The sequence below is a fragment of the Synechococcus sp. RSCCF101 genome, assembly GCF_008807075.1.
Classification (GTDB): domain Bacteria; phylum Cyanobacteriota; class Cyanobacteriia; order PCC-6307; family Cyanobiaceae; genus RSCCF101.
This window is the reverse complement of sequence record NZ_CP035632.1, coordinates 1,344,716-1,402,386: the sequence shown is the minus strand read 5'-3', so window position 1 is coordinate 1,402,386 and position 57,671 is coordinate 1,344,716. Positions and strand designations below refer to the sequence as shown.

At 66.3% G+C, this 57,671-nt stretch carries 44 protein-coding genes and 1 tRNA gene (2 of these 45 running past the window's edge); 21 read left to right on the top strand and 24 right to left on the bottom strand.

Annotated elements, in window-relative coordinates:
- From EVJ50_RS06755 to EVJ50_RS06720, 8 genes are all read right to left on the bottom strand, one after another.
- A protein-coding gene (locus tag EVJ50_RS06755) for a DNA polymerase (protein ID WP_150883101.1) crosses the window boundary here: on the bottom strand, positions 1 to 253 show its 5' portion. 4,244 nt of this gene lie to the left of the window's left edge; the window shows 253 of its 4,497 coding nt (coding positions 1-253); the start codon lies at positions 251 to 253; the stop codon falls past the left edge of the window.
- A gap of 483 nt (positions 254 to 736) precedes the next feature.
- A complete protein-coding gene (locus EVJ50_RS06750; RefSeq protein ID WP_150883099.1) occupies positions 737 to 1,069 on the bottom strand; it encodes a hypothetical protein in 333 nt (110 codons plus the stop codon).
- Complete coding sequence (locus EVJ50_RS14990) at positions 1,066 to 1,215, bottom strand: hypothetical protein (protein WP_225323123.1); 150 nt, start codon at positions 1,213 to 1,215, stop codon at positions 1,066 to 1,068. Before EVJ50_RS14990 ends, EVJ50_RS06750 begins: the two co-directional genes overlap by 4 nt.
- A 96-nt stretch (positions 1,216 to 1,311) precedes the next feature.
- Positions 1,312 to 1,719, bottom strand: coding sequence for a hypothetical protein (locus tag EVJ50_RS06740; protein ID WP_150883095.1), 408 nt, complete (start codon positions 1,717 to 1,719; stop codon positions 1,312 to 1,314).
- A gap of 222 nt (positions 1,720 to 1,941) precedes the next feature.
- Positions 1,942 to 3,129 (bottom strand): hypothetical protein, encoded by a 1,188-nt coding sequence (locus tag EVJ50_RS06735; RefSeq protein WP_150883093.1) that lies wholly within the window; start codon positions 3,127 to 3,129, stop codon positions 1,942 to 1,944.
- A 387-nt stretch (positions 3,130 to 3,516) separates the two neighbouring features.
- Positions 3,517 to 6,267 (bottom strand): HD domain-containing phosphohydrolase, encoded by a 2,751-nt coding sequence (locus EVJ50_RS15270; RefSeq protein ID WP_191964897.1) that lies wholly within the window; start codon positions 6,265 to 6,267, stop codon positions 3,517 to 3,519.
- A 477-nt stretch (positions 6,268 to 6,744) separates the two neighbouring features.
- Positions 6,745 to 7,032: a hypothetical protein gene (locus EVJ50_RS06725; RefSeq protein ID WP_191964896.1), complete on the bottom strand. Its 288-nt coding sequence runs from the start codon at positions 7,030 to 7,032 to the stop codon at positions 6,745 to 6,747.
- 119 nt (positions 7,033 to 7,151) lie between these two features.
- Positions 7,152 to 7,451: a hypothetical protein gene (locus EVJ50_RS06720; protein WP_150883087.1), complete on the bottom strand. Its 300-nt coding sequence runs from the start codon at positions 7,449 to 7,451 to the stop codon at positions 7,152 to 7,154.
- Positions 7,452 to 7,668: 217 nt separating this feature from the next.
- Between EVJ50_RS06720 and EVJ50_RS06715 the strand changes: the two genes are divergently transcribed.
- The 7 genes from EVJ50_RS06715 to EVJ50_RS06675 all read left to right on the top strand — a co-directional run bounded on the left by EVJ50_RS06715 (position 7,669) and on the right by EVJ50_RS06675 (position 30,379).
- Positions 7,669 to 9,000: a hypothetical protein gene (locus EVJ50_RS06715; RefSeq protein WP_150883085.1), complete on the top strand. Its 1,332-nt coding sequence runs from the start codon at positions 7,669 to 7,671 to the stop codon at positions 8,998 to 9,000.
- Positions 9,001 to 9,027: 27 nt separating this feature from the next.
- Complete coding sequence (locus EVJ50_RS06710; RefSeq protein WP_150883083.1) at positions 9,028 to 10,791, top strand: ATP-binding cassette domain-containing protein; 1,764 nt, start codon at positions 9,028 to 9,030, stop codon at positions 10,789 to 10,791.
- A gap of 48 nt (positions 10,792 to 10,839) precedes the next feature.
- Positions 10,840 to 12,258 carry an HlyD family secretion protein gene (locus EVJ50_RS06705; RefSeq protein ID WP_150883081.1) on the top strand — a complete coding sequence of 473 codons (1,419 nt, stop codon included), beginning with the start codon at positions 10,840 to 10,842 and terminating at the stop codon, positions 12,256 to 12,258.
- A gap of 3 nt (positions 12,259 to 12,261) precedes the next feature.
- The gene (locus tag EVJ50_RS14575) at positions 12,262 to 24,399 is read left to right on the top strand and encodes a hypothetical protein (protein ID WP_191964937.1); all 12,138 of its coding nucleotides are present in this window, start codon (positions 12,262 to 12,264) and stop codon (positions 24,397 to 24,399) included.
- Positions 24,400 to 24,602: 203 nt separating this feature from the next.
- Entirely contained in the window at positions 24,603 to 27,749 is a 3,147-nt protein-coding gene (locus tag EVJ50_RS06685; protein ID WP_150883079.1) for a glycosyltransferase, read from the top strand.
- Positions 27,746 to 29,341 (top strand): glycosyltransferase, encoded by a 1,596-nt coding sequence (locus EVJ50_RS06680; protein WP_150883077.1) that lies wholly within the window; start codon positions 27,746 to 27,748, stop codon positions 29,339 to 29,341. Before EVJ50_RS06685 ends, EVJ50_RS06680 begins: the two co-directional genes overlap by 4 nt.
- A gap of 36 nt (positions 29,342 to 29,377) precedes the next feature.
- Positions 29,378 to 30,379, top strand: coding sequence for a hypothetical protein (locus EVJ50_RS06675; RefSeq protein ID WP_150883075.1), 1,002 nt, complete (start codon positions 29,378 to 29,380; stop codon positions 30,377 to 30,379).
- Positions 30,380 to 30,382: 3 nt separating this feature from the next.
- Here the strand turns inward: EVJ50_RS06675 and EVJ50_RS06670 are convergent, their stop codons facing one another.
- Positions 30,383 to 31,036 (bottom strand): nucleoside triphosphate pyrophosphatase, encoded by a 654-nt coding sequence (locus tag EVJ50_RS06670; RefSeq protein WP_150883073.1) that lies wholly within the window; start codon positions 31,034 to 31,036, stop codon positions 30,383 to 30,385.
- Between the two features lie 80 nt (positions 31,037 to 31,116).
- Here EVJ50_RS06670 and EVJ50_RS06665 point away from each other — a divergent pair, with 80 nt between their 5' ends.
- Genes EVJ50_RS06665 through EVJ50_RS06650 form a run of 4 tightly spaced genes read left to right on the top strand, consistent with a single transcriptional unit; the run spans position 31,117 to position 34,556 of the window.
- The gene (locus EVJ50_RS06665; protein WP_150883071.1) at positions 31,117 to 31,470 is read left to right on the top strand and encodes an Npun_F0494 family protein; all 354 of its coding nucleotides are present in this window, start codon (positions 31,117 to 31,119) and stop codon (positions 31,468 to 31,470) included.
- Between the two features lie 35 nt (positions 31,471 to 31,505).
- Positions 31,506 to 33,035 carry a cobyric acid synthase gene (locus tag EVJ50_RS06660; RefSeq protein ID WP_150884912.1) on the top strand — a complete coding sequence of 510 codons (1,530 nt, stop codon included), beginning with the start codon at positions 31,506 to 31,508 and terminating at the stop codon, positions 33,033 to 33,035.
- Positions 33,032 to 34,282, top strand: coding sequence for a chloride channel protein (locus tag EVJ50_RS06655; protein ID WP_150883069.1), 1,251 nt, complete (start codon positions 33,032 to 33,034; stop codon positions 34,280 to 34,282). The genes EVJ50_RS06660 and EVJ50_RS06655 overlap by 4 nt, the downstream gene beginning before the upstream one ends.
- Positions 34,283 to 34,307: 25 nt before the next feature.
- Positions 34,308 to 34,556 (top strand): 2Fe-2S iron-sulfur cluster-binding protein, encoded by a 249-nt coding sequence (locus EVJ50_RS06650; protein ID WP_150883068.1) that lies wholly within the window; start codon positions 34,308 to 34,310, stop codon positions 34,554 to 34,556.
- A gap of 136 nt (positions 34,557 to 34,692) precedes the next feature.
- Here the strand turns inward: EVJ50_RS06650 and EVJ50_RS06645 are convergent.
- The 4 genes from EVJ50_RS06645 to ftsH form a co-directional block, all read right to left on the bottom strand.
- Positions 34,693 to 34,765 (bottom strand) — tRNA-Ala (locus EVJ50_RS06645).
- A 13-nt stretch (positions 34,766 to 34,778) separates the two neighbouring features.
- Positions 34,779 to 35,411 (bottom strand): transcriptional repressor LexA, encoded by a 633-nt coding sequence (gene lexA / locus EVJ50_RS06640; protein ID WP_150883067.1) that lies wholly within the window; start codon positions 35,409 to 35,411, stop codon positions 34,779 to 34,781.
- A gap of 113 nt (positions 35,412 to 35,524) precedes the next feature.
- Positions 35,525 to 36,487 carry an ornithine carbamoyltransferase gene (argF, locus tag EVJ50_RS06635; RefSeq protein WP_150883066.1) on the bottom strand — a complete coding sequence of 321 codons (963 nt, stop codon included), beginning with the start codon at positions 36,485 to 36,487 and terminating at the stop codon, positions 35,525 to 35,527.
- Between the two features lie 99 nt (positions 36,488 to 36,586).
- Complete coding sequence (gene ftsH, locus EVJ50_RS06630; RefSeq protein ID WP_150883065.1) at positions 36,587 to 38,497, bottom strand: ATP-dependent zinc metalloprotease FtsH; 1,911 nt, start codon at positions 38,495 to 38,497, stop codon at positions 36,587 to 36,589.
- An 83-nt stretch (positions 38,498 to 38,580) separates the two neighbouring features.
- Here ftsH and EVJ50_RS06625 point away from each other — a divergent pair, with 83 nt between their 5' ends.
- Complete coding sequence (locus tag EVJ50_RS06625; RefSeq protein ID WP_150884911.1) at positions 38,581 to 39,255, top strand: SOS response-associated peptidase; 675 nt, start codon at positions 38,581 to 38,583, stop codon at positions 39,253 to 39,255.
- On the top strand, positions 39,255 to 40,043 hold the full coding sequence (locus EVJ50_RS06620) for a potassium channel family protein (RefSeq protein WP_150883064.1): 789 nt from the start codon (positions 39,255 to 39,257) through the stop codon (positions 40,041 to 40,043). The genes EVJ50_RS06625 and EVJ50_RS06620 overlap by 1 nt, the downstream gene beginning before the upstream one ends.
- Here the strand turns inward: EVJ50_RS06620 and ribD are convergent.
- The 6 genes from ribD to EVJ50_RS06585 all read right to left on the bottom strand — a co-directional run bounded on the left by ribD (position 40,008) and on the right by EVJ50_RS06585 (position 46,268).
- Complete coding sequence (ribD, locus tag EVJ50_RS06615; protein ID WP_150884910.1) at positions 40,008 to 41,069, bottom strand: bifunctional diaminohydroxyphosphoribosylaminopyrimidine deaminase/5-amino-6-(5-phosphoribosylamino)uracil reductase RibD; 1,062 nt, start codon at positions 41,067 to 41,069, stop codon at positions 40,008 to 40,010. The two genes, EVJ50_RS06620 and ribD, sit on opposite strands and share 36 nt — an antisense overlap.
- 31 nt (positions 41,070 to 41,100) lie before the next feature.
- Positions 41,101 to 41,580 carry a DUF3122 domain-containing protein gene (locus tag EVJ50_RS06610; protein WP_150883063.1) on the bottom strand — a complete coding sequence of 160 codons (480 nt, stop codon included), beginning with the start codon at positions 41,578 to 41,580 and terminating at the stop codon, positions 41,101 to 41,103.
- A gap of 5 nt (positions 41,581 to 41,585) precedes the next feature.
- On the bottom strand, positions 41,586 to 44,084 hold the full coding sequence (locus tag EVJ50_RS06605) for a GH116 family glycosyl hydrolase (RefSeq protein WP_150883062.1): 2,499 nt from the start codon (positions 44,082 to 44,084) through the stop codon (positions 41,586 to 41,588).
- Between the two features lie 117 nt (positions 44,085 to 44,201).
- Complete coding sequence (locus tag EVJ50_RS14570; RefSeq protein ID WP_191964895.1) at positions 44,202 to 45,026, bottom strand: calcium-binding protein; 825 nt, start codon at positions 45,024 to 45,026, stop codon at positions 44,202 to 44,204.
- Entirely contained in the window at positions 45,023 to 45,979 is a 957-nt protein-coding gene (locus EVJ50_RS06590; RefSeq protein WP_150883060.1) for a sulfite exporter TauE/SafE family protein, read from the bottom strand. The genes EVJ50_RS14570 and EVJ50_RS06590 overlap by 4 nt, the downstream gene beginning before the upstream one ends.
- Positions 45,980 to 46,031: 52 nt before the next feature.
- Positions 46,032 to 46,268, bottom strand: a complete 237-nt coding sequence (locus EVJ50_RS06585; RefSeq protein WP_150883059.1) for a hypothetical protein — start codon at positions 46,266 to 46,268, stop codon at positions 46,032 to 46,034.
- 24 nt (positions 46,269 to 46,292) lie between these two features.
- Here EVJ50_RS06585 and cbiE point away from each other — a divergent pair, with 24 nt between their 5' ends.
- Positions 46,293 to 47,639: a precorrin-6y C5,15-methyltransferase (decarboxylating) subunit CbiE gene (gene cbiE, locus EVJ50_RS06580; RefSeq protein ID WP_370455635.1), complete on the top strand. Its 1,347-nt coding sequence runs from the start codon at positions 46,293 to 46,295 to the stop codon at positions 47,637 to 47,639.
- The gene (locus EVJ50_RS06575; protein ID WP_150883058.1) at positions 47,636 to 49,153 is read left to right on the top strand and encodes a peptide ligase PGM1-related protein; all 1,518 of its coding nucleotides are present in this window, start codon (positions 47,636 to 47,638) and stop codon (positions 49,151 to 49,153) included. Before cbiE ends, EVJ50_RS06575 begins: the two co-directional genes overlap by 4 nt.
- Before the next feature lie 25 nt (positions 49,154 to 49,178).
- Here the strand turns inward: EVJ50_RS06575 and EVJ50_RS06570 are convergent, their stop codons facing one another.
- The 4 genes from EVJ50_RS06570 to pheS form a co-directional block, all read right to left on the bottom strand.
- Entirely contained in the window at positions 49,179 to 49,685 is a 507-nt protein-coding gene (locus EVJ50_RS06570; RefSeq protein WP_150883057.1) for a DUF192 domain-containing protein, read from the bottom strand.
- On the bottom strand, positions 49,675 to 50,388 hold the full coding sequence (locus EVJ50_RS06565; protein WP_150883056.1) for a response regulator transcription factor: 714 nt from the start codon (positions 50,386 to 50,388) through the stop codon (positions 49,675 to 49,677). Before EVJ50_RS06565 ends, EVJ50_RS06570 begins: the two co-directional genes overlap by 11 nt.
- A complete protein-coding gene (locus tag EVJ50_RS06560) occupies positions 50,385 to 51,308 on the bottom strand; it encodes an NAD(+) kinase (protein ID WP_150883055.1) in 924 nt (307 codons plus the stop codon). The genes EVJ50_RS06565 and EVJ50_RS06560 overlap by 4 nt, the downstream gene beginning before the upstream one ends.
- 96 nt (positions 51,309 to 51,404) lie before the next feature.
- Positions 51,405 to 52,412, bottom strand: coding sequence for a phenylalanine--tRNA ligase subunit alpha (pheS, locus tag EVJ50_RS06555; RefSeq protein ID WP_150883054.1), 1,008 nt, complete (start codon positions 52,410 to 52,412; stop codon positions 51,405 to 51,407).
- Positions 52,413 to 52,536: 124 nt separating this feature from the next.
- On the opposite strand from pheS, the gene surE reads away from it, so the two are divergent.
- Positions 52,537 to 53,358, top strand: coding sequence for a 5'/3'-nucleotidase SurE (surE, locus tag EVJ50_RS06550; RefSeq protein WP_150884907.1), 822 nt, complete (start codon positions 52,537 to 52,539; stop codon positions 53,356 to 53,358).
- Positions 53,359 to 53,362: 4 nt separating this feature from the next.
- Here the strand turns inward: surE and EVJ50_RS06545 are convergent, their stop codons facing one another.
- A complete protein-coding gene (locus tag EVJ50_RS06545) occupies positions 53,363 to 53,929 on the bottom strand; it encodes a DUF3611 family protein (RefSeq protein WP_150884906.1) in 567 nt (188 codons plus the stop codon).
- A 104-nt stretch (positions 53,930 to 54,033) separates the two neighbouring features.
- On the opposite strand from EVJ50_RS06545, the gene EVJ50_RS06540 reads away from it, so the two are divergent.
- The 5 genes from EVJ50_RS06540 to EVJ50_RS06520 all read left to right on the top strand — a co-directional run.
- Entirely contained in the window at positions 54,034 to 54,987 is a 954-nt protein-coding gene (locus tag EVJ50_RS06540) for a bifunctional riboflavin kinase/FAD synthetase (protein WP_150883053.1), read from the top strand.
- Between the two features lie 158 nt (positions 54,988 to 55,145).
- Positions 55,146 to 56,243, top strand: a complete 1,098-nt coding sequence (locus tag EVJ50_RS06535) for a thiamine phosphate synthase (RefSeq protein WP_150883052.1) — start codon at positions 55,146 to 55,148, stop codon at positions 56,241 to 56,243.
- 4 nt (positions 56,244 to 56,247) lie between these two features.
- Positions 56,248 to 56,481, top strand: a complete 234-nt coding sequence (thiS, locus tag EVJ50_RS06530) for a sulfur carrier protein ThiS (protein ID WP_150883051.1) — start codon at positions 56,248 to 56,250, stop codon at positions 56,479 to 56,481.
- Between the two features lie 123 nt (positions 56,482 to 56,604).
- A complete protein-coding gene (locus tag EVJ50_RS06525) occupies positions 56,605 to 57,465 on the top strand; it encodes a DUF1517 domain-containing protein (protein WP_150884905.1) in 861 nt (286 codons plus the stop codon).
- A gap of 105 nt (positions 57,466 to 57,570) precedes the next feature.
- Positions 57,571 to 57,671, top strand: partial view of a hypothetical protein gene (locus EVJ50_RS06520; protein WP_150883050.1) — the 5' portion only. The gene runs 97 nt beyond the window's last position; only the first 101 of its 198 coding nucleotides appear in the window; its start codon is at positions 57,571 to 57,573; its stop codon lies off the right edge, out of view.

Below are 57,671 nucleotides of genomic sequence, written 5' to 3'. Positions count from 1 at the left end.
TGGTGGCCACCAGAGGCTGCTGCCCCTGGATCACGCCGAAGCCGTTGCGCTGTCCGGTCGGGAACCGATACCCACCCCGGCCCTTCTCCGGGTGCTCCTCGTCCTTCAGCAGCTTCAGCGTCCGCATCTGCAGCAGCTGGCGCCCATCCAGAGTCCGGGAGGTGAACACCGCGGCGGGCAGAGCCCACTGCCAGCGCCGGAGCGCCTGGGGTAGCTCCGCGGGGACAGTGACCGTACGCACCTCGGTCTGCATCACCCACGGATCGATGGCCGCGCCGGCCAGCCACTCGTAGTCCGCCTCCGAGACCCAAGGGGGTCGCCCAGGCGGTGGGCCGTGACCGTTCCGCCCTTGCTGGGCAGGCGGCGGCGCTGCGCGCGACTCTGCAGGGCCGGGCTGGGGTGTCCCGTGTCCGTTCTGGCCAGCGTGCGCGGAACCGTGCGCAGGTGCGGAGTCAGCAGGCGAATGGTGCGGGCGGGGTGGCATCATTGGGGCTCATCAGGTTCATGGCTTCCCTCCGTGGGGGTTGTGAAGCGGGGGCCCGGGATCAAACCCGGGCCTTCGTGTGTCTGGACTCAGTCCGACTCCGGCGCATGCCGCCAGCAGCACCCCTCCCCTGTCGGCAGGTAGGCGCAGGCGTCCTCACCGCACACCTCACAGCGGGGCTGCTGTGGGGTGCGGATTGGCCGCGGTCGGTGAGTTGTCCTCCGATGGGATTGTGTGATCCGAGCGAAGGACTCAGTCACCACCCCCGCCGCAATGGGACAGCGCCGCCAGCAGCTGGGCTCGGCGGCAGTAACTGACCGGCCGTCCTCCGACCCGGGTGAGACCCCGGGAGCTGGCGAGCTTCCGCAGCTCGGCCACCCGAAGCAGGCTCACGGCCGGATCGAGCTCCTCCGGAGTCACCACCACCGGCATCGGATCCGGTGCGGGCGCCAGCAGGAGCCGAGGCCCAGGCAGGGCAGGGACCGGCGGCAGCAGCAGTGCATCCAGGAGACGGGCCAGGGCCTCGCCCAGGCCGGCGATGCCGGCGAGGACGGTGGCCGTGAGAGACACGATGTTGTTGGTCATTCGGCCACCCCTTGCATCGCAAGATGCGGCGCGTTCCGGGCGAGGATCGCGCGGTGAACGCCGTTCACTTCCCAGCTCCAGGAAGCCGAGGGGCGCCAACCCCTGCGGAAGTGACGGCCCTCTTCCAGGAACCCGGCGAGGGCCATGGCCCTCAGCGTGCTCCGGCTGATGCCCAGCGCCTGGGATGCCTCACGAGACGGGAGCCAGCGGGGCTCCACCGTCGGTGGTTTGGTACGCATCGCTCAGACCCCCGCCGGTGTGAGGGTCTTGGCCTCCGCGGCCTCCCGTGCGTTGGCGCGCTCCACGATCTCCCGCATCCGCAGGTTGTGGCGCGCCAGGGTCTCCGTGTTGCCGGCCGCGCGGCACATGTGCGCCCAGATGGCATCGGATAGGTAGCGCTGGGTCCTGCGCCGGTCCCACGCCCGCCGGTGCTCCTCGGAGTCGGGCTCATGCCGGACGCTGACGCGCCCCGGCGAAACATTGCGCAAGTCCCGGAGGTGCCGCTCGCGCTCTTCCCGGGCAATCTTGAGCCTCAGTTCCTCCGCGAACTCGGGAGACTTGATGGCATCGGAGAGAAGTTGGCCGAGTGCCCGCTGGTCATCGCTGTCGTGGATGGCCAACAGCACACCCCGCCTGTGCAACAGGTCCATGAGGGGGAATGTGAAGTTGGTCTCCTGTCGCCAGTGAAGGCGTCCACAGCGAGGATGAACAATGAGAACCCCGAAGGGTGAGCATTGGCCCCTTGATCTCCGAAGAGCCGGGCGGGGGCAACGATCCCGATCCGCCAGGAGTGGCGGCATCCATTTGTGGTGAGCTCACCCTACACGTAATCCGGCGCGGTGGGCTACATCCTGGCGACAAGAGGGTGTGAATCAGTCGGCGGATGCTTCCGCGGCGAGCCTCACTCGGGCCCTGGCGATCGCATCGGCCACGGTGGCGTCATCGGTCCAGCGGCCATACACCGCCAGGTGCGTCTGCGGGCTGTGGCCCATCAGCGATGCTGCAACACGCGGGCTCAGCTCATACATCTGGTGCGCCCTCAGGGCGAATGAATGTCTGGCCGCGTATGGCTTCAGCGCATTACCTTCCGCCGCGTATCGCTCCCGGATGGCGCACCACAACGGCTCACGATCGAGCTGATGCCGGGTGGTCTGGCTCGGGTGGTTCGGGTCAGTGACCCTGGGCAACCCCTCGGTTCCCCGCTCCCGGAGCTGGGCCAGGAGATCGTCGCTCATGCCCTCGGCGCCGTAGGGATCCAGGCCGGTGACGATCCGGGTGGGGGTGTAGCCGCGGCTGTTCCGCTTGCCCTTCAGCACCTCCAGCCGGCCGTCAGCGGTGGGGCGGGAGCAGTACACCTCCCAGGGCCGGAGGCCGAAGCAACCCTGCAGGCCCAGCCACAGACGCAGCTTGGGGTCGTTCATCCCACGCACCAGCGAGACCAGATCGCCGTCCGCCATGGGCACGGTCAGAGCCGGGGGCTCCTGCCGCTGGCCAATGATCTCGGTCAGGGAAGCCGGCGGCTGCCAGACCGCGGGGATGCCCTCCTCGGCCACAGCCCAGCGCAGCAGGCCGGCGGCTGTCCGGAGAATCTGCTGCCGGCCCCGGGATCCAGGAGCCCCACCGTGGAGCCGGGCGACACGCTGCAGCAGGGCCTTCCCCGTGGTGGCCCTCGGCCGGCCTGCAGCGGCCTGGCAGAGCAACGCCAGGGCGGGTCTGTAGATGCCGGTCCAGGTCCGCTCGGCCACCTGGCCGGTGCCGACCTTGTGAGCGTGGAAGCCATCCACCAGCTCGGCCCAGGCGACGCCATCGGGGCGAACGGGGCCGTTGGATCCGGAGGCGGGCAGATCAGCCCGGGCCAGGGCGTCCTTCAGGTCCAGGCCCTGGTGGATGCCGGAGTGGAGCTGGCCGATCATGCGAACGATGGTGGAGGCGTTGGCCGGGCTCCAGGCGATGGGGGCCATCACGGTGGAGCGGGAGCCGTCCTGCCAGGTGAGCGTCACGCGGCAGCGGCCCCGGCACTGGGCGACACCCCAGCAATCGCCAACCTCGGCGCGGACCATGCGACGGAGGCTTCTCTCCCACTCGGGGGCGGTCCGGCGTCGGCCGGTAGGTGTGGATCCCATCAGCCCTGCCCCCCGAGGAGGTGAGCAGCCTCACGGTCGGCCCTGCGCCGGATCTGGGGCGGGATCTCCTGGCCGCTGGACTGGAGGCGCCAGGCCAGGGCAAGCACGCTGAAGCGAGGCCCTTGCGGGGCCTGAAATGATGAGTTCATCGGCTCTGGTGATGTCGGAGCTGGTCATGGGCTCGGGGTGTTGTCAGCACCGCCGGGCCCCACCCAACACCTCGGGGAGGTGTGTGGGCAGTGCGCAGCCCAGGAGAGGACTGCGAACTATGTGCACAGTACGCCATGCGGGCCGTGTGTGGCTAGCGAGGGCAGATCCGGGATCTCAGGCGGGGCCTGCGGTCTCGGTCCTCCCCGCGTTTGCTTCGCTGGCAAAGCGGGCGGCCAGGCCCGACTCCACGAAGAGCTGCAGCAGATCGGGGTCGAGATGATGGCCCTTCGCCATCGAGGTCATGATCGCCAGAACCTGCTCCAGCGTCTTCGGGGGCTTGTAGGGCCGGTCGCTGGCGGTGAGGGCCTCGAACACATCAGCGATCGCCATGATCCGGGCCGGGATGCTGAGCTCCTCGGCGCTGAGACCCATGGGATAGCCCTTGCCATCGAGGCGCTCGTGGTGGCCGCCGGCGATGTCGCGGGCCGATTTCAGATGCTTCGGCAGCGGCAGGGAGTCGATCATCCGGATCGACTCGATGATGTGCTCGTTGATCTTGTAGCGCTCCTCATCGGTGAGGGTGCCGCGGCGGATTGAGAGGTTGTGAAGTTCCCCCCGGTCGTAGAGGTAGTGGGGCGCCTTCAGGGTCACCCCCAAGGCGGCCAGGTGGGCATCGCGGGTGGGATCGCTCGGGCGTTCGATCCGATGTTCGGGCCGGTCCGCCAGCAGAGGCTCCACGGTGGGAAGCGGTGCCGGGGCGATCCCTTCAACGCGGCTCAGCTCCTCGCGCGACATGCCAAGCCGGTCATCCAGCGTGCGAACCCAGGGCGTTGCCGCGATGGCGGTGAGGCGATCCGCATCCGCATCGCTCATCGCCTCGCCGCCGATGTTGCACGTGGCGACGAAGGCGAAGTCGTCATCGAGCTGCTTGAGCCGGTCCGCGAGCGTCTGGCGCAACGCATCAACCGACTCGCCGCCAGCCACACCCCGCCAGTAGTCGACCTCCGCCTGGCTCTTGAGCAGCTCGAAGCGCATGCGCACCTCGTGGATGCGGTTGTGGATCGTCTCCAGTTTGGTGGCCTTGTCGACCACGTACTCCGGTGTTGTGACCTTGCCGCAGTCGTGCAGCCACGCCGCCAGGTACAGCGCCTCCCAGTCCTTCGGGCCAAGGGCAAAGCTCTGGAACGGCGGGGCATCGCTCTCGTTCGCCTGCCGCGCCAGGGCCAGGGTGATCTCCGGGACCTTGGCGCAATGGCGAGCTGTGTAGGGGCTCTTGGTGTCGATCGCCGTGGCGATCAGCTGGATCAACGCCTCGAACACCTCCTTCTGCTGGCGCAGCAGCCATCCTGTTTCCAGGCTCAGGGCCGCCGTAGCGGAGAGCGCCACCACGAATCCGAGCGTGGCCTCCTGCGGCAGCTGGTCGTAGCGCAGCAGCAGCAGGCCCATCGGCTCCCCCGAACGATCCGCCAGCGGCACCATCACCCACGGCCCATCGCCTCCATCGGGTCCGCCGGACTGGCCGCAGCTGGCGCCAGCCACCAGGGTTCCCTGTCGCTGCAGCCGCTCCACGTCGCTGGGCGAGAGCGATGCACCACTCGCTTCAGCGTGCTCCGCCGCCGCAGCAGTGGCCGAGGCACTCGGCTCATAGGCCCCTGTCGTGTCGTTGAAGATGAGAATCCGGCAGCGTTCGGCGTGGGACACCGTCCGAATCTCCTCGGCGATGTCACTCACAACCGTGCCAACATCAACAGACACATGCAGGCTGTGGTTGATGGTGATGAATTTCTGAATCGTTGTTCTCAGCAGAGTCACCGTGTCGCCCAGCTGGTCCACTTCCAGCACACTGGAGTGCACCTCGGGGGTTTCAGAGAAGTCGAAGCCGCGCAGGGCTTCGGCGGACTCAGCCAGCGCGCGCAGCTTCCGCGTGATCCGCCGTGAAACGACAATCACCAGCCCTGATACGACAATCAGCACCCCTCCCGTGGAGAGCAGCACCCGCAGCGCCAAAGCCCTGGCTTCTGAAAGGAGTCGCCACTCTTCAATAACACCAACCACAAACAGGTTGCGGCCAAGTCCTACTCCGACCCGAATAAATCCAGCTGCATAGCTGATTCCGTCGTGACGAAACGACTGATATCGGCCATCATTTTGCGGATCCTCAAGGATGCCACTACGGCCAGCGGCCCGCAAAGATTGATTCTCGTGTTCCTTCAAGGGAGGTAGGCGAACCTCTGCCTCGGGTAGAGCAGGGGGAGAGGTGGTCTCCGCTGTGGCAACGACCAAGCCTTCATCAGTTACCAACGCCATGTCGGACTGAGCGCCACCGACCCCACGCCCTAGCGAGTCTGCAAGGGCATCGGTAAGGCTTGAAACGGGAATATCAATACCAACGACTGGTCCACTCTCCGAAACGCGCTTCGAGAATGTGTAGCCAGGTAGTCCCGTGGAGTGGCTGATGTACTGACTGGTCACTGCAGCTTGTCCAGAGCCCAACGAGTCCTGATACCAGGGGCGATCTTGGGGGACAAAGCTCAGATAGCGCGGGTCAGGAGCCGACTGCACCAGATTGAGATCCGCATCATATGTAGCACGAATAGCCTGAAAGCCGCCTTGTCGAACGGGCCTTCGCGTGATGGCATCAAGCCCTTGACCATTTCTGGTTATCAGAAGGTAAGAGCCATCCTCATAGCCATGTATCAGAGACTGGATTAGCGTGTCCTCGGCAAGAAGGGCTTGGTAGAATGCCAGTCTATCCATCCGTTCACCGATAGACGGATATCGTGAAGTCGAGCGCGACAACGCATCAAGCGTTTCATTGACTCGTTTGAAATCCTCTTCGAGCTCCTCGTCTAGACGCTCTCCTGCTCTCTCAAATTGACCTGTTGCATTACGACGGATTAGGCGTGCCCCCTCCTTGTAGGCCATGTAGGAGGGAATGCTGCCTGCCAGCAATACCATTGGCAGAAAGATCGCTGCTAAGTGAACTCTAAGTGGCTGCCTGAGTGTACGGACCCGAGCCATCATCGAGGTCATATAGAGCGAAATCCGGTGAGCCAAAGCTTACGAGGCTGCTGACAAACCCTGCCAGCCGCGGCTGAATGAGCCAACGGCACCGGGCAGGGCCTCCTTCAAGTCCGTCCTCGTCGCTGTTCGATGCACGCTCAGCATTGGGTTTGGTCGGCGGGCCTAACCGCCCCCAATGCCTGACGCCCATTCCACCGCAACTGATCAGGCCAAACCGGATGACCTGATCAGTTTTCTCAAGGCGATCCCCCACGGCCGCTACCGCCGTGGGGTGCGTTCCACACAGTGGTTCCTGCTGCTGGTGGCGGTGCTGGGGATTCTGAGCGGCTGCCGCAGCTCCCCGGATCTCGAGGCTGTTGCCCGGTGGAACAGAGACGCTCAGAACCAGGCGCTGGGCCTCAATTTCAAGCGCTGGCCTTCCGACAGCGCGTCCAGAGTCTCGTTGATCCGCCGGAAGTCACGCTCCAGTTCTTCATCCATCCGATCACCGGCGCGCTCGAAAAGAGGGTACGTATTGAGGCGGATCAGCCGGGCCCTCCCGGTAGGCCAGGTAGGCAGGTTGGCAGGTAGGGCACCTGCCAGCACAACCATCGGCAGAAAGATGGCGGCCAGATGCACACGCAGGGGCTGCCGGATCGAGTCCAGCCGCACTTTGAAGCCAGCCACGAGGCCTTGACAGGCCACACCCTATCGGGGCTTCCCGGTTTACTTAACCAACCCTGTGTCCCTCCGGCCAGCTGTCTTCCCTGCGCGCAGGCCTCCGTGAACCTGAAGGGCCACTGCCGTCAGACGGAGCCCTCAGACGTCAGGCGCGCATGCCTGGGCACGTAATCCGCCGGGGTGTTGCGGGGGCCGGCCCTGCGATAGGTCTTCCCGTCCGCGCCCACATACGACTCATAGGTGTACACCGTGCAGGTGCCGGCATCCACGGACTGGTTCTCGTTGACCTCCACGTTGCAGGGATGGCCCGTGCTGCCCGGTGCCGCAGCGACCAGCAACGGTGTGGCCATGGCTCCGCTGCAGGCGGCCACCAGGGCGCCGGCCACCAGGCCGGGCAGGCGGCCGGGGTGCCGACGAGCGGACATCAGTGCGGCAGGACGGTCGGACATGGCGGGCTCGCTCGCGGTTGACCACTGGATCGTGCCCCCTCTCGGCGGGCCCTGGGCGGCTGAAGTGCGACCGGCGGGCGGGCAGGGCTGACAAAACACGACTGGCTCCGCCCATGCGTGCCACAGGCGGAACCGAGCGGTTGCCCGCCGGGTGGCCATGGCTAATGTGCCCGAAAGGAATGGCCAATCAGCCTTGGGCTTCTGGCAGTGCTTCGCCTGGCTGAACAGCAGCCGCTCCTCGCCCAGGGATTGGCAAACGACGCTGCAGCTCTGTCTGCACAGCCTGTCGGAAATCGTACCGGCGTTGTTCATCGCGTTTGCGATTCGCCTGGAGCGCGATATCGTCAATCCCGGTGCCGGCATTGACACCGGCAATCTGAAACTGCTTCTGCTTGGCAGTGTCGCTGCCATCACCCTGATGGTTGTGGGGGCCGTGACGCTGCGGATCGTTCTGAACAGGCTCAGCCAGGTGGAGGCTGAGGTGTTCGAGACGCTTCTGGTCGATTACACCGCCAGCGGAGCGATGGCCGGGGCAGGGATGTCCACGATCCAATCCGACCTGCTGGAGATGGAGGCGGCCGCCGAGCTGCTCGGTCGCGACGTCTATCGCTTCCGCGGGTCCGTGGCGGCTGCACTGGTGTTCTTTCCCCTGATGTTCGCCGTTCAGGGACCCATTGCCGTGGTGGGTGTCGTGTTCGCCGTGCTCACCGTTGTGGCGGCCCGCAACCGGGATCGATCCGGCCAGCACCGTCTGATCGTTGCCCGTCAGCTGAAGGCTCTGCAGCTTCGCGCTCAGTCCGTGGACTGGATCTGCTGGTTCAAGCCCCTGCTCGGCCTGAGCAAGCGCGCGAGCAGGGACCTCTCGCTCTGGATGGATCAGGTCGGCCTAGTGCAGGGCAAGGTGTCAGCCCTCAAAGCTGAGCGCACCCGCTTTCTCACCTCGCTGGCCCAGCTGGAGCGGGTGGTGGTGATTGTGGTGGCGGCGATCGGCATCGCCCTCAACACGGTGGAGCCGTCCCAGTTCATCCTGTTTGTTCTTCTGGCCGGTCGCTTCACCAAGCCTGTGCGCGAGGCCTCGGAGGTGATCCTCAATCGTCATCAGGCCATCAGCGCGCTGCAGGCCAACGGCGAGTGGAAGCGCTTCCGCCCGTCCCAGTCCGAAGAGCCGGCGCCTCTCGTCCTCCCGTCGTCGAACGTGCTGATCGCCAGCGATGTGTTGTCGAATCTCACCCTCGGGCAGAGCGATCTGGAGCCCCGCGCAGTGGACCTGCTGCTCCAGACACGGCTCTGGCCCTGGATCTCACGCCTTCCCGATGGCCTCAACACGCCCCTCGCGGAAGACAGTGACGCCGTTCCCAGCCACCTGCGCCAGCTCATCGCTTCTCTGCGGGCCCTGACCCATCGAAGCGGCGGCAGCGTCAGTCTCGACAACCGCGACCGCTCCTACGCCGCCAGCACGATCGAGGACTTGAAAGCACTCCGCTCCTCCGACGGACAACCTGTGGTGCGTGATGTTCTGGTCTGACATCACCTCGCTGCCGGAGGCAGGACGATGAATCTCGTTGCCGCCAGTGCGCTGATTCTCGGCTTCGGGGTGGCCTTCCTGCTGGCTGGCGCTCCACCGCTGCGGCCACTGCTCGTGCCGCTGCGTGGTGCGGCGGTGCTCACCTACGCGCGGCTCCTTCCGGCCTGGACGTACCCCTACTTCGACCTCCTCTCGCTGCTGCCGGCTCAGGTGGGCTCCTTCCTGCGGCTGAGGGCCACCACCGCTTTGATCAGCCTGAGTTCGGCCATCTTCATCCGGATCGTGCTGGGGCAACTGGTGCCGGCCCAGTCGCCGTTTCTCATTGTTCTGGTGGGAGCGGCCTTCAGCGGTCTGATCGTTCTGGACCAGGTCACGGTCAAGGCCACCACCGCCCGGGCGAGTCAGTTCATCAGCCTTCAATTGACCCGGCGCCTGAACCGATACACCCTCCAGGCCTGTTTCCCCAGCCGGCGTCTGCAGGCCTGGTCGCTCAAGTCGGGAGAAACGCTGCTCGGCCTGCCGGATCGCACGGCCCAGATCGCCTCCAGCCAGCTGATGGCACTCCTGGGAGACCTGGTGGCGATCGTGGTGATGGGCCTGGTGTTCCTGTTGATCACCAACGGTGAGTACTCGTTTGTTTTTGTCTTTTATCTGATCTACATCCTTGTTGAGCTGCTGGCCGCCTATGCCCGGCAGGCACAGCCGGCTGGCCCCCCGCAGCTGCAGACAGCCAAGGCGCTGCTCAACAGCTACAGGCATTACCCCAGCAGTTATCTGGAGGCTGGTCTCCAGACGCCTGTCTCTCGGGCTCTGTACGAGCTGCAGCACAGCCGGATCCTTGAGCGCCTGAAGACCAACCAGATCGACCAGAGCAACGCCATGACCAGTGAGATCGCCAACGATCTCGTTGTGGTGCTGATCCTGCTCGCCCTCCTCACCCGAACGGCGGTGACCCTGGGCGAAGCGGGGCTGTTCGTGGCCGGCCTGTTGATTCTGTTCCGGCTCACGGCATTGATCCGCATCGCTGTGCGCCGTTTCTTTCTATTGAAGAAGACGGTTCAGTCCCAGCCGGATCTCGCTGACACCATCGCTCGCGCCCTCGCGTTCCTTCGCCGGCCGATCCCTGAGAACGAGGGCTCAGCGGCCAGCAGGATTCTCGTGAATGCGCCAGCACCCTCGCTCTCCATGGCCAGGGCCGATCTGGCGATTCGCACCAAGGCCATCCCGCTGTATCGCAACCAGCTGCGGGGGGTGAGCCTGACCCACAGCGGCTGCGGAATCGTGGCCCTTACAGGTCCCCATGAATCGGGCAAGACGTGCCTGCTGCGTGCCATCGCCGGCCTGGTGGAGCTTCAGCGGGGCGAGATTCAGATCTTCGGCTGCGACATCCGGCAGTTCAGCCAGAGTGACCTTGAGTCGCACGTTCTGCTTCTCAGCAGGGATTGCTTCGCGCTGCCGCCCTCGCTTCAGGAGATCCTGATTCGGTATCAGAGGGCTGATCAGCAGCCTGAGTCCACTCCCTGGCCAGACCGTCTGGTTCGCTGGCTTGGCGACCAGCAGAACAAACTCATCCTTCTGGATGATCCGGAGCTCTGGCCCCTGCCGGAGGACCCCGCCAATCGATTCCCTCAGGCCCTGATTCAGCAGCTGGCCAGGTCCAACCTGGTGATCCTTGCCACGCAGGACCGCTCTCTTCTGCGAGCTGCTGACGCCATCTTCGTTCTCAAGGATGGCCTGTGCAAACCCCTGGAGCGCACCACGAAGCGGGCCTCAGCTCCGGCCCGCACCTAACCTGACCTGTCTGTTCCTCGTGTCTCTGCATCCGGCCCGCCCTCTCTGATGGACGACATCCCCTCCTCGTCATCAGCCGTGCCCCCAGCCTCGGGCACCCCGGCAACACCCGGCACCGGCGCGCGGTCCGTGAGACCTCTGACTCGGGCGGTGCTGGTGCTGGGTCTGCTCGGCGTGCCGGTGTTGCTGTGGCCTTTCCGGGAGCCGGTGGAGATCCCGGGTGTGATCCTGGCGGAAGACTCCAAGACGGTGACCAGCCTCTATGAAGGCACCATCACCAGGGTTTATCAATATGAGAACAACTATGTGGAGAAGGGAAATCCGATCTTTCAGATTGATTCGCCGATCTTTCGTGAGGATGCATTGCAGTCTCAGGGGCGTCTCAATGCGCTGAAGCGCAGTTACGACTGCATGCTTGCCGCTCTCACCAGCTTGGGGGCTCCTCCTGATCCGCGCGATGTTGCCAAAGCAGAGGCTGCCTTTCGGCAGCTCAGGGCCTACATCGCATTGAACCCGAGGGAGAATTGCGAGGAGTACTCGTTGAGTCGGGTCACGACTCTGGAAGCTGAAATCGCCGAGAAGGAGGCCACGGTCGCTCGCCTTCAAGGCCTCGCTGAAGACTTTCGTGCGGAGCTCGATGTTCAGGCCAGTCAGGTTCGCCGCTATGAACAGGCGGCCCGCGATGAGGTGATCTCCAAGATTCAGCTGGAGCAGGCCCAGCGCGAATACCTCAAATCCCTGAAGGAATACAACGAGACCCGTGCTTCAATCGTGGAAGCTGAGCGCATCCTTGATCAGGCTCGCAGCCGCCTGAATGAAACCACCACCCAGATCAAGCTGCGCTTCCGGGAGACGTTCGACGACTCCATCAGCAACTACCTGGCGGAGCTGGAGAGGATCAAGCGTTTTCCTGGCTTCGGCTTCACCTTCGGCCGGGATGCTCGTGCGATTCCCTACACCGTCACAGCTCCATCATCGGGCTCGCTGGGTGGCGTGCTGCTGTTCCGCAAGGGTGATTACGTGAAGCCCGGCGATGTGATGGCCAGCATCACCGATCCAGCCTCCACCCTGTTTGTGGTCGGTCAGGCCACCGCTTCGGAACGCAAGAAGATTGCTGTGGGCGATCCGGCCACCATCTCCTACCTCTCACCGGAAACCGGTGGGCCGGTGCGTCTTCAGGCGTTCGTGGCCAGTGAGTCGCTCCTGAGTCAGGACCTCACCGAGACGCAGGCCGTGATCGACCCCCAACAGCGTCGTGCCGTGGGCCGGGCTGCAAGGCCTGTGCCCACATTCCCGATCGAGTTGCGCTTCAAGGATCGGAATCCAGCCTCGCGTGCCTCTGCAGTCTCTGGTGTGATCGCGGGAGAGCAGATCAAAGCCACGGTGCGAACGCGCCAGACCAATCTGCTCTTCACCTTCATTCGCCCGTTCCGCCAGGCCTTCACCAATCTCACGGGACAATCCTGATCGATGTCCAACACGCCGGGTGGTGATGGTGGGTCGCGGTTCGAGGAGTTCCTGAACCGTGTTCAGGAGTCCAGCCGCCGCCTGCAGCAACTGCTGGCGTCCCTCATCCCCGGATCGGTTTCCCTCCCCCCCGACGATCCCCAGCGCACGGAAGTCGAGCGCGAGCCCGACGAAGACGTTGAAATCCGCCGCGTCTACGACGAGTCGACCATCGGCGACACCGACGCCGACCCGGACACCGACATGTTCCTCATCCAGGAGGAACCCGGCGACATCGCCTTCACCGACGGCCCCCTCGGTGGCTACAGCGGCGACGACCCCCGCCCGGACCTCTCCGACCGCCCCATCAGCGACGACCCCTCTGCGGCCGGCGTTGCAGCCGATTCGCCTGAAGCTTCTTCAGCTGGCCCCATCCCTGAGGCGCTTGGTTCGGTAGGCCCGGGGGTGCCGACTGATTCCGATTCCGACAGCGACTCGGACTCCGACAGTGACTCCGACTCAGACAGCGATTCGGACTCCGACAGTGACTCCGACTCGGATAGCGACTCCGATTCGGACAGCGACTCGGATTCAGATAGTGACTCCGACTCGGACAGCGACTCCGATTCAGACAGCGATTCGGACTCCGATAGTGACTCCGACTCGGATAGCGACTCCGATTCGGACAGCGACTCGGATTCCGACAGCGACTCCGACTCGGACAGCGACTCCGATTCCGACAGCGACTCGGACTCCGACAGTGATTCGGACTCAGACAGCGACTCGGATTCCGACAGCGACTCCGACTCGGACAGCGACTCGGACTCCGACAGCGACTCCGATTCCGACAGCGACTCGGATTCCGACAGCGATTCGGACTCCGACAGCGACTCCGACTCGGACAGTGACTCGGACTCCGACAGCGATTCGGATTCCGACAGTGACTCCGACTCGGACTCCGACAGCGATTCGGACTCCGACAGCGACTCCGATTCAGACAGCGACTCCGATTCAGACAGCGACTCGGATTCAGACAGCGATTCGGACTCAGACAGCGATTCGGACTCCGACAGCGATTCGGATTCCGACAGCGACTCCGACTCAGACAGTGACTCGGACTCCGACAGTGACTCCGACTCAGACAGTGACTCGGACTCCGACAGTGACTCCGACTCGGATAGCGACTCGGATTCCGACAGCGACTCCGATTCCGACAGCGACTCGGACTCCGACAGCGATTCGGACTCCGACAGCGACTCGGATTCAGACAGCGACTCCGACTCGGATAGCGACTCGGATTCCGACAGCGACTCCGACTCGGACAGTGACTCGGACTCCGACAGCGATTCGGATTCCGACAGTGACTCCGACTCGGACTCCGACAGCGATTCGGACTCCGACAGCGACTCCGATTCAGACAGCGACTCGGATTCCGACAGCGATTCGGACTCAGACAGCGATTCGGACTCCGACAGCGATTCGGATTCCGACAGCGACTCCGACTCAGACAGTGACTCGGACTCCGACAGTGACTCCGACTCAGACAGTGACTCGGACTCCGACAGTGACTCCGACTCGGATAGCGACTCGGATTCCGACAGCGACTCCGATTCCGACAGCGACTCGGACTCCGACAGCGATTCGGACTCCGACAGCGACTCGGATTCAGACAGCGACTCCGACTCGGATAGCGACTCGGATTCCGACAGCGATTCCGACTCAGACAGCGACTCGGACTCAGACAGTGATTCGGACTCAGACAGTGATTCGGACTCGGATAGCGATTCCGATTCGGACAGCGACTCGGACTCCGACAGCGATTCGGATTCCGACAGCGACTCCGACTCAGACAGCGATTCGGACTCCGACAGTGATTCGGACTCGGATAGCGATTCCGATTCCGACTCAGACAGTGACTCGGACTCGGACTCCGACAGTGATTCGGATTCCGACAGTGACTCCGACTCGGACAGCGACTCGGACTCAGACAGTGATTCGGACTCGGATAGCGATTCCGATTCCGACAGTGACTCGGATTCCGACAGCGACTCCGACTCGGATTCCGACAGTGATTCGGACTCCGACAGCGACTCGGATTCAGACAGCGACTCCGACTCGGATAGCGACTCGGATTCCGACAGTGACTCCGACTCGGACAGCGACTCGGACTCAGACAGTGATTCGGACTCAGACAGCGATTCCGATTCCGATAGTGACTCCGACTCCGACAGTGATTCGGACTCCGACAGTGACTCCGATTCCGACAGCGACTCCGACTCGGACAGTGACTCCGACGCGGACAGCGACTCGGACTCCGACAGCGATTCGGATTCCGACAGCGACTCCGACTCAGACAGCGATTCCGATTCCGACAGTGACTCCGATTCCGACAGTGACTCGGATTCCGACAGCGACTCCGATTCAGACAGCGACTCGGATTCGGACAGCGACTCCGATTCCGACAGCGACTCGGACTCAGACAGTGATTCGGACTCGGATAGCGATTCCGATTCCGACAGTGACTCGGATTCCGACAGCGACTCCGATTCCGACAGCGACTCCGATTCAGACAGCGACTCGGATTCGGACAGCGACTCCGATTCCGACAGCGACTCGGACTCAGACAGTGACTCGGACTCGGATAGCGATTCCGATTCCGACAGTGACTCGGATTCCGACAGCGACTCCGATTCCGACAGCGACTCGGATTCGGACAGCGATTCCGATTCGGACAGCGACTCCGATTCCGACAGCGATTCGGACTCCGACAGTGACTCCGACTCGGATAGCGACTCCGATTCGGACAGCGACTCGGACTCAGATAGTGATTCGGACTCGGATAGCGATTCCGATTCCGACAGCGATTCGGACTCCGACAGTGACTCCGACTCGGATAGCGACTCGGATTCAGACAGCGACTCGGACTCAGATAGTGATTCGGACTCGGATAGCGATTCCGATTCCGACAGCGATTCGGACTCCGACAGTGACTCCGACTCGGATAGCGACTCGGATTCAGACAGCGACTCCGACTCGGACTCCGACAGTGACTCCGACTCGGATTCAGACAGCGACTCCGACTCGGACAGTGACTCCGACTCGGACAGCGACTCGGACTCCGACAGCGATTCGGATTCCGACAGCGACTCCGACTCAGACAGCGACTCGGACTCCGACAGTGACTCCGACTCGGATAGCGACTCGGATTCCGACAGCGATTCCGACTCAGACAGTGACTCGGATTCCGACAGCGACTCGGACTCCGACAGCGACTCGGACTCCGACAGCGACTCGGATTCGGACAGCGATTCCGACTCCGACAGTGACTCCGACTCGGATTCCGACAGCGACTCCGACTCGGACAGTGACTCCGACTCGGACAGTGACTCCGACTCGGACAGCGACTCGGACTCCGACAGCGATTCCGACTCAGACAGTGACTCGGATTCCGACAGCGACTCGGATTCGGACAGCGACTCCGACTCCGATAGTGATTCGGATTCCGACAGCGATTCGGACTCCGACAGCGACTCCGACTCGGACAGTGACTCGGATTCGGACAGCGATTCCGATTCGGACAGTGACTCCGACTCCGACAGCGACTCGGATTCAGACAGTGATTCGGACTCCGATAGCGACTCGGATTCCGACAGCGACTCGGACTCCGACAGCGACTCGGACTCCGACAGTGATTCGGACTCAGACAGCGACTCGGATTCCGACAGCGACTCCGACTCGGACAGCGACTCGGACTCCGACAGTGACTCTGACTCGGACTCCGACAGCGATTCGGATTCCGACAGCGACTCGGATTCCGACAGCGATTCGGACTCCGACAGCGACTCCGATTCCGACAGTGACTCCGACTCGGACTCCGACAGTGACTCGGACTCCGACAGCGACTCCGATTCCGACAGCGACTCGGATTCCGACAGCGATTCCGACTCCGACAGTGACTCCGACTCGGACTCAGATAGTGATTCGGACTCGGATAGCGATTCCGATTCCGACAGCGATTCGGACTCCGACAGCGACTCCGACTCGGACTCCGACAGCGATTCGGATTCCGACAGCGACTCCGATTCAGACAGCGACTCGGATTCCGACAGCGATTCGGACTCCGACAGCGACTCCGACTCGGACAGCGACTCGGACTCCGACAGTGACTCTGACTCGGACTCCGACAGCGATTCGGATTCCGACAGCGACTCCGATTCAGACAGCGACTCGGATTCCGACAGCGATTCGGACTCCGACAGCGACTCCGACTCGGACAGTGACTCGGACTCCGACAGCGATTCGGATTCCGACAGTGACTCCGACTCGGACTCCGACAGTGACTCGGACTCCGACAGTGACTCCGACTCGGATTCCGACAGCGACTCCGACTCGGACAGTGACTCCGACTCGGACAGCGACTCGGACTCCGACAGCGATTCGGATTCCGACAGCGACTCCGACTCAGACAGCGATTCGGACTCCGACAGTGATTCGGACTCGGATAGCGATTCCGACTCAGACAGCGACTCGGACTCCGACAGTGACTCCGACTCGGATAGCGACTCGGATTCCGACAGCGATTCCGACTCAGACAGTGACTCGGATTCCGACAGCGACTCGGACTCCGACAGCGACTCGGATTCGGACAGCGACTCCGACTCCGATAGTGATTCGGATTCCGACAGCGATTCGGACTCCGACAGCGACTCCGACAGCGATTCGGACTCCGACAGCGACTCGGATTCGGACAGTGACTCCGACTCCGATAGTGACTCCGATTCCGACAGCGACTCGGACTCCGACAGCGACTCGGATTCGGACAGCGACTCCGACTCCGATAGTGATTCGGATTCCGACAGCGATTCGGACTCAGACAGCGACTCGGATTCAGACAGCGACTCCGACTCGGACTCCGACAGTGACTCCGACTCGGATAGCGACTCGGATTCCGACAGCGATTCCGACTCAGACAGCGACTCGGACTCAGACAGTGATTCGGACTCAGACAGTGACTCGGATTCCGACAGCGACTCGGACTCAGACAGCGACTCCGACTCGGACAGCGACTCCGATTCCGACAGCGATTCGGACTCCGACAGTGACTCCGACTCGGACAGCGACTCGGATTCCGACAGCGACTCCGATTCCGACAGCGACTCGGACTCCGACAGCGACTCGGACTCCGACAGTGATTCGGACTCAGACAGCGACTCGGATTCCGACAGTGATTCGGACTCAGACAGCGACTCGGATTCCGACAGCGACTCCGACTCGGACAGCGACTCGGACTCCGACAGCGATTCGGACTCCGACAGCGACTCCGATTCAGACAGCGACTCCGATTCAGACAGCGACTCGGATTCCGACAGCGATTCGGACTCCGACAGCGACTCCGACTCGGACAGTGACTCGGACTCCGACAGCGATTCGGATTCCGACAGTGACTCCGACTCGGACTCCGACAGTGACTCGGACTCCGACAGTGACTCCGACTCGGATTCCGACAGCGACTCCGACTCGGACAGTGACTCCGACTCGGACAGCGACTCGGACTCCGACAGCGATTCGGATTCCGACAGCGATTCGGACTCAGACAGCGATTCGGACTCCGACAGCGATTCGGATTCCGACAGCGACTCCGACTCAGACAGTGACTCGGACTCCGACAGTGACTCCGACTCGGATAGCGACTCGGATAGCGACTCGGATTCCGACAGCGACTCCGACTCGGACAGCGACTCGGACTCCGACAGCGATTCGGACTCCGACAGCGATTCGGACTCCGACAGCGACTCCGATTCAGACAGCGACTCCGATTCAGACAGCGACTCGGATTCCGACAGCGATTCGGACTCCGACAGCGACTCCGACTCGGACAGTGACTCGGACTCCGACAGCGATTCGGATTCCGACAGTGACTCCGACTCGGACTCCGACAGTGACTCGGACTCCGACAGTGACTCCGACTCGGATTCCGACAGCGACTCCGACTCGGACAGTGACTCCGACTCGGACAGCGACTCGGACTCCGACAGCGATTCGGATTCCGACAGCGACTCCGACTCAGACAGTGACTCGGACTCCGACAGTGACTCCGACTCGGATAGCGACTCGGATAGCGACTCGGATTCCGACAGCGACTCCGACTCGGACAGCGACTCGGACTCCGACAGCGATTCGGACTCCGACAGCGATTCGGACTCCGACAGCGACTCCGATTCAGACAGCGACTCCGATTCAGACAGCGACTCGGATTCCGACAGCGATTCGGACTCCGACAGCGACTCCGACTCGGACAGTGACTCGGACTCCGACAGCGATTCGGATTCCGACAGTGACTCCGACTCGGACTCCGACAGTGACTCGGACTCCGACAGTGACTCCGACTCGGATTCCGACAGCGACTCCGACTCGGACAGTGACTCCGACTCGGACAGCGACTCGGATTCCGACAGCGATTCGGACTCAGACAGCGACTCCGACTCGGACAGCGACTCCGACTCGGACAGCGATTCGGATTCCGACAGCGATTCGGACTCCGACAGTGACTCGGACTCCGACAGTGACTCCGATTCCGACAGCGACTCGGACTCCGACAGCGATTCGGACTCCGACAGCGATTCGGATTCCGACAGCGACTCCGACTCAGACAGTGACTCGGACTCCGACAGTGACTCCGACTCGGATAGCGACTCGGATAGCGACTCGGATTCCGACAGCGACTCCGACTCGGACAGCGACTCGGACTCCGACAGCGATTCGGACTCCGACAGCGATTCGGACTCCGACAGCGACTCCGATTCAGACAGCGACTCCGATTCAGACAGCGACTCGGATTCCGACAGCGATTCGGACTCCGACAGCGACTCCGACTCGGACAGTGACTCGGACTCCGACAGCGATTCGGATTCCGACAGTGACTCCGACTCGGACTCCGACAGTGACTCGGACTCCGACAGTGACTCCGACTCGGATTCCGACAGCGACTCCGACTCGGACAGTGACTCCGACTCGGACAGCGACTCGGACTCCGACAGCGATTCGGATTCCGACAGCGATTCGGACTCCGACAGCGACTCGGATTCAGACAGCGATTCGGACTCCGACAGCGATTCGGACTCCGACAGCGATTCGGACTCCGACAGTGACTCCGACTCGGACTCCGACAGCGATTCGGATTCCGACAGTGACTCCGACTCGGACTCCGACAGCGATTCGGACTCCGACAGCGACTCCGATTCAGACAGCGACTCGGATTCAGACAGCGATTCGGACTCCGACAGTGACTCGGACTCGGACTCCGACAGCGATTCGGATTCCGACAGCGACTCCGACTCAGACAGTGATTCGGACTCCGACAGTGATTCGGACTCGGATAGCGATTCCGACTCGGATAGCGACTCGGATTCCGACAGCGATTCCGACAGCGATTCCGACTCAGACAGTGACTCGGATTCCGACAGCGATTCGGACTCCGACAGCGATTCGGACTCCGACAGCGATTCGGACTCCGACAGTGACTCGGACTCGGACTCCGACAGCGATTCGGATTCCGACAGCGACTCCGACTCAGACAGTGATTCGGACTCCGACAGTGATTCGGACTCGGATAGCGATTCCGACTCGGATAGCGACTCGGATTCCGACAGCGATTCCGACAGCGATTCCGACAGCGATTCCGACTCAGACAGTGACTCGGATTCCGACAGCGACTCGGATTCGGACAGCGACTCCGACTCCGATAGTGATTCGGATTCCGACAGCGATTCGGACTCCGACAGCGACTCCGACTCGGACAGTGACTCGGATTCGGACAGCGATTCCGATTCGGACAGTGACTCCGACTCCGACAGCGACTCGGATTCAGACAGTGATTCGGACTCCGATAGCGACTCGGATTCCGACAGTGATTCCGACTCGGATAGCGACTCCGATTCCGATAGCGACTCCGATTCAGACAGCGACTCGGATTCAGACAGCGATTCGGACTCCGACAGTGACTCGGACTCGGATTCCGACAGTGATTCCGACTCGGATAGCGACTCCGACTCCGATAGCGACTCGGACTCCGATAGCGATTCGGATTCCGACAGTGATTCCGACTCGGATAGCGACTCCGATTCCGATAGCGACTCCGATTCAGACAGCGACTCGGATTCAGACAGCGATTCGGACTCCGACAGTGACTCGGACTCGGATTCCGACAGTGATTCCGACTCGGATAGCGACTCCGACTCCGATAGCGACTCGGACTCCGATAGCGACTCGGACTCCGATAGCGATTCGGATTCCGACAGTGATTCCGACTCGGATAGCGACTCCGACTCCGATAGCGACTCGGACTCCGATAGCGACTCGGACTCCGATAGCGATTCGGATTCCGACAGTGACTCCGACTCGGACAGCGACTCGGATTCCGACAGTGATTCCGACTCGGATAGCGACTCCGACTCCGATAGCGACTCGGATTCCGACAGCGATTCGGACTCGGACAGCGACTCCGACTCCGATAGCGACTCGGATTCGGACAGCGACTCCGACTCCGATAGTGATTCGGATTCCGATAGCGATTCGGACTCCGACAGCGACTCGGATTCGGACAGCGACTCCGACTCCGATAGTGATTCGGATTCCGACAGCGACTCCGACAGCGACTCGGATTCCGATAGCGATTCGGACTCCGACAGCGACTCGGATTCGGACAGTGACTCCGACTCCGATAGTGACTCCGATTCCGACAGCGACTCGGACTCCGACAGCGATTCGGATTCCGACAGTGACTCCGACGCGGACAGCGACTCGGATTCCGATAGCGATTCGGACTCCGACAGCGACTCGGATTCGGACAGTGACTCCGACTCCGATAGTGACTCCGATTCCGACAGCGACTCGGACTCCGACAGCGATTCGGATTCCGACAGTGACTCCGACGCGGACAGCGACTCGGATTCCGATAGCGATTCGGACTCCGACAGCGACTCGGATTCGGACAGCGATTCCGATTCGGACAGTGACTCCGACTCCGACAGCGACTCGGATTCAGACAGTGATTCGGACTCGGATAGCGATTCGGACTCCGATAGCGACTCGGATTCCGACAGTGATTCCGACTCGGATAGCGACTCCGATTCCGATAGCGACTCGGACTCCGACAGCGACTCCGACTCCGATAGCGACTCGGATTCCGACAGTGATTCCGACTCGGATAGCGACTCCGACTCCGATAGCGACTCGGATTCCGACAGCGACTCGGACTCGGATAGCGATTCGGACTCCGATAGCGACTCGGATTCCGACAGCGACTCCGACTCGGACAGTGACTCGGATTCGGACAGCGATTCCGATTCGGACAGCGACTCGGACTCAGACAGCGATTCGGATTCCGACAGCGATTCGGATTCAGACAGCGACTCGGACTCAGACAGTGACTCCGATTCCGACAGCGACTCTGACTCCGATAGCGATTCGGATTCCGACAGCGACTCGGATTCAGACAGCGATTCGGATTCCGACAGCGACTCGGATTCAGACAGCGATTCGGACTCCGACAGCGACTCGGATTCCGACAGTGATTCCGACTCAGACAGCGATTCGGACTCCGACAGCGACTCCGACTCGGACAGCGATTCGGACTCCGATAGCGACTCGGACTCAGACAGTGACTCCGACTCGGACAGCGATTCGGACTCCGATAGCGACTCGGACTCAGACAGTGACTCCGACTCGGACAGCGACTCGGACTCGGATAGCGATTCGGACTCCGATAGCGACTCGGACTCGGATAGCGATTCGGACTCCGATAGCGACTCGGATTCCGACAGTGATTCGGACTCCGATAGCGACTCCGACTCCGACAGCGACTCCGATTCCGATAGCGACTCGGACTCCGATAGCGACTCGGATTCCGACAGTGACTCCGACTCCGATAGCGACTCGGATTCCGACAGCGATTCGGATTCCGACAGTGACTCGGACTCGGATAGCGATTCGGACTCCGATAGCGACTCGGATTCCGACAGTGATTCCGACTCAGACAGCGACTCGGACTCAGACAGTGACTCCGACTCGGACAGCGACTCGGACTCCGACAGTGACTCGGACTCCGATAGCGACTCGGACTCAGACAGTGACTCCGACTCGGACAGCGATTCGGACTCCGATAGCGACTCGGACTCAGACAGTGACTCCGACTCGGACAGCGATTCGGACTCCGATAGCGACTCGGACTCCGACAGCGACTCCGACTCCGACAGTGATTCGGACTCCGATAGCGATTCCGATTCGGACAGCGACTCCGATAGCGATTCGGATTCCGATAGCGACTCGGATTCCGACAGTGACTCCGACTCAGACAGTGACTCGGATTCCGACAGCGACTCCGATTCGGACAGTGATTCGGACTCCGACAGCGACTCCGACTCAGATAGCGACTCGGACTCGGACTCCGACAGCGACTCGGATTCGGACAGCGACTCCGACTCGGATAGCGACTCCGACTCCGACAGTGATTCGGACTCCGATAGCGATTCCGATTCGGACAGCGACTCCGATAGCGATTCGGATTCCGATAGCGACTCGGACTCCGACAGCGACTCGGATTCCGACAGTGACTCCGACTCAGACAGTGACTCGGATTCCGACAGCGACTCCGATTCGGACAGTGATTCGGACTCCGACAGCGACTCCGACTCCGATAGTGACTCGGACGCTGACGGGGACTCGGATGCGGATGGGGACTCAGACGCCGATGGAGATTCAGACGCCGATGGCGACTCGGATGCGGATGGCGATTCGGACGCTGACGGCGATTCAGATGCTGACGGGGACTCGGATGCGGATGGAGATTCGGACGCTGATGGCGATTCCGATGCGGACGGTGATTCCGATGCGGATGGGGATTCGGACGCCGACGGGGATTCGGATGCGGACGGTGATTCCGATGCGGATGGTGATTCAGACGCCGACGGCGATTCCGATGCTGATGGGGACTCGGATGCGGATGGAGATTCCGATGCCGACGGGGACTCGGATGCGGATGGGGACTCAGACGCCGATGGAGATTCAGACGCCGATGGCGACTCGGATGCGGATGGAGATTCGGACGCTGACGGCGATTCAGATGCTGACGGGGACTCGGATGCGGATGGAGATTCGGACGCTGATGGCGATTCCGATGCGGACGGTGATTCCGATGCGGATGGGGATTCGGACGCCGACGGGGATTCGGATGCGGACGGTGATTCCGATGCGGATGGTGATTCAGACGCCGACGGCGATTCCGATGCTGATGGGGACTCGGATGCGGATGGCGATTCCGATGCTGACGGGGACTCGGATGCGGATGGGGACTCAGATGCCGATGGCGACTCGGATGCCGATGGGGACTCGGATGCGGATGGAGATTCGGACGCTGATGGCGATTCCGATGCGGATGGGGATTCAGACGCCGACGGGGATTCGGATGCGGACGGTGATTCCGATGCGGACGGCGATTCCGATGCGGACGGCGATTCGGACGCGGATGGGGATTCCGATTCTGATGGGGACTCCGATGCTGACGACGACTCCTTCCGAGAGCGCAGTGATGCAGACGATGATGATCAACCGGATGACGACGACCAATCCGCTGATGAGGAGACGGCGGACACTGACGCGGATGCCTCATTCGAGCCTGCTGACAGCGCCGATACGGATGAATCGGATGAACCCGATTCAGAGACTGAAGACGAGACCCCTCCGGAGACGGATGGCGATGCAACCGGAGATGATCAAGCCTCCAATGAGGCTGATGACGCTGCCCAGGACAGTGCTGATGATGCCTCCAGTGAGGACCCCAACCCAACCACTGAGGAGGACTCTGATCTGGACCCCACCAGCGACGAGGAGTCGTTTGATGCTGAGCTGGACGCCTCAGAGGAATCTGATGGTTCTGAAGAGGATGATGGCCTTGATGAGGATATTGAGTTCTCGATTGACGAGCTCGACAGCATGGATGATCCCGACGTCATGGGGGACTATGAAGATGAGGCCGAGGAATCAAGCATGGATGCCGAGATGGACGTTCCAGAGATGGAGGTGGATGCCTTCACGGATATGGATACGCTTGATCAGTTTGAGGACGTCGGCCCAAGCGACGACATGGACGATCAGGAGTATCTCTAGCGATTTCTGATCCAGTGGCGCGTCGTCCCCCTCCTGGCCCGGAAGCAAGGCTGCTGCCCCTCGCTGATGGACTAGACCACCGTCTCCTTGAACAGCGAGAGGTCCAGCTCTCAGGCTCTGGGGCTAGACGCATACCGCTCTCTGGCTATTCGGTCTTTTTGAGCCTGAGTGACGGTCGACGTCGTGCGATCACCCGTTGTGACGTGGCGGCAACGGTACGAGATGCCGCCAAGCGGCTGATTGCTCGCCTGAGGAATGACAAGCTTCTTGACGCCGCGCAACTGCGCTGGGCTCGGCTGGATGTGGCTGTTCATGTGCAGCCACTTCTGTGGGCAGAGTTGAAGATGAAGATTCAGGCTACAAAACGGAACTATTTTCCGCATGGGATCTCATTCGATCAGAGCTTCCGCAGGGCCATCACTGAGTCCGAGCTGCTTGGTTGGAGCCTGCTCTATTCGGCCGAGCATGCCAATGGCTTTCCTCGTGAGAAGCTGCTCCGCAACTACTCCAAGGTGCGCTTTGGAGAATCATTCGGCTGGCCGACTCGCGATGACCAAGAGCTCTATCTCTTTGACACCATCAGCGGTTTTGTTGACGAGCACGGTTCCGAGTGGCTGACACAAGCTGGCTCGTTCCGCGGTTACAGGGAGTTGGTGGAGTGGCCATCCGAGCAGCACACTATTGACCTGGTCCAACGCTCAACCGACTATCTGGCTCGCCAGATCAAGCCCGATGGATCCTTCTTCTATGGCCGATGGCCCTGTTTTGACCGTTCCATCGAGACATACAACACCCTGCGGCACTTCAGTTCGGTTTATTCCCTTCTTGAGGGCTGGGACCACAGCCGCGACCCCGCCCAGTTGGACCGGATCCGAACGGCCTTGTGCCATGGTCTTGACTATTTCACGGTGAAGGTTGATCGGTCGTCTGCGACAGAGCAGAGAGCCGCGTGCCGATTCACCGTTGAGGTGAATGGTGAGTTGAAGCTGGGGGCCACCGCTCATGCCGTTCTGGCTCTTGCCAAGTATCAGGAGCTCACAGACGACAGGAGCCTGGAGACAACCCTGCGTGAATTGGTTCAGGGCATCTGCATGTTCCATGAACTCGCGGATGCTGGGTTTGTGCATGTGCTGAATGCCTCAGATCTCGCCATCAAGGATCGCTTCCGCATCATCTACTACGACGGTGAAGCTCTGTTTGCTCTTGTCAGAGCCTACGAGGCTCTGGCTGACCGGACCCTGCTCTTGATCGCTCGATCTGTTGCGAATCATTTCATCGCTGACGATCACTGGAAGGCCCATGACCACTGGCTGGGTTATGGATTCGCCGCTCTCTTCTCGCACGACCAGGACCCGGCCCTTCTGCGCTTCGGTCTGGCGAACATTCGCGATCACCTTTCGTTCATTCGCCATCGCATCACAACCTATCCGACTTTGCTGGAGCTGTGCTCGGCCACGTACCGGCTGATCGCTGATGCCGATCGCCTGCCGGCCTGTCAATCCATCATTGATGACTTTCCGCTGGCCGAGTTTGAGGAGGCCATGCACTTCCGGGCTCGCTATCTCGCCAATGGCTTTTTCTGGCCCGAGCTGGCCATGTTCTTCGCCAGGCCGAACACCATCGCCAATAGCTTCTACATCCGTCATCACGCCTTCCGCAGCCGCATTGACGATAACGAGCATTACATCTCCGGCTATTGCGCCTATGCGAGCATCATTGACTCGGAGCGGCGATCGGTGCTCCTCCTCAACCGCGACTTGCCTTTCGCTCCCAGTGGCATCGAGTATGCCGCCATGGAGCGCGCCAGCATCCTGGCAGCGGACCCCACCCACCAGGTGCTGTTCCTGACCTGGTGTTTCTCACCTGCCCTCAGGCGCCAGCAGCACAGCCATGTCGTCAACCAGAGGCTGGCACCAGATGTCCGTGTGCTCAACTTCTTCGAGTGGTTGCTTGGCATTCCCGTCGGGGCTGATCAGCCCACCGATCACGCATCTGCTCAGCTTCCATCGATTGTGGCCGGGACCTGGCGCCGTGAGTGTGTCGAGGGCACATCGCATGAGCGCTGGTTCAATCCACTCGAGGATGCTCACCTCTACTGGGTCAAGAACGATCCTGCTCATGGCTATGACTACATCAACTACTTCTCATCCGGCAAAAAGTGTCGCCGTGAGGTGTTCGGGGTGGATGGTCGTCTCCTGAAGAGTGAGATTCTTTATCCAGACTCTGGTGCCGTACTGATTGAACACTATCACCGCCATCGGGATTCTTCTCTGGCCCTGAGCATTCATCGCGCCCAGCCTGTGGATCGGCAGTCAATCGGACCCATCATCCAGGTGTTGCTGTATGAGTCGGGAGGTGCTGTGGCGTCGGTTCACTCCAGCCTCAGCCCACTGATGGCTCAATGGCTGCAGACAGTCCTGCAGCGGGAGGTGCCTGATACCCAGCCCAGGCATCTGGTTTGCGATCGTGCGCAGGACTATGTCGATGCCATCCGTCTGCTGAAGACCATCCGCCATGCTGAGGGGAGTGCTCCTGGCTTCTTGTCCACCGTCTGCCTTCACTCACACCATCTGCGCCTGGATTCCCAGGGGAACCCCACGACTGAGACCAAGCACCACGTCAACCGCCTGCGCTCCGGGGACTCTCCCTTTGATGCAGCTGTCTGCCTGACTCACCGCCAGCGTGATCATCTTCGGGGCGTTCTGGCGCCCCTTCCCCTGACGGTTGTGCCGCACTGCGAGCCGCGTCACTGCACAGCGATCCAATCGCCCAGCCCTCGCCGACGAGAGATCGTGTATGTCGCCCGCTACTCGCCCGAAAAGCATCACCAGGCGGCACTGGAGATTGCGGCGCAGGTCTGTGAGCGTGTCCCTGATGTTGACTTCACGTTCCACGGTTCCGGCCGCCTCCGATCCGCCCTCGTCAGGTGGGTTAACCAGCACTCACTCGACCAACGAATCCACATTCTTGGTCACACCTCGAATCCGGCCAGCGTCTATCAGAAGGCTGCCCTCTCGATCAGCACAAGCCGCCAGGAGGGCTTCTCGCTTGGAATTCTGGAGAGCCTCGCCTGCGGTTGTCCGGTGCTGGCCTTCGATGTGGAGTACGGACCGCAGGAGCTCATCCGTGAGGGCGTGAACGGCTACCTGTTCCCGCCAGGAGATGTCCCCAGCTTCGTTGAACGACTGGTTCATCTCCTCAATCACCCGGCGCTTCTGGCCAACCTTCAGGAGTCTGCCGCCTCGCAGCAGGGGCATCTCACCCATGCTCCTGAGCTGGCTGTGTCCTGGAAGCGTCACTTCAGGAGGCTGCAGGCAGCCAGCGCACCCACCTCAATGCGTCGCGTGTGAGCCGCCCTCCAACCCGCGACAGTCACCTCTACCTGCTCAATCGCAACCTGGTCAGGCAGCCGCGTGGGCTCGACCTCACAGCGCTCCAACTGGCCCGCCTCCTGCTGGAGCGGTATCCCCACACATCCCTCACTCTGGCTGAGTTCAACCCCGGTCTGACCGAAGTGGCTCGCCACCACATCACCGCAGGCAGGCTGCCTGCTGCTGTCCGGATCCTCAGCTTCTTTCACTGGATCCTGCACGGCAGCTCCGTCTGCTCCCTGGTCGGTCCCCGCCTGCCAGCTCAGATCGAGCCCTCATGGCTCCGCTCGTTCCGGCGTGTCTCCAGCCATGAGGGGCGCGTTGAGAAATGGGTCTGCCGAGCGGATCGCACTCAATCGTTCTACTGGATTCGCAAGGACTTCGATTATCTGAACTTCCTCTCCGGGTCTCAGAAGTGGAAGCGCGACACCTACCTCTCCACCGGTGAGCATGTGCGTACGCAGTTCCTTGGAGCCGCGGGGCTTGTGACCGATGTGTTCTTTCGGCTTTCGGACCACTCCATTGCTCTGACGATCCTTCGCTCCAGAGACAGCAACGCCACCATCGATCAACCCGCCAACGATCACGTGATCCAGGTTGTTGAGCACGATCACCAGTCACGAGCCTGCTCCATGCACAGCTCCCTCACTCCGCTGATCGCGACCTGGCTGCAGACGCTCCTCACGAAGGAGTGCCCCGAGCAGCACGCCGTTCTGTTGTGCGACCGCCTGCGGGAGTACCGGCCGGTCCTCACCACACTCCGCCGTGTCACCACCCACCCCCACCTGTCCTGTGTGGCGGTGGCGCACAACCATCACCTCGCTCAGCGCGACAACGGTCACCTCTCCACCTCCCTCAGGAGCTCGTTTGAGCCGGACTACACCCCGTACGACCTGATCGTGCTGCAGACGCAGCGTCAGGCCAAGGCCCTGAGGGACCGGGCCCCCGGTCCGGCGTATGCGTCGGTGGCCACCGGTCTCCCTCCCGAGGCGAATCTGCCGAAGCCCTCGGTTCGCAGCCTGGACATCGTTTCGCTCGGTGCCTTCGCAGCACAGAAGAACCATGCCGCCGCGCTTCGCATTGCGCGGCGCGTGTGTGCCGAGTGCCCTTCGGCTCGCTTTCGCTTCATCGGGCAGGGACGCTTGAAGGGCGCGGTTCAGAAGCAGATCGAGGCCTATGGCCTGTTCGAGAACGTTGTGGTTGAGGATCGAACGGATGCTCCGCTCCAGGTCTTCGCCTCGTCGGCTGTGTCCATCCTCACGAGCCACTATGAGGGCTACCCCCGAGTGGTCCTGGAGAGCCTGGCCTGCGGCTGCCCGGTTGTTGCCTTCGACATCGAGTATGGCCCCCGGGAGATGATTGTGGACGGGGTGAATGGTGTGCTTATCACGCCCGGCGACGAATCTGCGTTTGCCCGCCACTTGATCCGCCTTCTCACCGACGACGCGTTCCGGGATTCCCTCCAGCACGGTGCAGCCACGCGCCGGCAGCACCTCTCCAGCCAGCTCCAGCAGCTGCAGGCCTGGGATGACATCCTCCAGCGTCTGCGGCATCAGCATGTCGCCACATAGCGCCGTGCACTCAGTCGCCATCTGCCCAGCTGGCCTGTGACCGAACCCGCCCTCCCCCCATCCCTGCTCGAGTCGCTCACCCGCGGCTCGGAACTGGTGTCGCTGGGCACCTCCGGCCGCCGCAGCCTGGGCTGCTGGCTGGTGCTTGAGAAGGGCCGGCCGGAGTCGGTTGTGAAACTCAGCAGCCTCGATCCGGAGGTGCTGGCCATCAATCGCCTGGCTCTCAGTGGCGCCATCCAGTCGTCTGCAGGCAGCTACTGCCTGGCGGCTGTGGAGCAGATCCGCATGGCGCCCGATGCACTGGTGGTGCGCTACCCCTTTGTTCCACACCAGCCGCTGTGTTGGCCCCTTTATCACGATGCCCGCGTTCAGCAGATGCTGGCGGTGTGTGCGGCTGATTTCAATGCCAGCAACTGTGGCCGCGCGATCCGCAACGGTCTGCCCCGCAAGCGCTTCAGCTTCGGATTGACGGCGAAGAAACTGGCGCCCATCCTCGCCGGGGACGATGCAGCGCGCAGTGACGAGATGGCGCAGCGGGCAGAACAGGCCTATGGCGCTCTTCTGGTTCGTTCCCGTGATCTGGGGATCTTCCAGAACGTCTGCCTGTGCCACAACGATCTCGTTCCCTCCAACATCGGCCTGCTGACGCCACCGTCCGGCCCCAAGGATCGTTGGTCCCAAGGATCAACGGAACCCCCTTCTGTCGACGACCTACGCCTCCCCTTTCTCCTGCTCGATTGCGACAACGCCGTTCTCGCTCCCTTCGGTTTCGATCTTCGCTTCATCCTGCTGGAGACCTCCTCCCGTTCGCTCCGCTTCGCAACCCTCCAGCGCGTGTCGGAGCATTACCGCAACCGGCTTCGATCGCATCAGATGGCGATCAGCGTCCAGGCGATCGCCCATGCCGCTGTTCTCGGTTTCGCTGACGCCTGGCTGAACGTGCATCGGCGCAGCCGCACCAGCCGCTACAGCGAACGCTTTCAACGCTGTCTGCGCTTCTGTGAGGTGTTCCTGCAGTCAGCTGATTTCGCGGTCTGACGCTCAGGCCTGCAGAGCGCGCCGCAGCCAGGGAAGGCTGAGGCCGATCACGTTGCTGTAGCAACCCTCCAGGCGTTCCACCACCATCCCTCCCTTCCCCTCCAGAGCAAAGCAGCCGGCGCAGGCCAGGGGTTCACCGGTCGCCACGTAGTCGCGGATCTCCTGATCACTCAGCGCAGCGAAGGTCACGCGGGTGCTGATCACCGCTCGCTCCGTCTGCCAGCCGCCGGCTGAGCCATCGCTGCGCCGCAGCAGGCAGTGACCGGTGAGCAGGTCGCCCCAGTGGCCTCGCATGCGCTGCCAGCGGCGGCAGGCCTCCTCGGCATCGGCCGGCTTGCCGCAGGCCTCCCCGTCGAAGAGCAGCAGGGAGTCACACCCCAGCACCAGTTGCTCCTGCGGGGGCTCCCCGATCGCCCCGAGGCCACCGGTCTCCGGCAACCGATCCGCCACGGCTTCGGCCTTGGCCTGCGCCAGCCGCTGCACCAGCTCCCGGGCATCCGCGTGCTGGATGCCGCGTTCATCCAGGCCGCTCACCAGCACCCGGTGGGGCAGGCCGGCCTGCTCCAGTAGTCGGCGGCGGGCCGGCGAGGCGGAGGCCAGCACCAGATCGCGCCCGGCCGGTGGAGCGGCAAAGGGGGAGGACGCTTGCTCGGACATGCCACCAGTACCGGATCTCAGGTCCAGCCTGGCCGGAGGCCGGAACCTGAGCGGCGGCGGCCGCTTCCTAGCCTGCAGTGATGAGCTGGGCTTCCCCCTCCCTGCGCCGGGCCTCCGAGGCGCTCCGCTGTCTGCCCTTCACCGCGGGCTTCTACCGGCGGGTGGCGGAGGGGCCCCTGCGCGCTGATGAGATCTGCGGCGATCCGGCCCTCTGCAGCGCCGGCTATTCCGCCTCCCAGGTGGACGACGACCTGATCTGGCTGATCCGGCTCGGGGTGCTGCGGCGCGAGGTGGACGGCCAGGGCCTCACCGAACGCGTGCGCCTCACGCCCCTGGGGCGCGAGCTGCTGCAGCACTGGCCTGAGGGCTGGCCGCCGCCGGGGCCGCTGATGCGGCTGCGACAGGGCCTTCGCCGCCGCTGGCCTCGGCTCTGATGGGCCAGCACGGGTCCGCTGCCCAGCCGCCCCTGATGGTGCTGGGCACCAGCAGCGGTGCCGGCAAGTCGCTGATGACGGCGGCGCTCTGCCGGGTGCTGCGCCGCCGCGGTGAGCGGCCGCTCCCCTTCAAGGGGCAGAACATGAGCCTCAATGCCTGGGTGGATGCCGGTGGCGGTGAGATGGCCTATTCCCAGGCGCTGCAGGCGTGGGCAGCGCAGCTGGAGCCGGAGGTGAGCATGAACCCGGTGCTGCTCAAACCCCAGGGCGACACCACCAGCGAGGTGATCCACCTGGGTCGGCGGGCCGGGACCAGCCGGGCGGAGCACTACTACCGCGACTGGTTCCGGCCGGGTTGGCAAGCGATCCGCACCGGTCTCGATCAGCTCCGGCAGGCCCACCCCGGCGGCCGGCTCGTGCTGGAGGGTGCGGGCAGCCCCGTGGAGATGAACCTGCAGCCGCGCGATCTCACCAACCTGCGGCTGGCCCAGTTCCTCAGGGCCCGCTGCCTGCTGGTGGCCGACATCGAACGCGGCGGCGTGTTCGCCCAGATCGTGGGAACCCTGGCCCTGCTGCGGCCGGTGGAACGGCCCCTGATCCGCGGGTTGCTGATCAACCGTTTCCGCGGCCGCCGCAGCCTGTTCGACGACGGACGCCGCTGGCTCGAGCAGCGCACCGGCCTGCCGGTGCTGGGCGTGATGCCCTGGCTGGAGGAGTGCTTCCCCCCCGAGGACTCCCTCGATCTGCTGGAACGGCGCGGCCGCAAGTCCGCCGCCGAGCTGGAGATCGCCGTGCTGCGGCTGCCGTCCCTGAGCAACTTCTCCGACCTCGACCCCCTGGAGGCCGAGCCCTCGCTGCGGCTGCGCTGGCTCAGCCCCGGCGGCGTGCTGGGTCGGCCGGATGCGGTGCTGCTGCCGGGCAGCAAGCGAACCCTGGCCGATCTGCAGGTGCTGCAGCAGAGCGGTCTCGCCGATCAGCTGGGCGCCTATGCGGCGGCGGGAGGCGTGGTGTTCGGCCTCTGCGGCGGCATGCAGATGCTGGGGCGGGAGCTGCAGGACCCCGGCGGCCTCGAGGGTGGCCGGGCCGAGGCGCATGGGCTCGGCCTGCTTCCACTGCGCACCGTGTTCGAGCCGGGCAAGACCCTGCGGCGCCGGCGGGTGCCCACCTGCGCCGGCGCCGGTCTGCCTCCCGCGGCGGGCACCGAGCCGACAGGTGCTGCGTCCGGCGAGGCGCCCTGGCTGATCGAGGGCTTTGAGCTGCACCAGGGCCAGTCGAACTGGCTGGGTGAGGCGGCTGGCGGGACTGCCGCTGCGAATGGCGGGGCCTGGCTGGCCGAGCCGGGTCTGGGCTGGCAGCAGGGCTCGGTGGCGGGCAGCTATCTGCACGGCCTGTTCGAGAACGGACCCTGGCGTCGCCGCTGGCTCAACCACCTGCGGGCGAGGCGCGGCCTGGCGCCGCTGCCGGAGCAGGTTCCCCACCACGCCCGTCAGCGGGAGTTGCTGCTCGACCGGCTGGCGGAGGCCTTCGAGGAGCATGTGAACCTCGCGCCCCTGCTGGCTCCATGAGGTCCCGCCACGACCGCCCTGCCTGGCTGGCGCTGCTGACGGCTCTGGCTCTGGCGGTGCTGGTGGGTGCGGCGGGTGGATCCCTGGCCGCCTTCAGCCTGCGGGGGCTCGATGCGCTGCTGGGGCTGGTGTGGGGCAAGGGGGTGCTGGCGGGCGCCCCGAGCTCCCGCACACTCCTGGCCGCGCTCGCGATCACGCTGCCGGTGGGGCTCGGGCTCGCCGTCCTTCGGCGGACCGGCGGCGCTCCCGGGGCGGCCTCGGCCTCCCCTGCCCTGCTGCCCGAACTGCCCGACACCCTGCGGGAGCTGCGCGGGTCCGCCGGGCTGAGCAGCGCCGGCTGGTGGCGTCAGCTGCTCAGCGGTGCCCTGGCGCTTCTGGGTGGAGCCCCCATCGGCCCCGAGGCGCTGCTCACCCGCCTGGTGGCCCTGATCAGCCACGGCCTCTGGCGCGGCCGGGATCAGGCCCTGCCGGCAGCCGCCGTGGCCGGCAGCCTCGGCATCTTCCAGGCGCCGCTGCTGGGCGGGGCGGTGCTGGCCGGCCGCCGCTGGTCGCTGCTCTGGCGCTGGCTGCCGGGCACCCTGGCCGGCCTGGCCGGCTTCGTGACCGCCGGCGGCGGCCGCGCCCTGGGCGGGCTGGCCGGTGTTCCCTATCAGTGGCCCGATGGTGGGCAGCAGGGTCTCGCCGCGCTCTCGGTGTCTGTGGTGGCCGGCCTGCTGGGGCTGCTCCTGGGCCGCGTGGCCCTGGCCTGGCGTGGCCTGCTGAGGCGCTGTCTGCGCGACGACCCGCCGCTCTGGCTCACCCCGGCCACCGGCCTGCTGCTGGCCTTCAGCGGGTGGTGCCTTCCCCTGGCCGTGTTCTCAGGCGAGCAGCAGCTGCGCCCTCTGCTGCTGGATGCACCCACCGGGGCGCCGCTGCTGCTGCTCTCGGGCCTCGCCAAGCTGCTGCTGGCCGCTCTCTGCCTGGAAACGGGCTGGCGCGGCGGATTGTTCTTCCCCGCAATCCTGGCCAGCGCCTGCGTAGGACTAGGGGCTCATGGTCTGCTGCCCTGGTGGGGGGAGCCCCAGAGCTGGGTGGCGGGCGTGACCGGCGGCACCCTCTCGGCCCTGCTGGGGGCGCCGGTGGTGGCTCTGGTGCTGGGGCTGGCGCTGCTTGAGGGCCATGCGGCCGGTGCCCTGCTGATCGGTGTGCTGATCGGGCAGCTCAGCACTCGCGTGCTCTCCCGGGGGCGACTCGCGGCTTCAGAATGAGCCCTGAGCCTGCGCAGGTGGATCGATGGCGGCTGCCGCGGTGAGCATCCGCTGGCCCAACGGGGCCCGCAGCACGGTTCCGGCAGGAACCGACTGGCTCTCGGCCGCCTCGGCGGCGGGATTCGCCATCCCCACCGGCTGCCTCGGCGGCAGCTGCGGTGCCTGCGAGATCGATGTGAACGGCCAGACCGTGCGGGCCTGCATCAGCACCGTGCCGGCCTGCCGGGATGGGGAGCTGACGGTGGAGCTCTTCAGCGATCCGGCCTGGGGGTGAGGTGCCGGAGGGAAGCATGCACCCACTGGTTGACGACCAACCCGTGGGTGCATCAACCGGGTCGATCGATTCCGGATTGGAATCATCGAAACCGTCTGACTTGGCCAGCCAGATCAATCTGACTGAGACTCTGAAGTGGAGCCAAGGAGACTCGAACTCCTGACCCCCTGCATGCCATGCAGGTGCTCTACCAGCTGAGCTATGGCCCCAACGCGAGACAGATTACACGGCGACGGGGCGCCACACCGCCACCAGGGTGCCCTGCACCAGCACGTCCTCGGCGGGCAGCACGATCGGCTCGTAGGCCGGGTTGGAGGGCTCCAGCCGCACCTGCGATCCCTCGCCGTGGAACACCTTGAGGGTGGTGCCGGCACCGGGCACCATCGCCGCCACGATCGTGCCGTTGCGCACCCGGGAGGCATCGGCCACTGGCTCCATCAGCACCATGTCGCCATCGGCGATGTGGGCGTCCACCATGCTGTCGCCGTTCACCGTCAGGGCGAACAGGCCGCGGCGATCGAGCACGGGGGCCAGATCGAGGTGTTCCTGCACGTCATCGAAGCTCTCGATCAGGCCGCCGGCCGCCACGGCGCCCAGCACCGGCACCCCCTCGCTCTCCTCGCCCAGCAGCTGCAGGGTGCGCGCCTGGCCCTCCTGCCAGGTGATCCAGCCCTTGCGCTGCAGATGACGCAGGCGGCTCTGGATCGGGGCCGGTGAGCGCAGCCCCATCGCCTCCACCATCTGGCGGATCGAGGGGCTGTGCCGGTGTTCGCGGATGTAGTCGCGCAGCCAGTCGTAGAGCTCCCGCTGGGCGCTGGTGAGCTCATCGCGGGCGGCGGAGAGGCCGTGGATCATGGGCCGGCGGGCTGCACCTGTGCATACAGATGTACCATCCCGGCGCGCCGGTGTCGATGGGCTCGGCGGGGGCTCGGGCCCGGGTGCGTCGTCTGACGATCAGAGCCCGCCCTTCAGACGCCGCCCATCAGAGCGGCCAGCAGGGCCTGCTGGGCGTGGAGGCGGTTCTCGGCCTGGTCGAACACCCGGCTGGCCTCACCCTCCATCACCCCGGCGCTGATCTCCTCGCCCCGGTGGGCCGGCAGACAGTGCAGCACGATCGCCCGGGCATCAGCCTCCGACAGCAGCGTTTCATCGAGGCAGTAGCCGCGGAAGGCCTTCTCCCGGATCGCCTGTTCCTCCTCCTGGCCCATCGAGGCCCACACATCGGTGTAGAGCGCGTGAGCGCCGCGCACGGCCTCCAGCGGCTCCCGCACCACCTGCACCCGGCAGCCGTTGCTCTGAGCCAGCACCCCCGCCCGCTCCATCAGCGCCGCATCGGGGTCGTAGCCCTGCGGGCAGGCCAGGGTCACGTTCACCCCCAGCAGGGCCCCGGCCAGCACGAGCGAGTGGGCCACGTTGTTGCCATCGCCCACATAGGCCATGGTGAGGCCCTGCAGCGCCCCGAAGTGCTCCTCCATCGTGAGGTAGTCAGCCAGGGCCTGGCAGGGATGCTCGAGGTCGGTGAGGGCATTCACCACCGGCACCGTGGCCCAGTGGGCATAGCGCTCCAGTTCCTCGTGGTCGTAGGTGCGCACCGCCAGCACATCGCAGTAGCGGCTGAGCACGCGGGCCGTGTCCTCCAGCGGTTCGCCCCGACCCACCTGGGTCACGGCCGGATTGAGATCCAGGGTCTGGCCGTTCAGGCGGGCCATGGCCACGTTGAAGCTCACCCGGGTGCGGGTGGAGGCCTTGGTGAAGATCAGCCCGAGGATCCGACCAGAGAGGTCGATGCGGCGTTCACCGCTCTTGAGCTGCAGGGCCAGATCGAGCAGGGCCCGGGTCTGATCGGCGTCGGCGTCGGTGCTGGAGAGGTAGTCACGGCCGGAAAGCGGGGCGAGCACCCGCTGGAGCTGCTCATGGGGCACCGTCGTCATGCGGCCTCGATCGGAAGGGGCAAAGGCCGAGCGGCCGGACCCCCGCGAAAGAGGAGGACCGGCCGCTCGCGTTGAATCCCAGTCTGCCTGGGCCCCGGTTCAGGCCGGCACCTCCTGGCCCACCTCATCGGTGAGGGCTTCGCCGCTGCCATCGGGCCGCAGGCTCCGGGACAGGAGGTCCTTCAGCTCATCGCCCTCGATCACCTCCTTCTCGAGGATGCGGCCGGCGATGGCCTCCAGCAGATCCCGGTTGGCATGGAGGATGCCCAGGGCCTGATCGTGGGCCCGATCCACCAGACCGCGCACCTCCCGGTCGATCGCCTGGGCGGTGGCATCGCTCACCGCACGGCGCGGGTTGTTGGCGCCGCCGAGGAAGCGGCCGCCGCCCTGCTTGTCGTAGGCCAGCGGCCCGAGCGTGTCGCTCATGCCGTAGGTGCCGATCATCTGCTCGGCGATGTCGGTGGCCCGCTGCAGATCGTTGGCGGCGCCGGTGGTGATCTTGCCGAACACGATCTCCTCGGCCGAGCGGCCTCCCAGCAGGGTGGCGATCTGACCCTCGAGATCCTCCTTGGAATTGAGGAAGCGCTCCTCGGTGGGCAGCTGCAGCGTGTAGCCGAGGGCGCTCATGCCCCGCGGCACGATCGAGATCTTGGCCACCTTGCTGCCGCCCGGCATCAGGTGCCCCACGATCGCGTGACCCACCTCGTGGTAAGCCACGACCCGCTTCTCGTCGTCCTGCAGCACGCGGCTCTTCTTCTCCAGGCCGGCCACCACACGCTCGATCGCCTCGTTGAGGTCCTGCTGCTCCACCGCATTGCGGTTGTTGCGGGCGGCGAGAAGAGCCGCTTCGTTCACCAGGTTGGCCAGGTCGGCCCCGGCGAAGCCGCTGGTGGCCTGGGCGATCCGGTCGAGATCCACCGCCGAGGCCAGCTTCACCTTGCCGGCGTAGATGCCGAGGATGGTGCGCCGGCCTGAGAGGTCGGGACGGTCCACCAGCACCTGACGGTCGAAGCGACCGGGGCGCAGCAGCGCCGCGTCCAGCACCTCGGGCTGGTTGGTGGCCGCCAGCACGATCACCGGCTTGTCCTTGGCGCTGAAGCCATCCATCTCGGTGAGCAACTGGTTCAGCGTCTGCTCCCGCTCGTCGTTGCCGCCGACCACGCCCATCGATCCGGAACGGCTCTTGCCGATGGCATCGAGCTCGTCGATGAAGATGATGCAGGGAGCCTTCTTCTTGGCCTGCTCGAACAGATCCCGCACCCGGGCCGCGCCGGCGCCGACGAACAGTTCGACGAACTCCGAACCGGAGATGATGAAGAAGGGCACTCCGGCCTCACCGGCCACGGCCTTCGAGAGCAGCGTCTTGCCCGTACCGGGAGGGCCCACCAGCAGCACGCCCTTGGGGATGCGGGCGCCGATGGCCGCATAGCGCTCGGGCGTCTTGAGGAAGTCGACGATCTCAGTCAGTTCCTGCTTGGCCTCGTCCACGCCGGCCACATCGGCGAAGGTGACGCGGGAGGATTCATCCGGCACGTACACCTTGGCCTTCGACTTGGTAAAGCTCAGGGCTCCCTGGGCGCCGCCGCCGCCCATCGAGCGACGGGCGAAGAACTGCAGCACCAGGATGAAGATCAGTGGCGGCACCACCCAGCTGAGGATGGTGGTGAAGATGTTGGGTTTCTTCGGGGGGGCGGCGGCGAATTCAACGCCCTTGCTCTCCAGCCGCTGCGGCAGATCCATGTCGAAGATCGGCGTGGTGGCCAGCACCGAAGGCGTTCCGTCCTCCGCATTGGCCAGTTCGTAGCGGATCTGGTCCTGGGTGATGTAGGCCCGCTTCACCGCTCCGTCGTTCACCTGATCGATGAACAGGGAGTAGGGCACCCGCGGCACCTGCATCGACTGGTTCGGGAAGAAGCTGCTGACCAGCAGCAGCACCCCGAAGCCGATCAGGATCAGGTTGATCAAACCGAAGCGCCGGTTGGGTTGGTTGTCGTCCTGTCGGATCGGCATGGAGGACACAGCGATTGCGGCCAAACTAGGCCGCATGCCCTGCCGCCAGGTTCTGCAGACGGGGGGTGAGAACCGCCCCCCGCATGTGTGGCCGCTACTCCCTCACCAGCCGCCTGGACCAGCTGCTGCCGCGCCTGGCCGGCCGCCTGCCGCCCGGCCTGCTGGAGCACTACGCCCCCAGGGAGCAGGTGCGCCCCGGTGAACCCGTCCTGGCGCTGCGCCAGGAGCATGGCCAGATCGAGACCGCCCTGCTGCTCTGGGGCCTGATCCCCGCCTGGCTGCGGCAGCCGCGCGGGAGGCGACCGATCAATGCCCGCAGCGAGAGCGTGGCCGAGAAGGCCAGCTTCCGGGGCGCCTGGCGCCACCGCCGCTGCCTGCTGCCGGCCGACGGCTTCCTCGAATGGAGCGGCAGCCCCCGCCGGCCCTGGCGGATTCGCCGGCGCGACGGAGCGCCCTTCTGGCTGGGAGGCCTCTGGGAGCGCTGGCTGGGTGCCGACGGCAGCGAGCTCGAGACCTGCGTGGTGCTCACCACCGAGCCCAACGGGCTGGTGGCGCCTCTGCACGAGCGCATGCCGGTGATCATTCCCGACGGCCTGGAGGAGGCCTGGCTGGCGTCCTGCAGCGGGGCCGATCTGGCGGCGCTGGCGCCGCTGATGCAGCCCTGGGATCCGGGCGAGTGGCGCGCGGACCCTCTGCCCGCCGCCGCTGCCGCTGAGAATCGCCAGCTCTCCTTCTTCTCTCCGCCCCGATCCAGCTGATGCGCTCCAGCCGCCCGAGGCCCCCCGCTGACGACCTTCCCCTGCCGAGCCGGCGCCAGCACCGCCTCTACCGGATGCTGCTGGCGATCGAGGTGGCCCTGCTCATCGCCTTCGCCTTCCAGCGGCTCAGCTGGTTCGTCGGTCCGGGCTACACCCTGCTGGCCCTGGTGATGGGGTTCCTCGAGAACTCCGGCACCACGCCGCGGCTGCGGCGCTCCACCCGCCTGTACCGGACCCTCGGCGTGTCCACGCTGGTGGCGATGTGGATCTGGCTGCTCACGCCGGTGAAGCTGCTGATCAGCGGCCTGCCCCTGGTGGTGCTGCTGGCGCTCTACGTGGGCTGGAGCGTGATGCGGCTGGTGGAGCGGCTGGCGCAGGAGCGGCAGGTCACCGGCGATGTGCTGACCGGTGCGGCGGCCGGTTATCTGCTGCTCGGCCTGGCGTCGGCCCTGCTGGTGACCACGCTCGAGACGATCCAGCCCGGCAGCTTCTCCTCCCTGCTCAGCGAGGCCGAGACCGCCCGCATCCAGGAGGGCTTCGTGCAGGAGGCCGCCGTGATCCGCTCCACCGCGGTGTTCACCCGGCTCAACTACTTCGCCTTCGTCTGCCTCAGCACGGTGGGCTTCGGCGACATCACCCCCTCCACGCCGCCGGCCCAGATGCTCAGCGTGGCCATCAGCGTGATCGGTCCCCTCTATCTGGCCGTGGTGATGGGGGTGCTGATCGGGCGCTACGCCCAGCCGCCCGAGCCCTCAGAGCCGCAGGGTCCAGATCAGATCGACGTCTGATCGATGCAGCGAGATCTCCTCGGCCAGGGGCACCTCGTCCATGGCCGTGTGGCCGAGATCGGCCAGGGGGGTGGCCGCGGTGGTGCCGCCCATGAGCCGGGGTGCCAGCACGGCCCGGATCTCCTGGGCGCAGCCCTCGCGCAGCACCTGCGCCGCCAGACCCGGGCCGCATTCCCACAGCACCCGGTTGCAGCCCCCCCGCGCCAGCTCCTCCATCAGGGCCCGCGGGCCCGGTTCGGCCAGCTCCAGCCGCTGCACGCCGGCCCGGCTGAGCTGCGCGGCCAGGGGGCGGGACGCCTCCGGCAGGGGGCCGTGGACCACCAGGGTGGGTGCCGTCTCCACCTGCCAGAGCCTGGCCGCGGCGGGCAGCTCCAGCCGCCGGCTCAGCACCACCCGCAGCGGCTCCGGATCACGCCGGCCGCGGCTTGTGAGCAGGGGGTCGTCGCGGCGGAGGGTGCCTCCCCCCACGATCACCGCATCGCAGCCGGCCCGCAGCGCATGCACGCGCCGGCGCGAGGCGCTGGAGCTGATCCACTGGCTGGAGCCGTTGGGCAGGGCGATGCGGCCGTCCACGCTGCTGGCCCACTTGAGAATCCCCCAGGGCAGGCCGGTGCGCACGCGCCGCAGGAAGGCCCGGTTCAGCTCAGCGGCCCGGTCCTCCAGCACGCCGCTGATCACCGTCACCCCGGCGGCCTCCAGGCGGCGGCGCCCCCCGCCCGCCACCCGCGGATCGGGATCCTCCAGGGCCATCACCACCCGCTGGATGCCGGCGGCGATCACCGCGTCGCAGCAGGGCGGTGTGCGGCCGTGGTGGGCGCAGGGCTCCAGGGTCACCACCAGGGTTCCGCCCCGGGCGGCCTCTCCGGCCTGCCGCAGAGCCCCCACCTCGGCGTGGGGCCGCCCGGCGGCGGCATGGAAGCCCTCCCCAACCAGGACCCCGCCGGCATCGAGCACAAGGGCGCCCACCATCGGATTGGGGCTGGTGCGGCCCTCCCCCAGCCGGGCCAGCTGAAGGGCCCGCTCCATCCACCGGTCCCAGCTCAGCGCCACGGCGAGCTCAGCCGGGCTCCAGCGAGCGCCATTCCGCCACCACGTAGGGAGGCACGGGCAGTTCGCTGAAACCGCCCGGCAGCTGCAGGCGCAGGGGCCGGTCCTGCTGCAGATCGGCCAGCAGCGGGGCCAGATCGAACTCCACCGCCGCGGCCCGCCCATCGCTGGCGAGCTGGGGATTGGCGAGGGTGCGGTCGGGCAGCTGCCAGAGGCGCCGCCCGGAGCGCACCTCCAGCGGCGTCGGATGCTCCAGACGCAGGCGCCCCGGATAGCCGACGATGCGCAGCCGCAGGCTCGCATCGGTGCCATCACCCTCCCGGTAGGCCACCACCTGCCAGCTCTGGCTGTCGAGATCTCTCAGGCTCTCCAGGCTGCGCAGCACGGGGGCTCCGCTCTCGCCGGGGTGCTCGTGCAGCTGGGCGATCGCCGGCCGCGGCGTCAGCAGCAGCAGCAGGGCCGCCAGCAGCAGCAGCCAGGGCAGAACCAAGGCCCTCACGGGCGGGCCTCCGCCCCCGGGATCGGTTGCCAGTCGGTGTGGGTGGCCCAGAGCGCCCAGATCGCCATCGCCCGCAGATAGTGGCAGGCGCGGAAGGTGCCCGCGGCGGTGATCGCCTCCGGGGTGCGGAACTGCAGCCCGCCGCTGTACACCTGATCCACCACGGCGCTGCAGATGGCCTCGGCCGTGCTCCCCTCCCCCATCAGCCGGTAGTAGGCGGCCAGGCCGAAGTTGATGCCGGTCCAGACCTCGAGCGGATGGGTGCCTTCGGGATCCAGGGGCGTGCCATCGCGGCGCAGACCGTTGGCCGCCCCCAGGCGCCCGCCCTCGAAGCGCTCGAAGCAGGCCTCCCGCACCGCCTTCAGGCTGCTGCGGGCCCTCTCCTCGCTCACCACCGGTGGCAGGCCCAGCAGGCGGGCGTAGAAATCGCCGCAGAGCTGATCCGCCATCACCACCGGTGTGCCGCTGCAGGCATCGATGGCGTAGTGCTCACCGTTCCAGAGCAGGGGATCGAAGTGACTGCGGCTCTGCTCCAGCCAGCCGCCGAAGCGGTGCTGCTCCTCGGCGGTGTCCAGTCCCAGTTCCAGCTGCAGGCGCTGGGCCATGGCCAGGGCGGCTTCGAGGGCCGCGATCCAGAGGGCGCCGCAATAGGCGCTCACGCCCTGCAGGGGCCAGTCGTCGAAGGTCTGGTCCGGGGCACCGCCGTTGTCCGGCAGGCCGTCGTCGTTCTCATCGAAGCGCTTGAGGTAGTCGAGCGCCTGCACCGCCGCCGGCCAGCAGTCGGCCAGGAAGCGCAGGTCCTCGCCGCCGGGTGCCAGCAGGAAGGTGCGCCACACCTGCAGCACGAAATCGCTGGCCAGGTCCTTCCAGAGGTTGCAGTCCTGATAGGCGGTGTAGTTCGTCGCCTCGAAGGGGCGTTCGTTGGGGGCGCCGAGGTCGTGGGGCGTGGCCCCCACCCGCTTGCGCGGCGCCTCGACGCGGCCGCGGCCCTGGGTGAAGTACCAGCCGATCGGGCGCGGCGTGGGATCGCCTGCAGGGATGGCCCGGGCGAAACTGCGCAGCACCGCCTTGTCCAGCTCGGGCCAGAGCTGCAGCAGGGCGAAGGAGCCGTAGAGCCGCACATCGAGGCTCTCGTACCAGGCGTAATCCACGCACTCCAGCACCCCGAAGCGACCCACCGGGTTGTCGGCATCGGCAGCGGTCCAGAGCGTGCCGCCGCTGGCCAGGTCGTAGAGCTCGTTGAACAGGGCCATGCGCAGGTTCTCGGGCAGCTCGCGCCGCTCCAGCACCGGCTGCTGCCAGCGATCGATCGCCTCCCGCCAGCTGCGCCAGTGGGCCAGGGCCTCGCTGGCGATGGCCGCCGCCTGATCGCCGCCGCTGCCGAACACATCGGTGTAGCGGCGCAGGGCCCGGCAGCCGCTGGCGAAGCTGGTGACGGGGAGATCCCAGCTGATCACCACCGGAATCTCGATGCTGGCCCCCGGCTCCAGGGAGAAGCGCAGCGCCATGGCGGCACTGGCCTGCTCGTCGCCGCGGCTGGTGCGGTCGTTGTCGCTGTCGGGAATGGAGCCGTCAGCGGCGAAGGAGCGCCAGATCTCGCTGCCGTCGCCGCTGGGGTCCCAGCGGCTGCAGCGCTGCACCTGCACGCCGTCCAGATCGCCGGGCACCGCCAGGCACCACTGACCCTGCCCCTCGGCCAGCGGCACGCTGCGCTCGCCCTCCAGCAGCACGCCGCAGAGTCCGCCCTCATCCAGCTTGCGGTTGCGCTGCCCGCGGCCGCGGCCGATGGCCGGCACGTAGTTGTGCTCGGGGCTGCCGTCGTCGCGGAAGTGCACCTGCGCCGAGGGATCGGTGTTGGTGAACCAGCCGCAGGTGTTGCGCCAGGTGAGCAGCAGGGAACAATCGAGCCGCTGGCGGGTCGGGTTGTTCAGGCGCCAGCGGAACACCGCCACCGGATAGCTGCTGAGCCGGTAGTCGCCGGGAAGGATGGGGCTGAAGGCCTCGCAGCTCACCTCGGCCCGGAACACCCCCTCGTAACCGATGCGGCTGACGGGGTAGCGCGCTTCGTAGCGGCCCGTTTGTTGCTGGTCGTCGCTGGCCGGGTACCAGTTCCAGGCCGCCAGAGGCGGGTCAGTGGCATCGGGCCGTGAATCGTCCCGCTCGGGGGCGACGGCCAGGGCGTGGGCCCGCGATCCCTCGCTGCCGGTTTCGAACAGGGAGAACTGGCAGTCCGGCAGGGTGCCGAACCAGTGCTCACCGCCATCGAGGTGCCAGAGGGTGAAATCCCCGCGGGAGCTGCGGCCGATGCAGCCGGCTCCCAGCCCGCCGAGGGGCATGCCGTGCCAGGGACCGTCGTCGAGATTGCTGGCGTAGCGGACGGTGAAGGGCTTTTCCCATCCCATCCCGAAGGCCCGACTCCAGCTGGCCTCCAGGGCCGGCTCCTCCGGCTGGGAGCGGAAGCGGTCGCGCAGGCTGGTCAGGCCGAGGGGCGCCATGGAACCACCGAAGCAGGCGCCAGCTTGTCAGAGCTTCAGACTTGGCAAGCTGGGGCTTTGGGTGAGGCATCCAGGAGCCGTGTGGCTCCTGGACCGGGCCGGGCGCGTGAACCTGGCTCAGGAAATGGTTGACCAGAGATTGGGGTTGGACAGGAAAAAGTCTGGGTTCGACTGACTGAGGAAGTCGTCCGCCGTGGCGCCGATGATGATTGCTGTGCCGGAAGCTGCTTCAAGAGAACTGGCGGTCACGTTCTGGACAACAACAGCAAACTGAAATCCCGAGCCGAGGTCAACGCTGATGGTGGAGCTGGTGGTATTGAACTCGTCGATCCTCAGTTGATCTCTGTTGGAGACACCGGGAAGAAGAATTCGATCTTGATCGGTGAAGGTGAAGTCTCGAATGACGTCCACTTCGCCGACATTAGGTGATAGATTGGCGAAGTTTTCGCCATCGATTTCGGTGCTGTCCGTGCGGATGACAAAGCGATCCCTTCCGCTTGACCCACGCAGAGAATCCCTGCCGAAGTCGCCGATCAGGATGTCATTTCCATTTCCCCCGCTAAGGTTGTCGCTGCCTTTGCCGCCTCGAATCAGATCATTTCCGTTCTCGCCAAAAAGGCTGTCATTCCCATTGTTGCCATTGCCGAAATCGGCATCGTCCCGTAGGAACAGTCCATCGTCCTCCTTGCCGCCCCTGTAGAACTCTCGAAATGAGCCGCCTCTCAGGCTGTCCGCGCCAAGGTTGCCGTTGACCAGGTTGTCGTACCCAGGCGAGTTGATATCCGCCCCCGTGACAATATCGTTGCCGCCGAGCATGCGGATCGGTTTGCCCAGGAGCTCGGAAAAATTGTTCAGATTGACGGTGTCGGCAAAGTCGGAAAAGTTGTAGACGCCGTCGTCAGCAAGAACAAAGGTATTGACTTCGGGGGAGGGGGTTGTCATGAGACTGAGTCTGGCAGGCTCGTTCTAGCCAGGCCTTGATTGGATGAAATATTATGCGGATTCTCTAAAGATGCGAAAACATCATTTCTGTCATGTCCTGATGGCGTCCAGGCAGTCGCTTGCTGTTCGAGTGTGATTTGTCCTGAGGGCGTGCCACGTCCATGCCGCTGCCACACCTCGATCCCCGTCAACAGCGCTGAGCCGACCAGCAGGGCCGAGAAGCCCTGGCGCAGGCGCCGCTCGGGCAGGTGGGGAGCCAGGCACTGGCCGATCAGCGCGCCGCCGGCTCCGCCCAGCAGCAGTGGGATGAGCAGGGGCAGCGCGGGTCCGGGCCACTGGCCCAGGGCCAGCAGGGCCACCAGGGCATTGAGGGCGATCAGGGCGAGGCTGGTGCCGCTGGCCGTGGCCATCGGCAGCCCGGCCATCAGCACCAGGGCCGGCACGATCGCGAAGCCGCCGCCCACGCCTGCCACGCCGGTGAGCAGGCCCACCAGCACGCCCTGCAGGGCCAGCACCGTGTCTCTGCCCCCGCCGGTCCGGGCCGCGGCAGCGGTGGTCTTCGCGCCTCCGGGCGACCGGGTCAGCAGCCAGCTGGCGGTGAGAGCCGCCGCGATGAACACCGTCAGCTGAGCCGCCTCGGGGATCCATCCGCTCTTCACCAGGCTGCCGCCGGCCCAGCTGCCCGCCAGGGCGGGCAGGCCCAGCAGCAGCGCCGGCCTCGGGGCCAGCTGGCGCCGCTGCAGGTAGGGCCCCACGTTGGCGAGGGCCAGCAGCGCCACCACCATCAGCGAGAGCGGCACCGCCTGGTTGGTGGGCAGCCCCGCGCCGCTCACGAGCAGGGGCAGCAGCAGGATCGAGCCACCGGCACCGAGCACGGCCAGCAGGGCTCCGATCAGGCCCCCGCCGGCCAGCAGCAGCAGGGAGGTGGGGTCCGCCAAGGAAACAGCGCTCATGAATGTGTTCTCAACGATACCGGTATGAGCGCAATCTTCTGCATGATTCGCCTCAGTCCGGGCCGGCCTCCTGGTCCACCAGGGCGTCGATGGTCACGGCGGTGCGCACCAGGGCCTGATAGCGCCGCACCACGCGGCGATGCCGGTCGATCCAGGCCGCCGGATCGGATGCGCCACCGCCCGGGCTGCGGTCGGCCTGGCCCTCCTCCAGCAGATCGAGATCGCTCTCCCTGGCGATCAGGGCCAGCACCAGCTCGTGCAGGCGCTGCCTGCGCTCCGACTGCATCATGGCCATGGCCCGCTGCTCCACCCCATCGCCCACGATCCTCGGCCCAGCCCCCGCATCCATGTGATCGGCTGCGACGCGGGCGCCCCCGGCACGCTCCCCGCCGCTGCGCAGCGACTCCTCTGCCGCGCCGGGGTCATCGCGGCGCCGTCCCGGCTGCACCCGGCCCTCCTGGCCTGGTGGCGGCAGTCCCCAAAGGCCGTGCATCGACGCGATCCGGAGCTGCTGGCCAGCAACCGGCCCGAGGCCCTGATGGCCGATCTGGAGCGTTGGCTGGCCGCCGAGGCGACGGAGAACCCCGCGGTCGTGCTCGCCAGCGGCGATCCGCTCTGGTTCGGCATCGGCCGGCTCCTGCTGGAGCGGTTCGGCCCCGACTGTCTCGCCTTTCACCCCGCCCCCAGCTCGCTGCAGCTGGCCTTCGCCCGGCTCCGGCGCCCCTGGCAGGACGCGAGCTGGGTGAGCGTGCATGGGCGGGAGCCGGAACCCCTCGCGGCGGCCCTGCAGCGCCGGCCGGAGGCCCTGGCGGTGCTGCCCGACCCGGCCCAGGGCGGTGCGGCCGCGGTGCGCTCCATCCTGCGCGCCTCCGGCCTGGAGGCCGCCTACCGGTTCTGGATCTGCGCGCGTCTGGGTCACCCCGGTGAACTCGTGCAGCAGATCGAGCCCGGGGAGCCGCTGCCCGAGGCCCTGGACCCCCTGCATCTCGTGCTGCTGCTGAAGGCACCGCTGCCGGAGCCGATGGAGCTGCCCCTCTTCGGTGTGGACGACGGCCAGTGGCATCAGCACCCCGACCAGCCCGGCCTGATGACCAAGCGGGAGGTGCGGGTGCAGCTGCTGGCCGATCTGGATCTGCCCGCCGCCGGCGTGCTCTGGGACCTCGGCGCCGGTGTGGGCAGCGTCGGGCTGGAAGCCCTGCGGCTGCGGCCGGGCCTGCGGCTCCATGCCGTGGAGCGCCGCGGTGGTGGTGCGGCCGTGATCCGAGCCAATGCCCAGCGGATGGGCGTGAGCCCCGCCGCGGTCCTGGAGGCCGATGCCCTGGCGCTGCTGGAGCAGCCGGCCGCCCTGCCGGACCCGGACCGGGTGCTGTTGGGGGGTGGCGGTTCCGATCGGGTGAGGCTGCTGGAGCGGGTGCTCGAGCGGTTGCGGCCCGACGGGGTCGTGGTGGTGCCCCTGGCCACGCTGGAGGCCATCGGGCCGTTGCGGGCCCTGTTCGAGCGGCAGTCGCTTCAGGTGCGCATCAGCCAGCTCCAGAGCTGGCGCGGCCTCCCGCTGGCCGGCGGCACACGCCTGGCGCCGATGAATCCCGTCTTCATCCTCACGGGCGTGGCCCCGAAGCCTCGCCAGGATGCGGTGGCCCCTGAGGCTCCCCCCCGGTGACGCGCCTGAGTTTCCGGCAGTTGCAGGACCGGCTGCGGCGCGACTGGTGCGCGCTGGGCCCCGGAGCCCTGGCCCACTTTGACCCGCTGATCATCCCCTCGCTCAGCCTGGAGCAGCGGGAGATCGCCCTGGTGCCGGGCGTGCACCACTACGAGGAGCGCCAGCTGTTCGACCTGATCCGGCTCCGCCATCCCCAGGTGCAGGCCACCTACGTGACCAGCAAGCTGCTGCCGGAGCTGGTGGTGGATGCGGTGCTGGAACTGCTGCCGAGCATGCCGGCTGCCCATGCGCGCCGCCGCCTGCATCTGTTCGACGCCGATGACGCCTCCCCCCGGCCCCTGTCCGAGAAGCTGCTGGAACGGCCGGCCCTGCTGCGTCGGATCGCGTCTGCGCTCCGGCCGGAGCGCACGGTGATGACCTGCTTCAACGTGACGCCTCTGGAGAAGGAGCTCTCCGAGCGTCTGCAGATCCCACTCCTGGGAACCGATCCGCAGCTGGATCACTGGGGCAGCAAGGCGGGCAGCCGGGCCCTGTTCGCCCTTGCGGGAGTGCCCCATCCGCCCGGCAGCCCCCTGGTGCATCACCTGGACGGGCTGGCCGAGGTGGCCGCGGAGCTCTGGGAGGGCTGTGGCGGGCTGGCCCACGCCGTGGTCAAGCTCAATCACGGCTTCAGCGGCGAAGGCAACGCCCGCCTGCCCCTCGCGCCGCTGCAGCTGGAGGACCTGAGCCCGCGGCAGCGGCGCGAGCGGCTGGCCCGGGCGATGGACAGCCTGCCGATGCCGGTGGGCGACTGGCAGGAGCTGCTGGTCGCCCAGGGGGCTCTGGTGGAGGCCTGGCTGGAGCCGCTGGGCGGTGAGCAGCGCTCCCCCAGCGTCCAGGGCACCATCCATCCCGATGGCGGCGTGGAGGTGGTCTCCACCCATGAGCAGATCCTGGGCGGTCCCTCGGGCCAGACCTACCTGGGGTGCCGCTTCCCGGCCGATCCGGCCTACCGGCGCGCTCTGCACGATCACGGTCTCGCCGTGGGCCGGCTGCTGGCCGATGCGGGGGCCCTCGATCGCTTCTCGGTCGATTTCATCGCCCGGCGCCGGCCGCCGGGCGCTTCCCCCTCCCCGGCCTGGGATCTGCAGGCGATCGAGATCAACCTGCGCCAGGGCGGCACAACCCATCCGTTCATGGCCCTGCGCCACACCACGAACGGGCAGCTGACCGCTTCAGGCGACTACCTCACCCCCACCGGCGAGGCGCTCTACTACCGAGCCACGGACAACTTCGCCGATCCGCGTCTGCGGGGGCTGCTGCCGATCGATCTGATCGAGCTGGTGGCCGAAGCGGAGCTTCACTTCGATCCCGCCCGTCTGCGCGGCAGCCTGTTTCACCTGCTGGGCTGCCTGTCGGAGCACGGCAAGCTCGGCATGACCTGCATCGGCCGCAGCCCCGAGGAGGCCGAGCAGGTCTACGGCGCCACCGCGGAACGGCTGCTGGATCGCGCCGTGGCCCTGCATCTGGGCTGAGACCGGCCGCAGCGGCGGCCACCGATCAGTCGTCCGCGACCCCGCGTGTCTGCCGGGCTGCGATGGGTTCGGTCCGGAAGGCGTCGCCCACCGCCAGGCCCAGGCGGCGCGCCTCTCCGGCCCCCAGCTCCAGCACCCCGTCCACCGGTTCGGCGGGCCCGTAGCTCGGGCAGGGCAGCCTCGGGCAGGGCGCTGCGGCGTGCTCGATCGCCATGATCCGGCCATGCCGCACGAACAGCATGTCCAGGGAGGCGGGCGTGCGGTGCATCCAGAAGCGTGCCCGGCGCGGAGACGCAAAGGGGAACCACATGCCCCGCCCCCGCGGCAGCGCCGGCCGCAGCATCAGCCCCCAGCGCTGCTCCTCGGGCGTGTCGGCCACCTCCAGCTCCAGGCAGGGGCCTGCGGGGAGGCACCAGCGGGCCTCCAGCGGCAGCACCTGGGGCGGCGGGGCTGCGGCGGCGGGAGCGCCCAGCAGAAGGCCGATCAGCAGCGGCCGCAGCGCGGGACCCGCGGGCCAGGCCTCAGGCGCCATCGCCCGCTCGGCCGGCGGCCCGCTCGTTGCGGAGGTCGGGAGGCGACTCGCTCAGGCAGTAGCCCTGACCACGAACGGTGTGGATCAGCCGCGGCTCGCCCTGCTGCTCCAGCTTCTGGCGCAGGTAGCGGATGTACACCTCCACCACGTTGCTGGCGGCGTCCGGATCGTCCCAGACGTGGCTGAGGATCAGCTCGCGGCTGAGCACCTGGCCCTGGCGCAGCATCAGCAGCTCCAGCAGGTCGTGCTCGCGAGCGGTGAGCTCCAGCAGCCGGGTGCCGCGGCGCGCGTCACGGCTGCCGGGATCGAGGCTCAGGTCGCCGACCCAGAGCAGCGGCGCGCAGCGCTGCAGGCGGGCCTGGCTCTGGAGATGGCAGCGCAGCCGCTGCAGCAGTTCGCTGGGGGGATGGCCGGAGAGCCAGAAATCATCGGCACCGGCGCTCAGGCAACCGGCCCGGTTCTCGAGCGTGTCCTCCTCGATGTCGAGCAGCAGGGGCATGCCGCCGAAGCGCTGCCGCAGCACGGGGATCAGCCCGGCCTCCGTGGATGCCAGCAGGGCCACGGCGGGATGGGGGCCGGTGGCGGCCAGGCCGGTGGCCGCTCCGCTGGACCAGTCGAGCACCCCGTAGCCGGAGGCGCGGATGCGCTCGGCCAGGGCGGCGGCGCTCTCGCCGATCAGCAGCACCTGAGGCTCGCTCGTCATCCCGTGACCCCGCCCTCACCCTCCGGCTTGGCCACGTGGGGGAGCCCCCAGCCCAGCTTGTTGCGTAGCACGCCGAAGAACTCGTGCTCCCCCAGGCGCACGAAGCGGGCCCGGTGTTCGCTGCGGCGGATCAGCACCCGGTCCTCGGGCCACACGTAGCAGCCGGCGCTGCCGTCCACCACCATCATCAGGCGCTCGGGAGTGGCCGGAAAGATCGTCACCGGCTCCTCGTCGCTGAACACCAGCGCCCGCGAGGCCAGTGAGTGGGGTGCGATCGGGGTGAGCTGGAGCACGGGGCAGTCGGGCGTGATCACCGGGCCGCCGGCGCTGAGGGCGTAGGCGGTGGAGCCCGTCGGGGTGGAGAGGATCACGCCGTCGGCGGCGATGTCCACCGGCACGTGCCGCCCGACGGCGATCTCGAAGTGGCACATGCTCGTGAGCGGCTCCCGGTGCAGAGCCATCTCGTTCAGGCAGAGCACCTCCCAGCGCCGCAGGTCGCCGCGCAACACGCTCACCACCAGCAGGGTGCGTTCCTCCACCGTCCAGCGCTGGTTCATCACCCGCTCGAGGGCCTGATCTAGCTCCTGCAGGTAGGTCTCGGCCAGAAAGCCGAGATGGCCGGTGTTGATGGTGAGGATCGGCACGCCGATCGGTGCGGTCTGACGCGCGGCCGAGAGCACGGTGCCGTCGCCCCCCAGAACGATCGCCAGCACCATGTCGGAGTGGAAGCCGGCGGGCACGCAGGCGGCGTAGCCCAGGGTGCGCAGGTGCTGATCGGGGTTGGCGAAGCCCACCATCCCGCCGGAGCTGCTGGCCGTCACCACCTGGTGACCGGCCGCCGTCAGGCGGGCCTCGATCGAGGCCGCGGTGCGGACCGCCAGATCCTTGCCGTCATTCACGATCAGTCCAACCGCGGGCACCGATCGAGCTCGAGAAAGGGCGAGTGTATGGGACCTGGCCGGGGGGTCGCCTCGGGGGCGGGGTCTCCGTCACAGGCCCGCCGGGCGCGGGGCCCCTCAGAACTGCTCGAGGAAGCGCAGGTCGCTGGTGAAGAAGCGGCGGATGTCATCGATGCCGTGGCGCACCATGCAGAAGCGCTCCACGCCGAGCCCCGCGGCGAAGCCGCTCCAGCGGGCGGGATCGAGGCCCAGCCCCTCCAGCACCGCCGGGTCGACCATGCCGCAGCCCATCACCTCCAGCCAGCGCCCCTTCCACTGCACGTCCACCTCCGCCGAGGGCTCGGTGAAGGGGAAGTAGCTGGCGCGGAAGCGGACGGGCAGATCGCCGAAGAACGCCCTGAGGAAGGCCATCACCGTGCCGCGGAGATGGCCGAAGTGAAGGCCCTCATCGATGGCCAGCACCTCCACCTGGTGGAACACCGGTGAGTGGGTGGCGTCGGAGGCATCGCGCCGGAAGACCCGACCCGGGGCCACGATCCGCACCGGAGGCGGCGTCTGCTCCAGGTGGCGGATCTGAACCGGCGAGGTGTGGGTGCGCAGCAGCCGGCCCTCCTCCAGATAGAAGGTGTCCTGCATGTCCCGGGCCGGATGGTGAGGCGGGATGTTCAGCGCGGTGAAGTTGTGGTGGTCGGTCTCGATCTCCGGCCCCTCCTCCACCCGGTAGCCGAGTCCGCAGAACAGATCGACGATCTCCTCGGTGGTGGTGATCAGGGGATGGCGGTGCCCGGTGGGGATGCCGCTCGGCGGGGCCGTCACATCGAGCGTCTCGCTGGCGATCCGGGCGGCCATGGCCTGATCGTCCAGGTTGGTGCGGCGGCTGTTCAGCAGCTCCTGGACCTGGCTCTTGAGCTGATTGGCCCGCTGTCCCACCACGGGCCGGTCCGGCCCCGGCAGCCGGCCCATGGCCCCGAGCAGGCCTGACAGCCGCCCCTTCTTGCCGAGCAGCGACACGCGCAGCTGCTCCAGGGCGGCGGCATCGGCGGCGTCTGCGATGGCCGTGGCCGCCTCCGCCTCCAGCTGATCCAGCTGGGCGCTGAGGAGCTCGAGGCTGACGGGACCGCTCACGATGGGCGCTGGCTGGCGCCCGACTGTAGAGAGCCGCTGCGGGGGCGCCGATTAGCGTCGCTTCCCGGGATCCACTCGGGTCCGCATGCGCGTCGCCGCGCTCATCGCCGCTGTGGAACAGGCCATCGAACCCCTCCGGATCCTGATCAGCAACGACGACGGCATTTTCGCCGACGGCATCCGCACCCTGGCGGCGGCGGCCTCGGCCCGTGGTCACCGGGTCACGGTGGTCTGCCCGGACCAGGAGCGCTCCGCCACCGGCCATGGCCTGACGCTGCACACCCCGCTGCGGGCGGAGCGGGCTGATGCGCTGTTCGCCGCCGGAGTGGAGGCCTGGGCCTGCAGCGGCACCCCGGCCGACTGCGTGAAGCTGGCCCTCTTTCACCTGCTGGAGGAGCCCCCCCAGCTGGTGCTCTCTGGCATCAACCACGGCCCCAACCTCGGAACCGACGTGTTCTGCTCCGGCACGGTGGCCGCCGCGATGGAGGGGATCCTCGAGGGGGTGCCGTCGATGGCCGTGAGCAGCGCCTGCTTTCAGTGGCGCCAGTTCGAGCCCGCGGCCCGGGTCGCACTGGAGGTGGCCGAGTCCACCCTGGCCGGCGGCTGGCCGGACCAGCTGCTGCTGAATCTGAACGTGCCGCCGCTGGCGGCGGAGGCGATGAAGCCCCTGCGCTGGTGCCGGGCGTCGGTGCGGCGCTATGAGGACCAGTTCAGCCGAAGGGTCGATCCCCGCGGCCGCACCTACTTCTGGCTGGCCGGGGAAGCGATCGTGGATCTGGAGTCGTCGGGGGAGGGGCCGGAGCACTGGCCGAGCGACGTGGCCCAGATCGTGGCCGGCGGGCCCTCGCTCACCCCGATGCAGCCGGAGCTGTTCTGGCGGGGACCGCTCGCCGCCCTGCCGCCCCTGGCGCCGGACCCGGTGCCGTCCAGACCGGCCGGAGCCTGAGCCCTCAGCCCGTGGGCCGGTGGATGCGTTGCAGCAGCCAGAGGCTGAAGCAGAGCCCGATCAGATGGGCGAACAGCACCTGGGTGTTGCTCAGCACCGAGAGCATCTCGATCGCCGTGATCGGGTAGCCGGCCATGCTGCGGGAGCCGCCGGCACCGAAGAACCCCGGCACCTGCATCGAGGCCTGCACGAACAGGCTGCCGGCCAGCGACTGGTACCCCACCGCCGCCAGCACCAGACCCGCGAGATCCGCCAGCAGCCCCCGTTTGATCAGGCGGGACGTCTCCGAGCGCGAGGGCCGGACCTGGCTGGCGAGGGCACGGCCGCAGCGCACCAGCAGCCAGCCCTGCCAGAGGCTGAACAGCAGCACAAAGAACGACAGCGTGGTCAGCGACAGTCCCGGGCCGAGCCCCAGGGCCCGTTCGGTGTTGGTGGCCAGACGACCGCCGATGTTGTTGAACAGCAGCACCACCACCACCACCACGCCGAGGCTCAGCTGAATCCAGAACCGGATCCAGCTCAGTCGCTTCAGGGCGGCTGAGATCATCTGCAGGTCGAGGCGGTCGGCCATCGAGGGCAGGGCGCTGCTGCGCTTCAAACTTGCCACGGTGCCAGTCCGGCCCGCCCGGCCCGTGGCCTGCCGCCGGCTCCATTCCGTCCTCTCTCCCCTCGGTCTTGATTCCGCTCTGCTCCCCCGATGCGGCCCAGCGCCCCACCGCTGTGGCCCTGGGCAGCTTCGATGGCCTCCATGCCGGCCACCGTGCGGTGATCGAGGCGATCTGCCCCGGCGGGCCGGGCCGCGGGGAGGTCGCTGCGGAGGCCGTGCCCACCGTGGTCAGCTTCTGGCCCCACCCCCGCGAGGTGCTGCAGGGCGAGGTGAGGCTGCGGCTGGACCTCCCCAGCGAGAAGCTCGAGCTGCTGGAGCCCCTCGGGGTGCGGCAACTGGTGCTCGTGCCCTTCACCGAGGCCCTGTCCCGGCTGACGCCGGAGGCTTTTGTGCGCAGCGTGCTGCAGGAGCAGCTCAGGGCGGTGCGTGTGGCGGTGGGGGCCAACTTCCGCTTCGGCCGCGGTCGGGCCGGCGACAGCGGCACCCTGGCCGAACTGGGCCGCGATCTCGGCATCGCGGTGGAGGTGGTGCCCCTGAAGCAGGAGGGCGATGTGCGCCTCAGCAGCAGCCGCATCCGCCGGGCCCTGGCCTGCGGGGATCTGGCCGCTGCGGCCCGTCTGCTGGAGCGGCCCTACCGCTTCAGCGGCAGCGTCACCCCGGGGCGCGGCCTCGGCCGCACCATCGGCTGGCCCACCGCCAACCTCAGGATCGATGGCCGCAAGTGCCTGCCCATGCAGGGTGTGTATGCGGTGCGGGTCTGGCTGGAGAGCGGCGCGGAGCCGGAGGGGCCACTGCCGGGTGTGATGAATCTCGGCCCCCAGCCCACCGTGGATCCCACGGCTCCCTCTGCGGTGGAGGTGCACCTGCTGGGCCGCAGCATCGATCTGGCCGGCTGCAGCCTGCGGGTGGAGCCGGTGGCTCTGCTGCGGCAGCAGGTCCGCTTCAGCGGGATGGAGGAGCTCGGCGAGCAGATCCGGGCCGATGCCGCGGCGGCCGAGCGGATCCTCAGCGCCGGTCTCTGAGCCTCAGCCGGTCGTCGGGTAGGCGTGGGTGAGGCCCCAGACGATGAACAGGCCGATGCCTCCCAGGAGCAGCACTCCCCAGATCAGCACCAGCATCGGGCTGTCGGTGCGACCCTGTTGCATGGTGTGGCCTGCCGTGCTGCCCTCACAGAGTACCGATGGCGATGCCCTCTGCCTCAGGCCAGGCCGCGGATGAGTCGCGGGCCATCCTGCGGCTGATCGATGCGAATCTCGACCGGGCCCGCGAGGGCCTGCGGGTGGTGGAGGAATGGTGCCGCTTCGGGCTGGAGCGGGCCGATCTGGTGGAGCGGTTCAAGGATCTGCGCCAGCGGCTGGGCCGCTGCCATGCCGATCGCTATCGGCTCGCCCGCGACACCGGCGGGGATGTGGCCGCGGGGATGGGCCATCCGGCCCAGGCCGCCCGCCACACGGCCCGTGACGTGGTGAGTGCCAACTGCGCCCGGGTCCAGGAGGCCCTGCGGGTGCTCGAGGAGTTCGGGCGCCACGGTGATGCCGCCCTGAGCCGGGAGGCGGCCCACTGCCGCTACAGCCTCTACGACCTGGAGATCGCGGTGCTGCGCGGCGGCAGCGCCGATCCCGCTGCGGACCCGGGGCGGCGCCAGCGCCTGCAGGAGTGCGCCCTGTACTGGGTCACCAGCCCCTGCCGGGACCTGCCGACCCGGCTGGAGTCGGCGCTCAGCGCGGGCCTGCGGCTGGTGCAGTACCGCTGCAAGGACGGCGATGACGGCGATCGTCTGCAGGAGGCCCTCGAGCTGGCGGCGCTGTGCCGGCGTCATGGGGCTCTGTTCATCGTCAACGACCGCGTTGATCTCGCCCTGGCGGTGGACGCCGACGGGGTGCATCTCGGTCAGGGCGATCTGCCGGTGCAGGCCGCCCGCGCGCTGCTGGGCCCCGATCGCCTGATCGGACGGAGCACGCACGCCATCGCCCAGCTGCACCAGGCCATCGCCGATGGCTGTGATTACGTCGGTGCCGGACCGGTGCATGCCACCCCCACCAAGCCGGGGCGAACGCCCGTGGGTGCCGGCTACGTCCGCGAGGCCACGGCCCTCAGCACCATTCCCGTGTACGCCATCGGAGGCCTGGAAGCCGGCAACCTGGACCCGCTTCTCTCGAACGGCATCCGGCGCGTCGCTGTGGTGCGGGCCATCAGCGAGGCCGGCGATCCGGCGGCCGCCACGGCCGATCTGCTCCGACGTCTCGATGCCTCCGGCCCCGTCTCCTCCCTCCCCTGAGCCCATGAGCCGACCCCCCAGTGAGCCCGCCACCGTGCAGATCCAGCTGAACGGGGCACCCCATCGCTGCGCCGCCTCCAGCTCGCTCGATGCTCTGCTGCGCGGCGCCGGTTACAACCCCGACGGGGTGGTGGTGGAGGTGAACGGTGTCATCCTGCCCAGGCCCGGCTGGAGCGATCACGTGCTGGCCGAGGGCGACGTGCTCGAGGTCGTCACCATCGTTGGAGGGGGTTCCTAGAGTCCTTCCAGCAGGTGAATCAGTGACGGAGTGACCGTTTTCCCCCCCACCGGCAGGGCTCGTTCCCGGTCGATCCGGCGTCTCGTGTCCCTACTGCTGGTGCCGCTGCTCGTGGGCGGCCTGATGCTGGCCACACCCGATCCGAGCTGGGCGGCCCGCGGCGGCCGCATCGGCGGCGGCAGCTTCCGTGCCCCCTCCATGCCCCGCAGCAGCGGCGGCGGGTCCTTCTCCGGTGGCGGCTACCGCAGCGGTGGCTTCGGGGGCGGCTTCGGCTTCCCCTTCATCATCCCGATCTTCGGCTTCGGGGGCGGCGGCCTGTTCGGCTTCCTGATCCTCATGGCCATTGCCGGCGTTCTGGTCAATGCCATCCGTGGAGCCGGCGGCGGTCAGGGGGGCTCACGGCCGGTTCTGAACGCCACGCCCAGCTCCGCCAGCATCCTTCAGGTGCAGGTCGGTCTGCTGGCCAGCGCCCGTGAGCTTCAGCAGGACCTGCGTCAGCTGGCCGCCTCCTCGGACACCTCCAGCTCCAGCGGCCTGCAGCGCCTGCTGCAGGACACCAGCCTGGCCCTGCTGCGCCACCCCGAGCTCTGGGTCTATGCCCGCGCCGATTCGGGCCAGGTTCCCTTCAGCTCGGCCGAGAGCACCTTCAACCGCCTCTCGATGACCGAGCGCAGCAAGCTCGACGCCGAGGTGACCAGCAATGTGTCCGGGCGGAAGCTGGTGCCCACGAGCGCCGGCCAGGCGGGCGATGCCGATGGCACCAGCGACTTCATCGTCGTGACGCTGCTGGTGGCCTGCCGCTCCCGCATGACCCTCAAGGGCAGTGACACCGCCCAGGATCTCTCCGAGACACTCCGGGTTCTCGGTTCGATCTCCTCGAGCGACCTGATGGCGCTTGAGGTGATCTGGCAGCCCGATGGCGCCGGCGACGTGCTCAGTGCCGATGATCTGGTCACGGCGTACCCGGATCTTCAGCATCTCTGAAGCCTTGCCCGGCAGGGCCGCAAGACTTCACAAACTCTTCGTCTCCAGCAGCCGTGATCGAGACGTTCGTCCGCGTACGTTGACGCCTCCGCCATCACAGTTCCGTTGCGTTCCGCTCCCCAGACCGGCAACCCGAGCACCCATCTCACCGACACCCTCGCCATGAAGTGGCAGGACAACGGTGAGCTCTGCCCGCTCGATCGCCG

Coding starts and splice junctions, on each gene's coding strand:
- EVJ50_RS06750 (WP_150883099.1), bottom strand. CDS start 1,069: ATGACCAACAACATCGTGTCTCTCACGGCCACCGTCCTCGCCGGCATC.
- EVJ50_RS14990 (WP_225323123.1), bottom strand. CDS start 1,215: ATGGCCCTCGCCGGGTTCCTGGAAGAGGGCCGTCACTTCCGCAGGGGT.
- EVJ50_RS06740 (WP_150883095.1), bottom strand. CDS start 1,719: ATGGACCTGTTGCACAGGCGGGGTGTGCTGTTGGCCATCCACGACAGC.
- EVJ50_RS06735 (WP_150883093.1), bottom strand. CDS start 3,129: ATGGTCCGCGCCGAGGTTGGCGATTGCTGGGGTGTCGCCCAGTGCCGG.
- EVJ50_RS15270 (WP_191964897.1), bottom strand. CDS start 6,267: ATGGCCTACAAGGAGGGGGCACGCCTAATCCGTCGTAATGCAACAGGT.
- EVJ50_RS06720 (WP_150883087.1), bottom strand. CDS start 7,451: ATGTCCGCTCGTCGGCACCCCGGCCGCCTGCCCGGCCTGGTGGCCGGC.
- EVJ50_RS06710 (WP_150883083.1), top strand. CDS start 9,028: ATGAATCTCGTTGCCGCCAGTGCGCTGATTCTCGGCTTCGGGGTGGCC.
- EVJ50_RS06705 (WP_150883081.1), top strand. CDS start 10,840: ATGGACGACATCCCCTCCTCGTCATCAGCCGTGCCCCCAGCCTCGGGC.
- EVJ50_RS14575 (WP_191964937.1), top strand. CDS start 12,262: ATGTCCAACACGCCGGGTGGTGATGGTGGGTCGCGGTTCGAGGAGTTC.
- EVJ50_RS06670 (WP_150883073.1), bottom strand. CDS start 31,036: ATGTCCGAGCAAGCGTCCTCCCCCTTTGCCGCTCCACCGGCCGGGCGC.
- EVJ50_RS06665 (WP_150883071.1), top strand. CDS start 31,117: ATGAGCTGGGCTTCCCCCTCCCTGCGCCGGGCCTCCGAGGCGCTCCGC.
- EVJ50_RS06660 (WP_150884912.1), top strand. CDS start 31,506: ATGGTGCTGGGCACCAGCAGCGGTGCCGGCAAGTCGCTGATGACGGCG.
- EVJ50_RS06655 (WP_150883069.1), top strand. CDS start 33,032: ATGAGGTCCCGCCACGACCGCCCTGCCTGGCTGGCGCTGCTGACGGCT.
- EVJ50_RS06650 (WP_150883068.1), top strand. CDS start 34,308: ATGGCGGCTGCCGCGGTGAGCATCCGCTGGCCCAACGGGGCCCGCAGC.
- lexA (WP_150883067.1), bottom strand. CDS start 35,411: ATGATCCACGGCCTCTCCGCCGCCCGCGATGAGCTCACCAGCGCCCAG.
- argF (WP_150883066.1), bottom strand. CDS start 36,487: ATGACGACGGTGCCCCATGAGCAGCTCCAGCGGGTGCTCGCCCCGCTT.
- ftsH (WP_150883065.1), bottom strand. CDS start 38,497: ATGCCGATCCGACAGGACGACAACCAACCCAACCGGCGCTTCGGTTTG.
- EVJ50_RS06625 (WP_150884911.1), top strand. CDS start 38,581: ATGTGTGGCCGCTACTCCCTCACCAGCCGCCTGGACCAGCTGCTGCCG.
- EVJ50_RS06620 (WP_150883064.1), top strand. CDS start 39,255: ATGCGCTCCAGCCGCCCGAGGCCCCCCGCTGACGACCTTCCCCTGCCG.
- ribD (WP_150884910.1), bottom strand. CDS start 41,069: ATGGAGCGGGCCCTTCAGCTGGCCCGGCTGGGGGAGGGCCGCACCAGC.
- EVJ50_RS06605 (WP_150883062.1), bottom strand. CDS start 44,084: ATGGCGCCCCTCGGCCTGACCAGCCTGCGCGACCGCTTCCGCTCCCAG.
- EVJ50_RS14570 (WP_191964895.1), bottom strand. CDS start 45,026: ATGACAACCCCCTCCCCCGAAGTCAATACCTTTGTTCTTGCTGACGAC.
- EVJ50_RS06590 (WP_150883060.1), bottom strand. CDS start 45,979: ATGAGCGCTGTTTCCTTGGCGGACCCCACCTCCCTGCTGCTGCTGGCC.
- EVJ50_RS06585 (WP_150883059.1), bottom strand. CDS start 46,268: ATGATGCAGTCGGAGCGCAGGCAGCGCCTGCACGAGCTGGTGCTGGCC.
- EVJ50_RS06570 (WP_150883057.1), bottom strand. CDS start 49,685: ATGGCGCCTGAGGCCTGGCCCGCGGGTCCCGCGCTGCGGCCGCTGCTG.
- EVJ50_RS06565 (WP_150883056.1), bottom strand. CDS start 50,388: ATGACGAGCGAGCCTCAGGTGCTGCTGATCGGCGAGAGCGCCGCCGCC.
- EVJ50_RS06545 (WP_150884906.1), bottom strand. CDS start 53,929: ATGGCCGACCGCCTCGACCTGCAGATGATCTCAGCCGCCCTGAAGCGA.
- EVJ50_RS06535 (WP_150883052.1), top strand. CDS start 55,146: ATGGCGATGCCCTCTGCCTCAGGCCAGGCCGCGGATGAGTCGCGGGCC.
- thiS (WP_150883051.1), top strand. CDS start 56,248: ATGAGCCGACCCCCCAGTGAGCCCGCCACCGTGCAGATCCAGCTGAAC.
- EVJ50_RS06525 (WP_150884905.1), top strand. CDS start 56,605: ATGCTGGCCACACCCGATCCGAGCTGGGCGGCCCGCGGCGGCCGCATC.